Raw genomic sequence first — 57,671 nt, 5'->3', positions numbered from 1 at the left:
GGCACGCCGTTCGTCCGACAACGTCACCCCCATCGGAAACTGATGCGATGGGGTCGTCACTATGAGGCGGGCTCGGCGCGAACAGCGTTCGAGCTTCATACCGTTATTGTCGACAGCAATAGCCTCCACTTCCAGCCCGTTGGCGCGCAACAGGATTGGCGTTGCCCAGTGGCAAGGGTTTTCAACGTAGGCTAATTCGCCCACGTCGGCCAGAATGCGTGAGCAAAGGTCAATCGACTGATTGCTGCCCATCGTCACGATGATTTGTTCCGGGGCGGCCCGAACCGCGCGCGATACGCGCAAATATTCCGACAGCGCGCGACGCAACGGCAGATATCCGCCCGGATTGGAGTAGCCCATGAGTTCCGCATGCTGCTCGCCGAGATAGCGATTCTGGATACGCCTCCATATCTGATACGGAAAACAATCCGTGTCGCAAACCCCCGGAACGAACGCCCCCTTGCGTTCCTGGATCCCCGCAGGAGCGCTTATCAGTCGCTGCCCGCGCTCGGACAGGGTTCGTGCGGTCGATTCCCTAGGCGCTGACTTCATTGATTGCGGCAGCTTGTCGGAGACACGCGTACCACTCGTGGAATCGGTATGGAGATAGCCGTCGGCCGACAGCCTGTCATAAGCCGTTACAACGGTTATCCGGGAGACTTTCAGTGCAGCCGCGAGCGCTCGGGAAGACGGCAAACGTGTGGAAGCCTTCAGAGTGCCGTCCGATACTGCGTCCCGGATCCCGTTCGCAATCTGGATCTGTAGTGGTACGGACCCATCCCGGCGGAGGTGGCCGATCAGGAGATCAGCAAGCAACGAGTCAGCCATTGGACCTATCCAGCTTTTTGAATTGGACTCATAGGTTCGCAGTGGGTCCGCGTACTGTCAAGGCTCGTCATCGACCAAGGCCTTTTCAGTTATTGGGGATCCTATGCATGTATCTCTACGTGAGCGTATTCGTCAGTTACATCGCGTGATAGGCCTGAGCATCGGTCTGTTCGTCGTCATGGTGGCGGTTACCGGCGCGGGCATGCTGTTTCGGGAGCCACTCGAACCCGTCATCTACCACGGTCTGCTCAAGGTCGAATCGTGCAAAGAGCGCCTGCCGCTCGATACGTTGATTGCCAATGCCAGCGCTTCCAATCCAGCCGCAGGCCGGCCAAAGCAGGTGCGCATATACGCCGACGCGGATTCCAGCACACGTGTTCTCCTCAGCGACGACCGGTGGTACTACGTCAATCCATGCACTGGCGAAGTGCTTGGAAGCGAGCATCGTTACGGCGGCCTGTTCGGTACGATGGCCAGTCTGCACAGTTTTCAGTTTCTGAAGAATGGAAGCGTCGTCGCTGGAACGCTTGCGCTGACATTCGCGATTGTGCTGGTCGGTGGCGGCCTGGCTGTGTGGATTCCGGAGGCGTTGCGCAAACGCAGGCGAGTCGTCACGATCAAGCCCAACCTCACCGGTCGCGCGCGCTGGCTCAGTCTGCACAAAACCCTTGGCGCGTATGTCAGCCTCATCGTACTTGCGTGCGCGCTCACCGGCGCGCTGCAATCGTTTCAATTCGTGAGGGATGCGCTCTACACACTGACGGCATCGAAGCCCCCCGCACCTTCCCCAAGATCGGTCGTGCAGGCCGCGACGCAACGCCTGCCAGTCGAGGCGCTCTGGCAACGCGCACAGGCACTGGTGCCGCAACCAGAATATGCCCGCATTCGCTACCCTGGCAAGCCGGGCGATGCTTTCAACTTCGATCTTGTCGCACGCGACGCGCCGCATATAAATGCGTTCTCCTACGTTAGTGTCGATTCGAACACGGGCGAAGTGTTGCGCTTTACTTCATATGCGGAGAACAGCCTAGGTCATCGAATTTACCTGACGGCGCTTGCGCTGCATTACGGATGGCTGAGCGGCGGATTTATGCAAGTGCTGCAACTGATTGGCGTGCTCTCTGTACCGCTATTGGCTTACGCCGGCATCGGCAGTTATCTGCGCGGCAGACGGTCTCGGCCAGCTCCCGTGTCGCGCCGGACGACTCTCGCGTTGAAAGTAGCCAGAAAAACGGCGGAAGCGGAGAACATCCAATCTTTTGAACTTGTCGACCCTGCCGGAAAAGCGCTGCCGCCGTTTGCGGCCGGCTGCCACCTCGATGTTCACGTACCCGGCGGAAAGGTTCGACAATACTCGCTGTGCAATCCTCCTCGGGAAAGACATCGCTATCTGATTGCCGTCATGCGGGCGGAGCCAACGCGCGGTGGGTCGAGGGCCATGCATGAGCAGGTCAAGGAAGGCGATCTGATCGAAGTCAGCGCTCCGAAAAATCACTTCCCGCTCGTGGAATCCGCGAAGCATTCCCTGCTCATCGCGGGCGGTATCGGTATTACGCCGATTCTTTGCATGGCGGAACACCTGGCTGGTCTCGGAGCCGATTTCGAAATGCATTACTTCGCGCGCTCGCCGGCGCGCGCGGCCTTTGTCGAGCGCATCAAGCGCTCGACGTTCGCCGACCACGTTTTCTTCCACTTCACGGAAGAAGAGAAACAGCAACGGCTGGATCTGGCCGTGCTTCTCCAGACGCACGATGCCGGAATGCACTTGTACGTATGCGGCGGCGAGGCATTCATGAATGCCGTCATCGACACCGCATTGCAGAAAGGCTGGCGCAAAGACCGCGTGCACAGGGAATATTTCAGCGTTGAGAAGAGGGAATCCGACAGCAATGTCGAATTCGACGTCACGATCGCAAGCACAGGTAGGACTATTTGTATCCCGGCAGACAAGACGGTAATGACTGCTTTGGCCGAGTACGGAATCCATATTACGGCGTCCTGCGAGCAGGGCGTCTGCGGTACCTGTGTGACGCGCGTGCTGGAAGGCGAACCGCAGCATCGCGACGTGTTTCTCTCCGACGACGAGAAGAATAGAAACGATCGATTCACTCCCTGCTGTTCGCGTGCCAATAGCCGGACGCTGGTACTCGATCTGTAGATGGAAAGACCGGAACTGTTTCAACCACTGGAAGGAGACACAAATGGGGATCACCGGAAAACTCGCTGTCGTGGCAAGCCTGATTGCAGGCATGGGCATCGCCAGCCTGGCGCACTCGCATGGCATCTATTTCGCGCAGCGCTCGAACCAATTGGCGCTGATCTACGGCGAGGGCAGCGACGACCTGGATGTCATCAAGCGCCAGCACAAGGTGAAGAGCGTCACTGCCTACGACGAGCAGGGCAAGGAGGTCGTCACGCATCTCACGCCCAGCGGACCGCTGCTCGTGGTGGATACCGACACGCAGCCGGCAATCGTTGCCGGGATGATGGACTACGGCCTGTGGAGCAAGACTGCGAACGGCGAGTGGCAAAACAAGGGCAAGGACGAGGTGCCCGGCGCCACGTTCAGCGAGCACACGTTCAAGTACGCGGTGCATCTGCGCCGGCCCCTGAATGGGGCGATGCCCGTACTGCCCGGGCAGAAGCTGCAGATCGTACCGGTTGGCAAACAGATGCCGGATCAGTTGGGCCAGCCGCTAACGGTTCGCGTGCTTTACGACGGCAAGCCCGCGCCCGGCGCCGAGGTGCAACCCGATTTCGTCAATGACCCTGATTCCAAACCAATGAAGACCGGTGCAGATGGCACCCTGACGATCAAGGTGCGCAACCAGGGCCTGAACGTGGTCGTAGCAACACTCGATACGCCGCCGTCGGAACCAGCGAAGGCGAACCAGGACGAGCATAAGGCCACACTGTCGTTCGTGCTGCCGCACCTGCCCGAGTGATCAACGGTTATCTGCTGGAACTCCTCCCCAATGAAACGAATTTCCGGCCTGCTGCACTTGCTGCAGCCGCTTGCGGCGTGAAGCTTGTCGCGGACGACAAGGCGATCGCTCTCGCGACATTGGAAGACGAGTCGACGAGCAGCGCGCGCTTTGTCATCAAGTAAGGAAGGCGTCCCTCGACCCCGGCAACTCTGATTGCCGGCGTTTTCGTCGTTCCCCGATGCGCTGCGCCGCAACCGGCTACATCCATCTCGACGCAGCGAACCGGGAGAAGTTTTATCCACCGCATCGTATTCGCCGGGTCGTCGGGTGACGACGCGTGACGAGTGTCGTTCGCTTTATTTCATTTTCTTATTCAACCAGAAGACCTTCTTATGAAAAAGTCTTTGATTGCCGCGGCGCTCGTAGCCTCGTTCACATGTACGGCACACGCTCAGAACAGTGTGACTCTCTACGGTATGATCGACGTCGGCATGAACTATGTGAACAACGTTGGTGGCCACAAGCAGTATTCGATGGTTGCCGGAAATCTGAGTGGCAACCGTTGGGGGTTGCGAGGCGCTGAGGATCTCGGCGGCGGACTTCAAACACTTTTCGTGCTAGAAAACGGCTTCAGTGTTGCAAACGGGAAACTCGGCCAAGGGGGCGACGAGTTCGGGCGTCAAGCCTATCTCGGTTTTTCATCATCGAACCTAGGAACCGTTACGTTCGGGCGTCAATATGATTTGATTAACGACTTGACCTATATGTTCGTGGCGGCACAGATGTGGGGTGGATTCGCCAGCGCCCATCCTGGTGATTTAGATAACACAGATGGTAGCAACCACGTCAACAACGCGATCAAGTTTCGCAGTGTGTCGTACGCTGGATTGTCGTTCGCGGGCCTGTACAGCTTTGGCGGTGTCGCTGGGAAATTCAACCAGAATCAGATCTGGTCGGTCGGGGCGAACTACAATTTGGGGCCACTCACGCTTGGCACCGCCTTCGTTGACGCGCGAGATCCTAACTTTTCCTATTTTGGCAATACCGCGGCCTCAAGCACGACGGGGTCCAACATGTCTGGAAGCCGCGTGTATTCGGGCTATGCGTCCGCGAAAAGCCAGCAGATTTTCGTCGCAGGCGCTTCTTATGTCGTTGGTGCCGCTACGTTCGGCGTTGTCTACAGCAACACGCAGTTCAAGGATATCGGGACGCTACCGGGTCTCCCGGCTACCGGCGCAGGCGGCGATGCCAAATTCCACGACGTTGAAGTCAATCTCGGCTATCAACTCACGCCAGCCCTCCACCTCGGCGTCGCCTATAACTACCTGAAAGGATATGGCGTGAACGGTGCAACTTACAATCAAGGCACGATCGGGGCTAACTACTTGCTATCCAAGCGGACTGACCTTTACACAGTCGCGGTTTACCAGCATGCGTCGGGCACCGATTCGACCGGTGGGAAGGCGGTCGCAAACCTCAACGGCCTAACCGCCTCCACAACTCAGAGCCAGGTACAAGTAGTTGTTGGCATCCGGCATCGCTTCTAGCAGAGCTTGAAGTAGGTTTCGGATTGACGAGATGGGCTGGCATCCAATGCAAAGTGAACTGACGACTATTAAAACCCTTCAGAGTGGTTCGTTGTTTTTTTGAAAGGAGAACATTCCGGCGCATCTTCGTGCTGGATCAATCGCAGCAAAGGGCCGATGGCCTGGTTTAGCAGAGGCTGGCGGTGGCGTACCCAAATCTGCATCGGCTCCGGCCGGCAGCCAATGCGCGCTTTAGGTGCGAGCGCTGTCCTGCCGAAAGAGACACGTCGGCAACGGAAATCAATTGCCTGCGTCAGTGACGCATGCAGCAGGCGCAGATATAGCGGCACACCATTGGCGGCTGTTTCGCGATCGAAGCCGATGTGCCAGACGACCGCCGTCTCAGCATCCTTGAGCGTAACAACGAAGCCGTAAATTTGGCTTCCCTTGACTGCGACGTGGAACGCGATGGATGCAGCGGCAGCTAACGCTAGCGCCGACCAGTATTCCTGTTCCAACATAAACGGGCGCAATTTGGCATTAGTGTGGGTCTGCAGATAGAGATCTTGCAAACGTGCAGAAAACGGCGTCACCTGGTCAAGACGCTCGATCCGGAATCCAGCCGCCTCGAACGGCTTGTAGATCTGGGACTTGACGGCATTGCGATACTTGGAAGCGAGACTCGCAAGATAGTCATCGTGGGTATGGACACCTTCAGGGAGCGTCAGCACCATGTTCGGCTCGGTTTCGACGGCGGAATAGCTGAGTTCCCCGAGGCAGGCACTGGGCATCTTGTCGGCCTCCAGAATGTCCTTGACCAAAATCACGTTGGTCTGGCCATCCAGCTTTTCGCTTCGACGGGTACGATACAGTGCCTCCGCCACGGCGGGCCACAGTTCCGCAGGGGTGCTGCCGGGCGCGAAACAAACGCCGTGCTGCCCGTAGCTGAGCAGGTTGCCACAGATAAGCACGCGCTCTTTGAATGGAACCTTGAGTTTGTGGTTGCGTTGTTCGCCTAGGTGGTCGAGGCTCACCTGGACGATTTGCATGCAGACAGTGGCGCGCGGTCCGTCGTCATCCGAGATCAAGGCGTAGCGCGGCTCTAGATTGGCTGGACCTGCCGCTTCAATCATTTGCAGGTATTCCGGCGAAAAATAAAAGCTCTGCCCAGCAGTTACCGAGCGCCAATCCTCCACATTGAGCTGGCGGAGGCGATGAGCAATGGCGATTTGAAACCCGCTCGCGCGACGCAGTTTCTTGCGTAGTTGCAGGCGGGTGTTCAGTCGTGGTGGAAGTAGTTTCATCGCGAACGGGCCGAGGACCAGCGGCAAACTCAAAACGACTGCGCATCCTGCTTTCTTATCTTAGGCGAAGCCTCGTCGACATTGTTGCCGCCGGTGTTAGTGGCTGGAGAACAGGACGTCCGCAATGATGCCAGTCGCGATAGCGGCGAGCACGTAATCCCCGTTCACCCCGACCCAGTGATAGCCGTGCGGCGGCGGTCGGAGGCCGTGGCCCCGCCAGTCGTCGACGACGTAGTTGCGATTGCGGTATTCGGGCGGAAGTCGATCGCCCTGACGCCAGTCGGCGTGCGGCATCGGGCCGCCCGGCCGCCCGCGATAGGCCTCCTGCGGCATGGGGTCATGACCGTGAACGGGCGGCGGACGCATGTCGTGTTGTTTGGGACCGTGCGCCGACCAGTCACTGTGATGCTGATTGTCGTGAGGCTGGGCGAAAGCGGGGATCGACGCACCGAGTAGGGCTGCAATCATGAGTTGCGCGAGCAATTTCGATTTCATGGCTGCCTCGAGGAGAATTGATCGATATGAAACAGTGGCGTTTGACGGCGATTATGTTTCCCGAGCCGTTCAGCGGAGATGGTCAGTGCGCAGGCTCTCTGCGCACTTCCATGGAAAGACGGTCGGACGAAGAGCCGTCCGGCAGTCAGCCGGTTAGTGACCGAAGTAGACGGAACCCGGGCCGGTGCGGGCTGCTTCGCTCGTGTAGGCATGGCCCCCCGCTGCGGACGAACCGCTTATGACGCCACCCACTCCGGACGTGTCCCCGTGTTGCGCAGCAACCTTGGCTTCAGCAGCCTGGATGTCCGCTGGATATTCGCGCGGGTTCGCACGGGCTGGGTTGTAGCCCGCTGCTTCTATTTCGACCAGTTGCTCACGGACTTCAGCGCGGGTTAGTGGATGGTTTGCTGCCGCGTTCGCTGCGGCGAAAACCGTAATCGGAGCAGCGAAGGCGATGGCAGCGACAAAGGCGGCGAGTTTGACGAGGGGCTTCATGGTTACTACCTCCTTGGTTGTTGGTTGAACGTTACAAGCTTCTGCTTGTTTTCAACCGTCAAGAGAAGTGTAAGGAAATAGTAAACAAGGGTAAACACCTACTTTGCAAGAGACTATTGCATTCAATGCAATAAATATAGGCTATTGCGGCAGCACGGCAGATATATAGTGCAAATTAGATGGCAATTCACATGCAGGCAGGGACGAGGAGGGGGCTGTCGTATCTCGCGCTCGCGAAGCCACGAGCCTACGCACGACCTTGAAACTGCGGATCAGTTCGTGGCGGCTTATGGATTCATAGTCTCCCAAACTGAGAGACTATGAGCGCTTGCGACCGCGCTCTACGTCTGGGCTGACCGCGAGCAGGGCAAGCCAGTATTCATCACGTCGGACTGGATCATTTTCGTCGTTGTCATGATCGGTGCGGTCATTGGCATCTATGGTCTCGCGACAGGAGGGATCATGATCTGGCGGTCCTGGGCGGATAAGGGCACCGATATCTCCTTGCGCCGTTGCCGAACACGCAGTACAGGCGCGACTCGACTTGCTGGATGTCCGGCTGAGTCACACTGAGCCGTTGTACTCGCCAGCGGACATGACGAGACGATCCTCTCGACCGCGACCTCTAGCATTCATCGAGGCTTCGTCGGCAAGGTCAACGTATGGTGGAACGAGTTGGGTGACGTCGTTACGATTGGCACCCGTCTCTATTGTTGCACTATAGGTCCCGCGAAGAATCTCGCGGGACCATTGCCGCCAGGGAGCGAGACTTACTTGATCGCCTGGATCTCGTCGACGATCTGCTTCATCTGCGGGGTCTTTTCGTACTTCGCCCACACCGGCTGGGTCGCCTTCACGAACGCGGCACGGTCGATCTGTGCTGCCGGGATGATCGTTGCGCCACCTGCGGTGACGGTCTTCTGCGCTTCGGCTTCACGTGCGGTCCACAACTGCTGATACACCGGCACGGAGTCGGCCGCAGCCTTCTTGATGATCTGCTGCTCCTGCGGCGTCAGCGTGTCCCACACCTTCTTCGAGAACACCAGCACTTCGGGGGTCATCGTATGCTGGGTTTCCGAATAGACCCGGAGTAACTCAAGCAGCCTCGCGCATCGTCTTCGCATTGGTTGAGTCCTCTTTGTCTCTTTTGGGCGGTGCGCCAAACATCCGCGCGTACTCCCGACTGAATTGCGAAGGGCTCTCATATCCCACCGCAAACGAGGCGGCTTGAACGCTCATCGACTGTGACAGCAGCAGCCTGCGGGCCTCCAGTAGGCGCAATTGCTTCTGATATTGAAGAGGGGAAAGTCCGGTCAGCGCCTTGAATTGACGGTGGAACGCCGACGGACTTAGTTGAGCGATTTTAGCCAGATCTTCCACTCGCACTGGCTGCGAAAATCGAGTTCTGATATTTGCCATCGCGCGCAGAACACCGTGCGAGGCATTCCCGCTCGACGCCAGCTTTATGATTTCGGGGCCTTTTGGACCTCTTAGCAACCAATAACAAATCTCCCGCATGACCAGCGGGTAAAGAATTCCGACCGCGTCCGGGGTATCCAGCAAGCGAACAACCCGCAACGCGCAATCGGCCAGCGGGCCGTCGAAGTCCGCGATGAACACGCCGCAGCTCGCGTCTCCTGCCGCCACAGGTGGCGGCGACATCTCCCTTGCAACGGCGCGCATCATTATCAGGTCGAGTTCCAGTACAAGAACCAGGCAAGGATTGTCGGGACTCGCTTCGAACACGCGGCCCTGCGACGGAGTCTCAACGCCGACCACCAGCGCCTGTCCGGCCCGGTACTCCAGTTTCGCCCCACCGAAGCTGGCCCATTTGGCACCTTGTGCAACGATGCACAGTGCTGGGCGCGCCACGAGAAATGTCGGCGGTTTCGGGTGGTCGGAGCGCAGAATCAGAAGCCCGTCCACGGCCGTGCGGTATGGGCTTGTTCCTGTTTGCGTTTCGATATAACGAAGCAGTGCAACGGCCAGTTCGTTCGACATAGCTGCCTTGTATGGAGAATGCGCGTGGATCAAGCTTAGTGAGCGCAGCAGGATCAGGCAAGATTTGGGTAGGTTCGGGTATTAACTGCTGGTGGCTCTGCCGGGAGAATTGAGGTTTTCAAACTTACCGCCAGGTGCCAAATGGCAACGAACAATGGTCGTCACCCGACTTCGAGAATCGCGGTCGTCACCGGAGGCAGTCGCGGGATAGGCCGCGACACAGTTCTGCGCCTCGCGACTCGTGGAGTCCGCTCGGTCTTCACCTACCACTCGAATCGCGTCGAGGCGGAAAAGGTCTGTGCGATGGTTGCCGAAACGGGCGGACAGGCGCTTGCCCTCCAGTTGAACGTGGGTGATGCAAGCGCATTTGATGATTTCGTCACACGTCTGCGAGAGGCACTCGGGCAGTTGGGCGCGCAACACTTCGATTACCTGGTGAACAATGCAGGGACGTCGTCAGCGGCGACGTTCGCAGCGGGCACCGAAGCGGAGCTTGACGCTCAGTTCGCGGTGCATTTCAAGGGGCCGTTCCTGTTGACGCAAAAGCTGTTGCCGCTCATCAACGACGGCGGACGTATTGTGAACATTTCCTCGGGGCTGGCACGTTTCGCGTTTCCGGGGCGGGCGATCTACGGGCCGATGAAGGCAGCCGTTGAAGCGCTGACGCGCTATATGGCCCTTGAGCTCGCGCCGCGCCGGATCGCGGTCAACGTCGTCGCGCCAGGCGCAATCGCGACGGACTTTAGTGGTGGCATCGTGCGAGACAATCCGCAGGTCAACAAGGCCGTCGCCGACCATACCGCTCTTGGCCGAGCCGGACTGCCGTCGGATGTGGGCCCAGTGATTGCCGGTCTTTTGTCGGATGACTTTGGTTGGGTAAACGCGCAGCGCATAGAAGTGGCGGGTGGCATTCAAATCTGACTCGCCGTCGCTAGCGGCGGCAGCTCGAGGCCGGGTGCCAAGTCAATGCTCAGTACATTTATGCATGACGGGGATCGCCACGCCCATTCGTCGAGATGACGCCCCCAGGCGCTGTCGCGTTGGCGGGGTGTTCGCGTAACATGATGCGATGACGACGAAAACAAAATCGCTTTATCACGGCCACCGGTTCCCGGCGACGGTCATCAGCCACGCGGTGCGCTGGTACTTCCGGTTCCAGCTCAGCCTGCGCGATATCGAAGAGTTGCTGTTCGAGTGCGGAGTGACGGTCAGCTACGAGACGATTCGCCGCTGGTGCGAGAAGTTCGGTGCGGGCTTTGCCCATCGGGTGAAAGCGGCGCGCCGCAAGCCGGGTGGCACGTGGCACCTCGACGAAATGTTCGTCACACTGCGTGGCGAACCGTACCTGCTGTGGCGCGCAGTCGACGAGCACGGCGCCGAACTCGACATCTTGCTGCAAAAGCGGCGCGACAGAACTGCAGTCAAACGTTTCTTCAAGCGTGTGCTGCGTTTGAACCCGGTGCCACGCAAGATCGTCACCGACCAGTTGCGCAGCTATCCGGCGGCGAAAGCCGACATCCCGGAGTTGGTCAACGTGAAGCATGTGTTCGTCAGGGCTGCGGCCCGTGTCAACAACCGGGCAGAGAACAGCCATCAACCCACGCGGGAGCGCGAGCGGCGCATGCGAGGCTTTCGCGACCCGAAGCGTACGCAGGCCTTCCTGTCGAGCTTTGGTCCGATCCGGCAGCACTTCGCACTGAAACGACATGTGCTGCGTGCTTCTCTCTATCGTAAACACCTCGCGGCCCGGTTCGTCGCGTGGCGCGAATTTACCAATGTCACCCAAACTCCGTCGAATGTCTTCTGAGCCGCAGTGCGTTATGGATCATCATCGACGAGGTCGCCCAAGTTGACAGTGCCCCCAGGATGGCTCTTGATTTTTATCCGTGCGGTCAGCGCGGAAGCGTTGCTATGTCATCGGGGCTCGACATGACCAAGCAGCTCCGTCAGCGATTGCGGGCGGCCATCAAACAACGCCGCGTAGTAGACCGTGTTCGACAACACATTCTTGACGTAGTCGCGGGTTTCGTTGAACGGAATAGTCTCCGCGAAAATCGCGCCTTCCACCGGACGCAGGAGGTTGGCCTGCCACTTGCGCGGGCGTCCAGGGCCGGCATTGTAGCCGGCGGTCGCGAGCACGGCCGAACGGTCAAGCTGGTTGTAAATCATCGACAGATAATACGTGCCGAGCAGGATGTTCGTGTCGAGCTCATTCATCCTCGCCCGCGAGAGCGGACCGAGCCCGATCTTCCTCGCGACCATCTCCGCGGTTTCCGGCATCACCTGCATCAGGCCGCCTGCGCCAACCTCCGAGCGCGCGCTGATGATGAAGCGCGACTCCTGGCGAATGAGGCCATACGCCCATTCGATACCGAACCCGGTGGACTGCGCATCTCGCTCGACAATCGGGCGGAACGGCGCCAGATAGCGCAGCGAAAAATCATGCTCGGTCTGCGTCCTGTCGGCGGTGCTCACAGTCCGGTCGTAGAGCTCGATGCGGCGTGCGTACTCGGCGACTGCGAGCAGTTGCCGGTCGGTCATGCCGCGCAACTGCCAGTTCCACTCCCGGTTGCCTTCCGTGCGCAGGTTCAGCGCATAAAAGCGTTTTGCCAGTTCAAAGCCCGGTGTCTGGCTGGCCTTCTTAACTTCTTCGTCGGTCACTTTGATCTGTGGCGGAATCACAATCCGCTGGCCGAGCGCCTCGGAGGCTAGTTGGCCATAGAAGGTGTAAGTTTCCGCGATCTTCCCGAATTCCTGGTTCGCCGCTGTCACCTCGCCGGCCTGTTTCAACGCGCGTGCGTACCAGTAGACCCACGGTGGTTGTGCGCGCAGCGCGGCCGGCATCTGCTCGATCGACCAGCGCACCATCATCCAGTCTCCTGCCAGCAGCGCGCTACGCGTGCGCCACTCATAGGCCTGGCTCGACAGGGGCGCGTTCGCCGACAGCCGGTACCAGTCCACCGCGCCTGGCAGCTGCCGGGTCGCTGCCTGATACCCGATCGTGCCCCAGCCGATAGCGCGTTCCGCCAGGGTGAGCGCCGGTGCGATCGCGGTGAAGATGGCTGCGGCCGCTGCCGGATCGCTGGCCGCCACCTGCGTGATGGCGAGCAGCGCGAGTTGATGTGACGCCGAGTCCATCTGGATGCCTTTCGCCAGCAGCGCGCGCGGCTGGTTCCTCGCCTGCTCGAGCCGCAGCGGATCCGGGCGCGCCGTGCCCAGCGCATCGACCAGTCTGCCGCCGGTCCTCGTCGCGCCCTGTTCATAGGCCTCGCGAATCTGCTGCCAGACATCCTCCGACGTGAACTGGTAATTACCCCCGAGCGCGGTGATCAGATCGACGCAGCCGTCGCCGTACCACTTCGGCTCGACGAACAGCGCGCGCGCCGCGTCGGCGACGTTTTCACCCCGCGCGGCGCGCGACTCGAGCGCATAGCAATTCACCTGCGTGTCGTCGTTTAGGACGAACAGGGAATATTGGGAATCGAAATCCTTCCAGTCGTGGCGCGCGCCCAGCACGCGCAGGTAGTCGTTGCGCAGACGGTCGGCAATCGCCTGTCCGTCGTAGCGTTGCAGAAACGATAGCACCGGTACGTCCGGCGCATCGAGATTCGCATGCCCCGCGCCGTTGAACAGACGCGGCTTGATCTGAAAATAGCTGAGATAAGCCGGCGCTGGATAATTTCGGATCAGGCTCGCCAGCTGCGCGGCACGCTCGGGATCGTTGTCGCGGGCGGCGTCACGCAACTTGATGAAAATCTGATCGTCAGCGGAAAGCGAGGAGAGTCGGGTGGGATGTCTGGCCACCGCCGTGCCAGACACGACGAACGTCGCGGCGGCAAGGGCAAAGCCGATCGCGCGAGACGCCCGGTGACGTCGTGTGGACATCGCTGTTCTTACCTTGTTTTAGTGCAGAAAATTGAGCCAAAGCTTAGGCCGCAATTCGGCGAAGCGAAGCTTCGAAAAAGACTGGACGGAGCCCGTAATTCGGCGCTTTGCGAGCCGGACGGTTGCCTGTGGGGCGCCGTCTCACGCATCTAATTCCAGCCTAATTCTCAAGGGGGAGAATTCGTTCCGCAGCACCTCCCGAGCGCTGTACCTTCAGCTTGGTGTGGAATAGCCGCAGCCCGGGTCTAAAAATCTCGACTACTTGATTGTCGATGGTTGGTGACCTTATCTGAGTGGAAAGCAGCATCCCATTCGCTTAACCTGACAAAGCCGGCAAAAACCCACAACCAGCTGTTGGTGCGACAAATCGCTCTTGACGTTATCTTCCGCGCCTGCATAGACTTTCGACGTGTTCAGGTCAGTTCTTCAGAACATTCGACTATCTGAGGAAGCGCATAGAAATCCTGCCCGAATGAAACCGGCCCCCGTCAACGAGCGACGTCGCATTGCCTGTTCGCTGCTCGCACTATCTGCGTTCACCCCGACCGCACTCCGAGGCGCGACGCATGCATCCGTTGCAGGCACGGTTAGCAGATGGCCCGTGTTGCTGTTCATTCCCTACACCGGAAGCGATCTGGGATTCAGCGAAGCCGCATATCGCGGCTACCTCCAGGTCCGCCGCAACGGCTACCGGATGACCGTCGTGCGCGATGCCGACAGTCTGGGTGCCGCGCGAATTCTCACGGTTATCGGCCGCCACTACACGGCAGGTGTACGCGGTTTCATTCTGGCAGGCGCTGAGCTGAGCGCAGTCACCGCAACGGCCGCAGCACAATACCCGCAAGCCTATTTCGCGACCTTGTCGGGTAAGGCGAGTGGCCCCAACGTCGTCAACTATTGTCTCGATTGCAAGAGCCTCGGTGGCGCGCTTGCTGGTGCTGTTGCCGCGAGCGTGTCGAAGACGAAGACCGTCGGCTTCGTCGGCGGCGTAGAGTCTGTCGACGGTACGGAGGCGCAAAGCTTCAGGCAGGCCGTACTTGCCAAGGCGCCCGACGCAACGGTTCTGGTAGATTGGGTCGGCAACTGGGATGACCGCCGACGCACGCAGCAGTTGACCGTGCAGCAGATCGACGCCGGCGCCGATGTACTCGTTGCAGATGCAAATGACGCGGTGATCGTCGCGGCCGCCCGCCATCCGCGCGTCCGCGTGATCGGCTGGATGGCCGATGCATCGCGTCGGTACGGAAACGTCGCGGCGAGCGTGATCATCGACACGAGCATCATTTTCCGGCGTTTCGTCGATGGAGTGGTTGCGGGCCGATTTGAGGGCGGCGACTACCCCGTCGTCGATACGGACAATGTCTGGAAGATTGTGTGGCCGCACGGGTAACCGCTGATATACGCTGAACTCGATCGCATGAGCTCGTTGAAAAACCAGATTACTGTAACGTTGATCGTACTGGTCACGGCAGTCGGCCTCATCGATGCGTATACGTCGTATTGGCTGTCGCGCAAGCACATCGGCGAACTGCTCGACGTGCACTTGCAGGGCGCCGCTATCTGGCTGTCCGCCGGCAACGTCGGCGCGATAGGCTCACACGGTCCGCCGCAGCACTCCGTCGACGGCTTTGTCGGGCAAATCTGGAGGAGCGGCGACGCGGCGCCAACGGATAATACCGATCCAGAGCTGCTATTCGATCGCAATGCGCCGGACGGATATTCGATCGAGAGTATCGGCGGGCATGCCTATCGCATTTACACGTTAAGAAAGGCCGACGGCCAGTACACGTACCAGGTCGGACAGCCGGTGGCGTTCCGCGAAGAAACAGCAAGGCATGCCGCGCTCGAAAGCCTGATACCCACGCTCATCCTGATTCCACTCGTCTGGCTCGCTATTCCCTTTGTCGTCAACGCTGCGTTCGCGTCGCTGTCGCGTGCAGCGGCGCAGTCGGAGTTAGTCGGCATTCGGCATCTCGAGCCTCTCGATATATCGGGCGTGCCGGACGAGGTACGACCGTTCGCGGCTTCGGTCAATCGGATGATTGCCCGGCTTCAGGTTGGTATCGACGCTGAGAAACGATTCGTTGCCGATGCCGCGCACGAGTTGCGCACGCCTATCGCTGCGATGCAGCTCCGCGTCGACAACCTCGTCAACGCTCCCGACGAGGCGGCACGCTCCGAGCGTCTGCGCGAATTGCGCGAGGCCATCGCTCGAGCGTCGACGATGATCCGACAGCTTCTCTCGCTAGCGCGAGCTGATGCACAGCTCGATCTGACAGCAATCGAGACAGTGGATCTGTCCCAGTTGGTTCAGAAGCTCGTCGCGGATTTTCTGCCGGTTGCAGATGCACGCTCGATCGATCTTGGCGTAGGGAAGTTTGAGAGCGTGCAAGTTGAAGCGCGTGTAGGAGAATTGCGTATGGCCGTGCGCAATCTGCTTGAGAACGCACTGCGCTATACGCCTGCCGGCGGAACCGTCGACATCGATCTGTTCCGAAGCGCCGACGACTTTGTGGTGCGCGTGACCGACAACGGACCGGGCATTCCGGAAGCGTCCCTGGACCGGGTGTTTGATCGCTTCTTCCGTCTGCGTGCGGAGGATTCGGAAGGTAGTGGTCTCGGGCTTTCGATCGTCAAATCGGTCGTGGCGAAGTACCGGGGCTCTATTTCGCTTGCAAACCGCAGCGATGGACACAGTGGTCTGATCGCTACAATCGTTCTCCCGGCGCGCGGCACTATGTAGGAGAGTGGGCCCTGAATGGCACCCCGTCACGGGTTTCGGTCGGGAAGCGGCGTAACGCTAATTCTCATCAAATAGGCACCGTACATACTGGCATTGTGACTACGTTCCTGTCAGGTAGCCTTCTCTGAGCAGCGAGTTGCTTGCAGCTCTTTCGGTGATGCCTGCGATCAGTGCGATTGCAGTGGCGACTTGCGGCGAGCGCTTTGGAGATGTTCTAAGGATTATCGCAACCCTTTACAGTACATCTGTCGATCAATGGAAATGGATCGAATACTTGAAGACATAAGAAGATTGGAATGTGTTTCTGACGTTGCTTTGATGTCACGTGTCGGAGAGTAGCGTAATCGAACGTCGGTAGACGCCAATCATCACGGCGAGGGAAGGACACTGGCGGCGCAGCGGGCGCATGCACAGGTCGCCTGACTTCATAACGGAGCCGTGCATCGCGACCGACCCCATTTAATAGGACCGAGGAAGGGCCGTTCCGTCGATTCTCATTCCAATCTCATTCTTGGGGCCTAAAATATTTCCTGAGACGAAGATTGCGGATTGGCGAGCCGAAAAGCGCCAGTGCAGGTTCGATTCCGGGAGTTATTGCGAGGGAATGCCTAGCGCAAGATCGTCGCCTACGCGAGGGGGACAACATGCTTAATGTGTATTTACTGCCCGTCGATTCCGAGGATAGTGAGTGTTCAGTCACCTGTGGAAATCCGGGGCGATACAGCTTCATCAGTTCCGGCATTCCCGAGTGGTTCAGAAAGTTTTTCCCGCGGAGAGCTAATTCGCCTGATGCGAAGCTTCCGAACTGTTGAGAAAAAACCGGCGCATTACGCATGAATCGCAAATCGCTCAGGCGCGAAACGCGCCCGCGGAAGAATGTTCCTTGCCTTGCGCCCAACGACAACGCTCCATTGCCGTGGACATTGCACTATGCGAGTGCTCATAGTCGAAGACGACCTGCAGATCGGTCAAAGTTTGCTGCGCGCGCTTCAGGATGCGGAGTACAGCGTCGACTGGGTCCGCGACGGCAATGCCGGCAGCGCGGCCATCGCTGCCGTTGAATATACGCTGGTCTTGCTCGATCTTGGTTTGCCCGGCATGGGCGGCATCGAATTGCTGAAGGCGGCACGTGAGAAGGGGAGCAAGGTACCCGTACTGATCCTGACCGCACGTGACGACCTTGACGCCCGGGTCCAAGGGCTCGATGTCGGCGCTGACGACTACGTTCTCAAGCCCTTCCACCTGCCCGAACTGCTCGCGCGGATTCGTGCCGTGTTGCGTCGCAGGGCAGGTTTTGCGTCGTCGCGTCTAGGCAATGACACGTTGAACCTCGATCTCGACAAACGAACTCTATGCTGCAACGGGGTGTCATCCGTTCTGTCGGCGCGCGAATTCGCATTGATGTTCGCGTTCCTTGAGCGCCCCGGCACTATCCTTTCGCGAGATCAACTCGAGGGGAAGCTTTATGGTTGGGGTAAGGAAGTCGAGAGCAACGCGGTCGACGTGCTGATCCACGGTGTACGCAAGAAGTTCGGACAGTCTGTGATTCGCAACGTGCGTGGCCTCGGCTGGACTGTGACGCTCGGCGAATCGCCCGAGGTGTGACCGCGCGTTTCGGCTACGTTCCCGTACGACGGCGATGTCAATTTTCCGGGCTCTTGTTGGCGGAAATAAAGCGAATCTCCAAATATTCTTCTTCGGAGCACTGGTGATGATCGGAGACCCCCGAAGAAAAGCATAGTTCTGCGTCGCTCAGGAAGCAGTCATTCACATATCGAATCGTGCTAATCCATACTTTCGTAAACATTACGCCGTTGCCGGTCTTGCCGGCCGATGTTCAGCAGAACACGTTCGCCCGGTCACCGTAGAACACCAACCGGCTTGCCCTAGCGCGACGCCCGTCGTGGAAGCGGAGTTCCAGGCTCGAAATTCGCGCCGCGCTCTTCAGCTCCTCGATATTCGCATTTTTGTTCCATTGAACAAAGCCCGGGTAGCGGCACCTGATTTTCCCTCCTACTAATGGTTATCTAAGTTATCACGCGCACTATGCAACCTAAGCGCAACGGATTGATGTCTTTTCAAACGCGCATTGGGTGCCTCGGCACGCTGGATCGTGAGATTTATTATGAAAACATTTAACCATATTAAGTCGCTTTTAAGTTTCATGATTATGTGACCATGCAAGGCTTATGGCGGAGCGGCTTCCGCTAATTGCCCCATGTCTGATCAGATCCGCGTGGGACCAGGTGGTGTTGCATTCGCAGGCGCCAACGATGAATCCGAGTGGGCTTCGAAAAAGGCGCTTGAGGATGAACGGATCAGCCCATTTTGCCGGCCTTAATCAAGTTGGAAAACCTCCGCCGAAATATTCCGGCGAAAGCTAGAAATTAATCATCTTCCTGGGCAGCGCTCAATCTCGTAGGCATCACTTGCCAGTGCCGGCTTGCGGTCATTCGTCGTGTCCAGAAATCGGATTTTGTCCGATCGAGCCGGGTCGCCAGTAAAACCAGTCTCTGTGCGACTCGCAGACAGATTCGATGTCTTTTTCAAAAGACTGAAACCAGTTGCACCTGTTATTGCGACAGAACCGAATGAGGAAGATCGTGTACATATTCAAGCATTCATCGCATTGTGAGTCTGCGCGGACATTGACGTCGGCGCTTTGCTTTGAGGATTGCTGCGGCCGCAAGCGTCGGACGGTGGTTGCGTTGGCCTCTGCCGTAACGTCGCTTGCCGCGCTGTTTGTTCCGGTCGCTGTGCGAGCCCAGTGCAACAGCAGCGCCGACCCGGCGCTGCCTGTGGCGCCGGCACAGACCAACTTTTCCAATCAGTCGTTTGGCGCAGCGCCGCTTCCCCAGTACTACCTGAACGCCGCGGGGCAGGCGGGATGCAAAGGCGCCGACGACGGCTCCTGGAACGGAGTGGGCCAGGATGGCTTCGCTGGTCAGTCGGGCGGTTCCTTTAACAGTGTCAACAGCGGAATTACGGTGAAGGGGGGATTCGCGCCGACCTTCATCAGCCCCACGATGGGAGCGGGATGGTCCGTCGACGGTGGTGATGGTGGTGCCGGCGGACAGGGCGGTTATGACGCCAATGGCTCCGCCCACACGGGAAACGGCGGGGCGGCAGGCAATGGCGGCGCGGTCTCCGTGCAGTTTAGCGGCACGGTTGGTCCCGACCCGAAAGGTGTCCTTCCGGAAGTTGCGCTCGACGTGGAAGCCAATGGCGGCACCGGCGGAGTGGGTGCCGTGTCCAATGCCCAAGGTACTGAGCCGCTCTACGGCGGCAACGGCGGAGCAGGGGGGCGGGGTGGTCAGGCAGCGCTTAACGCCTCCGGCAGCATTCAGTTCTATGGTGTCGGCCTGCGAGCGTCCGCCCTGGGCGGGACCGGCGGGGCAGGTGGCAACTCGCCCACTCCGGGCGATTTGGTTGTAGAAGGCCACGGAGGCAAGGGCGGCAACGGCGGCGCCGGCGGTACCGCGACGCTCGCCTTTCAGAACGGCAGTCTGACCGCCAGCACCCCGGCAGGCCAGATCTTTCCGATGCAGGCCGACGCCGATGGCGGTACGGGCGGCAGCGCCGGTGGCGCGTACGGTGGAAGTGGCAGTTTTGGCGGGACCGGCGGCAACGGAGGTAACGGCGGCACAGCGAGCGCGGAACTCGGCAGCGGTGGCCAGATCGTGTTCTCCGATCAGATGCAACCGGCGAACAGTCGGTATCAGCCGGGCAGCGGCGTGACCGCCAAGGCGAATGGCGGAGCGGGCGGGGGCGGTGGCACTGCCATCGACGGCTCATTCCGCAATGAGGGTGGTGTGGGCGGCAACGGCGGAATTGCCGGCAGCGCCAGCGCCACCGTCCTTGGTTCCATCGACTACACCGCGAATGTTCCGGCCGGGCAGTCTGATGCCGGGTTGATCGGGGGTCAGGGGGTGCTGGCGCAGGCCAATGGAGGTGCCGGCGGCATCGGTGACGGCGCCCAGAGCACTGTCGTGGGTGAAGGCGGTGATGGTGGTAAGGCAGGCGCTGGCGGGAAGGCTTCGCTGACCCTTGGAGACGCGACGAACACGGCGACAATTAAAACGAACGGCCCATATACACATGGCGCGTTGGTGCAAAGTGTCGGAGGCGGCGGGGGCAATGGCGGTAGTGTCAGCTTCGCGCTGGCCGGCACGGGCGGTGCAGGTGCCGCGGGCGGCGATGGCGGCGCGGTCACGGTGAACTCGGACCACGCCTTTGTCACGGTCGGCAGTCAATCAGGCGTAGGCAGCATCCCGCTGATCGCGCAAAGCATCGGCGGTGGCGGCGGAAGCGGCGGCGACGCCAGCGGCGTCACCGCTGGCGCGGGCTTCGAGATCGGCGGCAACGGCGGCCAGGGCGGCAATGGCGGCGCGGTGAAACTCGCGCTGGGCCAGAACAGCGTGTTTGGCAGCCTCGACCAGAGCGGTGGAGCCGGCATCCTTGCGCAAAGCATTGGCGGCTCCGGCGGCAATGCCGGCAGCGCGACGTCGAGCGGCGGGGGGCTGATCACCATGGTGCTCGGCGGTGATGCCCACGGTGGCGGCGCGGGCGGCCAGGTCACCGTTGACAACGCCGCACTCGTCACGACCTACGGCGACCACGCAGCCGGTATCAAGGCTCAGTCGATCGGCGGCGGTGGCGGCAATGGGGGCAACGCTACAGCGTTCACCGTCGGCGGCCCGCTGTCGAGCTCGGTTGCCATTGGCGGACTCGGCGGCAGCGGCGGCGCGGCTGGCGCGGTTTCGCTGACCAACTCGGGCCAGGTTGCTACGTATGGTTCGGACGCCGAAGGTGTCGTGCTGCAAAGCATCGGCGGCGGCGGCGGCTCCGGCGGCAGCGCCACGGCGCGTGCCGTTGCCGCATCGGGTAGCCCAAATATTCCTTCGATCAGTGTCAGCGCCGCTATCGGCGGCGCCGGCGGGACCGGCAACACCGGCGGCAATGTCACGCTCGATAATTCCGGCCTGATCACCACTGCGGGCGACAGCGCGACCGGCGTTTTCGCGCAGTCCGTCGGTGGCGGCGGTGGTACGGGCGGCGACGCAACCGCCGCGTCCTACTCCGCGTCGCCTGCCAAGGGGGCGTCCCTGTCGGTCTCCGTGGCTCTCGGGGGCAGCGGCGGCAGCGGCGGCACGGGCGGCGCCGTCAACCTCGAAAACTCTGGGCTCATCGCAACCCTGGGCCAGGACGCCCACGGCGTGTTCGCACAGTCAATTGGCGGTGGCGGCGGCAATGGCGGAACGGGCGATGCCTCGGCAACGGCGGCTAACGCCAAAGCCAGCTTCAGCGCGTCAATCGCGGTGGGCGGAACGGGCGGGACGGGGGGGACGGGCGGCACGGTCGGCCTGACCAACGACGGTTCGATCGCGACGCGCGGCGACGGCGCCGATGCCGTGTTCGCCCAGAGCGTGGGCGGCGGCGGCGGCGCAGGCGGCGGAGGTACCGCTGCGGCCAGCGGCGGCAAGGATGCCATCGCCGTGGGTGTTGGCGGCAAGGGTGGCGTCGGCGGCGACGGCAACACGGTGACGACGATCAACAACGGCAACATCGTCACCCGCGGCGCGGCCTCGACCGGCATCTTCGCGCAAAGCGTCGGCGGCGGCGGGGGCAAAGGCGGCAAGGGCGCGGCGGCCGCGGGCGGCAGCGGCGGCCTCGACACGATCTCCAACGCCCAGACGCTGTTTGGCATTCTGGGTCAGGGCCTCGGCCTCAACCAGAATGTGCAGAACCTGGGCAACAACATCCTGCAGGTCGGAGTGCTCGGCGAAAAAATCAAAGCGACTTATGGTGATCTGGAAAAGCTCCTCACGCAGCCGGACGGGGTATCGAAAGTTCTGGGCACCGTGAACCAGATCAGCGTCGGCGTGGCGGTCGGCGGCAGTGGCGGCGCGGGTGGCTTGGGCGGCGCGGTGAACGCCAGCAACACCGGCGCGATCGGCACCTATGGCGCGCAATCCCACGGCATCTTCGCGCAGAGCGTTGGCGGCGGCGGCGGCAGCGGCGGTGCGGCGAGTTCGGTCGGCAAGTCGAACAATGATTCGAAGGTGCAGGCCGCGGTCGCCGTGGGCGGCAGCGGTGGCGCGGCGGGCTCGGGCGGGGCGGTGAGTGTCGTGCAGAATGCAAATGGCGCAGTCGAGACGCAGGGGGTGGAAGCGTTCGGCGTGTACGCGCAGAGCGTAGGCGGCGGGGGCGGCAACGGCGCGATGTCGGGGGCGGTCAGCGGTTCGCTGAAAAGCCTGTCGATCGCCGTGGGCGGCAATGGCGGAGGCGCCGGGAATGGCGGCGACGTGAGCGTCAGCAACGGCGGCACGGTCACGACACTTGGCAAGCACAGCGTCGGCATCCTCGCGCAAAGTATCGGAGGCGGCGGCGGTGTCGTGACGACCGCAAGCAGCGATGAGACATTCGATCCTTCCAAAGCCGTCCAGAATCCGCAGGGACGGATCGCCGACATCTACGGGGTGACACTGAGCTTCGGCGGTCAGAACGGCAGTTCGGGAAATGGCGGCGGCGTCACTGTCAACACGCAAGGCAACGTGACGACGAGCGGGCTTGACGCGCACGGTATCGTCGCGCAGTCGATCGGCGGCGGGGGCGGGTTCGTGGCGGGCGGACAGATCAACACGAGCACGCTCGTTGGCGCCGGGGGCGCGAGCGGCAATGGTGGCAACGTTCTTGTCGTGGACACCAACAACACTGTCTCTACCACCGGCGACGGTGCGTATGGGATCGTCGCACAATCGATCGGCGGTGGCGGGGGCTTTGCCGGCGACCCGTCCGCCCCGAACTACTACGATGACAATACGAGCGGCACGGTATTCGCCAACAGCGGCAATGGCGGCACCGTCAACGTCATCGTGGCAAACGGCGGGAAGGTCCTGACGACCGGCCGGTACGCGCCCGCGATTTTCGCGCAATCGATCGGCGGTGGCGGTGGTCTGTTGGCCTCCAACAACAACTCAAGCACGCTCGGCCCGCTGCATGATGTGGCACGTGGCAGCGCGGGTGGCGCCGGCGTGGGCGGCATGGTCGCCGTCAACGTCAGGGATAACGACACGGTCATGGCCACAGGCGTCGGGTCCGCCGGCATCCTGGCGCAAAGCGACGGCCAGAAAGGCGGGCAAATCTCGATCCACCTGGCGCCCGGGTCGAAAGTCGTAGGCGGTACGACCGATCCCAATTTCCGGACCTCCTCAATGGGCGGGTTGGACCCGGAGTTTCGCGACGCTGCCGCCGTCCGTCTGATTGGCGGCAATAACAACATCATCACCAACCAGGGCACCATCCAGACCTTAGGCAAATACGCGATCCTGGTGGACCCCACGTTGTATGGCGAGGCGTCCGCCACCACCACGGTCAACAACTCCGGCACTATCACCGGTGACATTCACGTCCTTGGTGGCCCCGGCAACAGCGTTGTCAACAATCTGCCCGGTGGCGTTATCGACACACCGGCCACGCTGAACGTCGGAGGCGGCACTGTGAACAACGCCGGTACGCTGAAAGTCGGCGGCGCGAAGTCGATCGGCAATACGGTTCTCACCGGCAATCTCGTGCAGAGTTCGACGGGCACGCTGAACGTACAGATCGATCCGGCCAACAAGCGGTCCGATCTGCTCAACATCACGGGTACCGCCGCGCTTGCCGGCAAGGTGCAGGCCGATCCGGTGAGCTATCTGAAGAGTACGAGCACCGTGCTGTCGGCGGCCGGCGGCATTCGGCCGGATGCGGCACTCGCGGGTTCATCGACGCCGGTCTACCGCTTCACGCCGCTGGTGCAGGGCAACACCGTCGCGATTAAAACCGATGCGGATTTCGTCGCTGCGAGCAAGGGGACTTCGGCCACGCAACAGAGCGTCGCAGCCAACCTGGACCGGTTGTGGAACAGCGCCGATCCTACCTATGCGCCCATCTTCGGCGCCTTCGGCAGCGCCGGTAGCACGTCGAGCTATGCCCAGACGCTGACTGCGGTTTCCGGCCAGGAGTTGCTAGGCGTGGCCGCTGCGCGCTACCAGTCCAGCCAGGCATTCTCGCGCTCCGTCTTCAGTTGTCCAGAGTTCGGCGACGACGACACCACCGTGAGAAAGCAGGGCTCCTGCGTGTGGTTCCGCGCCACGGGCATGTGGGAAAACCGCAGCGCCGACGCTTCGTTCCCAGGTTTCGGCTGGCAAGGTACGACGATGAAGGTCGGCGGGCAGGTCCAGCTGCAGCCCGGCTGGTTCCTCGGTGGCGCCATCGGCTACGAGACCGACCGTTTCACCGGCAACGACAACCTGACGAGCGCCAACGGCAATGCGCTTCTTGGCGTCGTCGCGCTCAAGCACGAGATCGGGCCGTGGACTTTCAGCGGTGCGGTGGACGCCAGCTACGGCTGGTTGAACAGCTCGCGCGTGATCCCGAGCGCCAATGCGGTGGCGACCGCCTCGCCCAATTCGTTCAATCTCGGAATGCACATGCGCGCGGCCTATCAGATTCCGTTCGGTCGTTTCTACCTGGAGCCGGCGCTCGATGGCGACCTGAACTACATCAATCTACCGGGTTACACGGAGAGCGGTGCGGGCGCGCTCAACCTGAAGGTGAATAGTGCGAACAGCGTCATTGCGACCGGCACGCCGAACCTGCGGATCGGGACGCGCGCGCAGATCGGGTCAGCGACAGTCGACGCTTATGTCGGCGCCGGGGTGAGCTTCATTGCAGGCAATAGCTACACGACCGACGCCTCGTTCGCCGCTGCCCCGGGTTTCGGCAGCTTCACCAATACGCTCACCAATGCGCACGTTGCAGGCAAGTTTTCCGCTGGGGTAGAGGTCTATACGACCAAACGTCTCGATGTGCGTCTGGAGTATGACGGCGTCGTTGCCGCGCACGAGGTCGAGAATGGCGGCCAGGTCAGGTTCAAGTACCGGTTCTGAGAAAACCTCCGGGACCCGGACAATGCAGCAAAAGACATAAAGCGTAGTTGGATTGGTGACCAGGATGCGCTGTCGCAAATCCGGTTCGGGTACCCTGCGCGCAAGTTGATTCAACACGCGCGCGTCGTCGACGTGACGCAATGGGCTTATGGCGGTCGATTTTTCGCCCGGCTCATTCTCGGCGGCATCGAGTTCATGCACATGATCGTGAAAGGCCAGACGAAAGACGGCGGCATCGCGCAGACTCCCGCCCAGCAGTTCTACGCTTTGGTCGTATAAGTCATCCTCACCATATCGACATTTCTTTGACTCGTCTTCCTTAACGCGACAAAACCCGAATGCCTCCACTCAATCGCCTGTCGATTGCCGTTTTCTCCTACACCTGTTCTGGACTGGTTGCATATATCAATGAGAGTGAGGTATCTCAAAGTGCTGATATCCCGCGTTGACAAGCTGCGCTGGTGTTTCACTTCGCGGGACGGTTGCACGCCATCACGATACATTGACGCGTTGATGCGTTCGTGCAGCCGACGCCAGCGCATCAAGCACTCTGGCGTTGGCGACCGCGTCATCCGTCGTGAATGGCATTGTCCGCTTAGTCAATACGGCAGATGCAAACGCCTCAATCATCAGGCAGTACTGATTGACTGGAGGAAATACCTCTTCCCGTCGATTTCCGTCCGCGTCGACCAGAACGACCAGGGCCTGAGGGACGCGGGTACCCATTCCAGGGAGAATTGCACGCGGCACTTCAATCGAACCCTCGGTGCCGATCACGGTGTAAGTTCCCTGACCACCTGCCATGAACGAGCAACTGACCGAAGCAGAGCAACCATTCGGGAATTCGAGAATGCCCGTCGTTGCAATGTCCACATCGAAATGCGAGTCGACGATCCAGACCGCGCTCGCATGCGTGGGCTCGCATGCAAATATCATCCGCGCGATGTTAACCGCATAGCACCCCATATCCAGCAGGGCGCCGCCTCCAAGCGCAGGCTGCAACCGAACGTTGGCGGGGTCGGGTGGATTCATCAGATTTACGGACAGATGTGCGCGAACCTCGCGGACCTGGCCTATCGCACCTTGCGCAATAAGCTCGTGCACGCGCCGGTGTTGCGGATGAAACCGATACATGAAGCCTTCCATCAGTGCCACGCCGTGACGCGAGAAGGCGTCGGAAACCATTTCTGCCATCTTCGCGGTCGTCGCGAGCGGTTTCTCACACAGAACCGCTTTCCCTGCCTCGGCCGCGCGCATTGCCCATTCGGCATGCATGCTGTTGGGAAGCGGGATATAGATCGCATCAACGCCGACATCGGCCAGCAACGCGTCGTAGCTCTCCACTACTCGCGGTATGCCTAAGGCCTGTGTGTAGTCGCGGGCTTTTGCAGGGTCGCGGCTCGCGAGTGCCACGACGGACCCGTTGACGGACGTTTGAATAGCAGGGATCACCTGAGTGCGCGCGATATCGGCAGTGCCCATCACGCCCCAACGCAAATGACTGACCATCACTGATTCTCCTTCATTGTTGACATAGGCGAAATGCGACTAGTTGCGCCCGGCTCCCTCAGTGGGCGCAAGTCATCAATTGAACCGCAGCCATAGCGCGTTCCGCTGCAGACAATCGCAACCATATTGCGATCTCCTTGCGAATGGCAGGGGCGCCAGATCGCGCAGCCTGCCAGGCGAACAACCACTGGTAACCTTGGCTAGCATTACCACGGCCCGCAACGAAACGTTTAGCGAAACGTTTTGTTAGGAATTTATAGCAACCTGACCGCCATATCACAATCAGGGGTTACACCGGCCAGAATCTTGTTCCTCGACGCCACCTTGGGCACGCCCTTGACCGAAGGTCCACGTTTACCCGCCATTGACATCCGCAGGTGCCTTATCTAGATTGTGACGAAACGTTTCGCTAAACGTTTCGTCGCGAGGCGCGTGGAAGGCGGAGCGGCTCGCTGCCTGTGACCGATGACGCGAACTGCGGACACGTATGGCCGGCCGCCCTACGAACGGCGCCTGCGGTGTCCGCGGATGGTTGGAGTGGAGGAGGCAGCAGCGTCTCGATCTTGTCCAAACAGACGGGAAGCAGTATGGGTGCGCCTAAGGCAGAAATTGGTCAACCGTGGGGAGAAAGTCGTGCAGAAAAGTCGTGGCGAAGACGATTGCGCTAGATGGCTCCTGCCTCAGTCCGTAGGCGTCAGGTATGAAGGAAGCGGTGGGGTGGGGCGCGCTTCAACATGGCCCCAACTGTCGATCCAAAACGCACAGGACTCCTGTAAATGCTGGCACAATGCTGCTGCAGCAGCCTCAAGCCTGCCGTCGAGCCACAGGCCGAGCACGTCGAGGTGCTCGCGTAGGCTACTTTCAAGGTGGGCCTGCGGTTCACCAACGCAACATTTAAGACGATGCGGGTTCGAAACGAGCAGAGAATGGGTCCGATCGAGCACGCGCAACAATTCTTGGTTCGGGCAGGCCGACAGTAATTCAATGTGCAGGTCCTTCTCAAGGCTGATGTGCGTGTCGCTGCCCAGCTGCGGCATATCATCGAGCGCCGCTCGCAACCTATCGTGCGCCTCGCGCACGCGTTCTCGGGGAATAGCGCGCGCCGACTGCATCAGTGCCTGCGGCTCCAGGAGCCAGCGCAATTCATATAGGGCGTGTAGCCGATCGGCTGTGATGCGTTCAGCTTCCCACCGGCCCTGCCGGTCTTTGCTCACCATCCCAAGACTATGCAATCGCCCTAGCGCGTCGCGAGCGACAGTGCGGCTTACGTCGAAATGCTCGGCCACGCGTTCTTCTGTAATTCGCAAAGAATGATAGACGACGCCGATACAGACCTGTCGTTCCATCTCTGCATAGACCTGCTTCCATCGTGGCATCGGCTCGACAATCATTTCGGCGATGTTAGCGAGATCGCCCCGACTGTCGTCGGCACGCCGACCGACCACGATATACCCTCTGCCGGGTGCGGCACGCACGGCCTTGTCGATGCAGAGGGCTTCGAGCGCCCGTCGCGCTGGTGAACGACTTACCGCGAATGCGCGAGCGACGTGAACCTCGAGCAGGCGCTCCCCAGGGCGGATGCGTCCGTCCTGGATCATTGCTTTGATATGCGCATAGACGCGCTGCTGCATCGGAGCGTGCTCGTCAGGATTCGAGCCGAGGCTGGAGAGGGCAGGCTTGGAACTCATAGTTGGTTTGGTCCGCGGTGAGTCGTGTGCAACGAAATTATATTGTCAAAAACGAAGCGTGCCGAAAGCTCTGCCGTGCGAGCATTTCGGTCCCCTATGTTACGTGTTCTCAAGGTTCCGCTCGGTTGACTTAAAGCTCCAGGGTATGCACGGATGGTCACGCAATGTACGTCGTATACATTGCACCTATGTACAACGTATTCAATGTACGTACCGACAACTGTACACCTTTTTACTCCACCATCGCACTCATTAGAAAGGATTCAGCCGTGTCACACGCTATGACTCGTCTGCCCAGTCGGCGCCGCTTTGAGAGCCGTTCCGGCCGGTCGTTGCAATTCACTTCTCTAGGCTTCGGTAGCGCGCCCCTAGGGAATCTTTACCGCGCCTTGAATAACGAGCAGGCGCGGCTGACGCTCGAAGCAGCTTGGCAGCATGGAGTGCGTTACTACGATACGGCGCCGCTGTATGGATATGGATTGGCGGAGACACGCGTGGGATCGTTCCTTCGTGAACAACAGCGTGACGACTATCTCTTATCTACCAAGGTAGGGCGGCTGTTGAAACGCTGCGCACCCGAGCAGCGCGACGGCATCGGGAAGTTCTTTGAGGTACCGTCTCGCGAAGTCATCTACGACTATTCATACGACGGCGTGATGCGCAGTCTCGAGGCTTCGTTCGAGCGTCTGGGAGCCGACCGGATCGACATCGTGTTGTGTCATGACATCGATATCTTCACGCATGGAAGTGCGGAAGCAAGCGCACAACGCACGCGTGAATTTCTTGACGGCGGTGTGCGAGCACTCAGCGATTTGCGCAGCCAGGGCGTGGTTGCAGCGATCGGCATCGGTGTAAATGAATGGCAGGTCAGCGAAACAGTTGCGCGCAATACCGACGTCGACTTATTCCTGCTGGCGGGACGCTACACACTGCTCGAGCAAGAATCGCTCGATTCCTTCCTGCCGCTGTGTATGAAGAAGGATATGGGTGTAATCATCGGCGGCCCGTTCAACTCGGGCATTCTCGCGACGGGGCCGAAGCCTGGGGCCTACTTCAACTATGGACCGGCCTCGCCCGACATACTCAAGCGGGTGGCGGCAATTGAAGCAGTATGCTGCGCCCATCAAGTAGCGCTGAGGGATGCCGCCTTGCAATTTCCGCTGATGCACCCGGCTGTCGTCAGTGTGATTCCCGGGGCGATAACGCCCGCCGAGTTACAAGGCAACGTCGAATCCATGCAAACGCCGATTCCCGCGCAACTGTGGAGCGATCTGCGCACCGAAGGTTTGCTACGCACCGATGCGCCCGTCGTCGAGAACATGCAGGTCTAGACAAGCGCGTAACGGGAAGATAACCGGCCGCGAAGCGGGTAAATCAGAACACCATTGTTAGCAACACGATAGGCATCGCGATAAATCATTAACTTTCTCCGGGAGACGCAGATGAACACCGCTGAAGCACTGGCGCAATTGGGCATTTCGGAATCGATCCTCACGCAAGAACAGATCGACGCCTTCGATAGGGATGGCTATTGCATTTTCCCGAATGTTTTTTCCCCGGCAGAGATCGACGAGATGAGGGCCGAAGTTGACCGGCTTCAGAAAATAGAAGGCGCTTACGGCGGTCATGAAGTCCACATCGAGCCGGGCGCAATGCGCCTGTCCAACCTGTTCAACAAGTCAGAAGCGTTTGATCGCTGCCTTCGTTGCGGTCCCACCCTTGCGATTGCGCACCGTCTAATGGGCGAAATTCGTGTGTATTCGCTCAACGCCCGCAACCCTGCAAAAGGTGAAGGTCAACAGCCTCTGCATAGCGACGTTTGGCGCGCCCACGACACCGACTGGCGCATGATCAACACTATGGTCATGCTCGACGACATGACCGAGGCTAACGGCCCGACGCGTGTTGTACCGGGTTCGCACAAGCTCGTGCCGATCAACGTGCCAGACATTAATCTGGTCAACGCAGAGCGCATGGAAGTCACGGCCGAAGAAAAGGCCATCATGCCTGCCGATCCTGTGGCAACCCACCCGCGCGAAGTTCACATCACGGGGAAAGCTGGCTCGATCGCTGTAATCAACGGGCGAATCTGGCACGGCGGCACCGCAAACAGGACTGGAACAACGCGCCGCGTACTGCATATGGCAATCGGCCGCCGCGATATCCCGCAACAGCTCAACGAGCGGGAACATCTGACGCTCGCGCTCTACAAGCGTGCTGCCCCGGCCGAACGCTTCCTGCTCGATATCGAGGGTGCAGAGCCGAAGGTAGACGATCCGCTTGCTTTACCGAAAGACGCGCGGCTCTGGAAGGCCGCTCAAGCAGAAACGACTGGCCGTTACTGACAAAAACGCTCGTGCAACAAGCGCTGTGAGGACAAACAGGATGGAAAGGATGGCTTTCGTACTCGGTATCAAGCCCGAAGCGCTGCCGGAGTACAAACGGCTTCATCGCGAGACCTGGCCGGAGGTCATTGAGATTATTTCGGCTGCAAATATCCGCAACTATTCGATTTTTCTGAAGGAGCCCGAGAACTTGTTGTTCGCCTACTGGGAATACCACGGCACGGATTTCGCTGCGGACCAGGCAAAGCTTGCCCAGGAGCCACGCATGCAGGATTGGTGGCAGATCTGCGAGCCGATGCAGGTCCCGCTCGAAACCCGCCGGCAGGGCGAATGGTGGGCTCGCCTCGAAAATGTGTTTTTCAAGCCATGAGCGAGCCCATGGCCTGAGTTGGTTGCAGTCCTACGAAGTTTTCGATTCTGCGCCAATTTGCGTGCACGGCAGAGACCAAGGAATCATTGAAACAACTTGGCAAGGCTGTACGCGTGTGGTTCGAGTAGATAAAACCGATGCTGTAAGGAGACAATCGTGCGTCACACCACCCCTCTGCTGAAGTTCCTCTCCGCGGCCATGCTGATGGCAGCGACGCTATCGAGCAGCCTGGCCCATGCCGATGCAAAGAATCCCGTGATTGCTGTCGCGATGAAAACACAGGTACAGCGCCGCTGGGCCTTTGACATCGCCGCTATGCAGCGAGAGGCCGCGGCGCTTGGCGCCAAGCTAATCGTGCAGTGGGCCAACGACAATCCGGTCCTGCAGGCGTCGCAGGTGGAGAACCTGTTGAGCCAGCAGCCCGACGCCTTGATTCTCGTACCCGTCGACAGCCAGGCGGCCGGACGAATCGTCAATTCTGCACACCAGGCAGGCGTGCCGGTAGTCGGATACGACATCGGCGTGACGACCGCGAAGCTTGACTACTTCGTGATGCGCAACAATGCGCTTGTCGGAGAACTGCAGGCAAAGGGCGCGTTGGAAAAGTCGCCCCACGGGACTTTCGCATTGATGAAGGGCGATCCCGGCAATGATGTTGCGCAGACCATCAGCAAGCAGTATGACAAGGTGCTGGTGCAGGACAAGGACGTGAAAGTCGTATTCGACCAGTTTGTTCGCGGATGGGATCCAAAGCTCGCGCTGTCGAATGCGGAAAATGTGTTGAGCGCACAGAACGACAAGATAGATGGCTTCGTCACCTCCAACGACGGCATGGCGCTGGGCGTGGCGCAGGCGCTGAAGGCACGCAACTTGGCCGGCAAGGTCTACTTGTCCGGGCTCGACGCCGATCCGTCCTCGCTGCAACTGATTGCTCAGGGCGTACAGACGATGTCGGTATGGACCGACCTCAACGACCACGGCACTTCGGCAGTCAAGGCTGCGGTCGCGCTGGCGAGGAAGGAAAAGCCGGCAATTAGCACGACCGATGTGAACCTTGGCGCTGGCGCCGTACCGACTCATCTCGTGAATGTCTACGCGGTGACGCAAGCCAACCTGTGTAAGTTCATCACAACGGGCGCGCCTAAGGGATGGGTCACGGCGGACGAGGTGTATGGCGCTGGTAAATCACAATGCAAGTGAGCAAACTTATGTGGCGTGATCCTGCAGCCCTTGATGTCTCGCAGCCTCACGCAGAGGGCAATGCCGTCGATGCGTCACGTCCCGACGGCTATGTGCTCGAGCTGCGCGAGGTCGGCAAATCGTTCGGCGGCATTCCTGCGCTCAGCGATGTGAATTTCAACGTGCGGCCAGGTGAAGTCGTCGCCGTCATCGGTGAAAACGGCGCGGGCAAGTCGACGCTGATGAAGATCATTTCGGGCGTCTACCCGACCGACAGCTACCAGGGCGAACTGTTGCTCGACGGCCGGCCTGCTCGTTTTCGCACAGTGCGCGACGCGGAGGCGGCCGGCATCGTGCTGGTGCCGCAAGAACTGTATATCGCGCCGAATCTGAGCATCGCCGAAAACATGTTCATGGGGATGCTGCCATCGCGGCGCGGTTTTGTCGACGAGGCGAAGCTATTCACCCTCGCGATGGAGCGCTTGGCGTTCTTCGGTGTGCAGGCCAATCCGAACGCTTCCGTTGGAGAACTCAGCCCCTCGGCTCAGCGGCTCGTCACTATCGCATCGGCGCTGTCGAAAGCGGCCACCCGAGTGCTGATTCTGGACGAACCGACAGCTTCGCTCACACAGGGCGAAGCTGTGCACCTGTTCGAGCGGATTGCACAGATCAAAGCGCAGAATGTCGGCTGTATCTACATTACCCACCGGCTCGACGAGATCGCCCAGGTCGCCGACCGAGTGGTCGTGATGCGCAATGGCCGGGTGGTCGAGCATTTTGCGTCTGCTCAGGACAAGATCTCCGATATGGTCCGCGCCATGATCGGCCACGATCCCGAGCCAAGCACGCCGCGCGTGCTTAATGAACGCGCCGCAGCCGTGCTGACTGTATCGAACCTTTCGGTGCATGAAGGCTTTGGCTCGAAGCGCTGCCGGGTTGACAACGTAAGCCTTGAACTGCGCCGCGGTGAAGTGTTAGGTCTGTTCGGGCTAGTCGGCGCCGGTCGCACTGAGCTCGCCAAAGCAATCTTCGGCGCATGGCAAGGAACGTGCGAGGGCGAAATTCGTATCGACGGTGAACGGGTACATCCGCGTTCGCCCGCTGAAGCGATTTCTCTAGGTATCGGCATGTTGACGGAAGACCGAAAGCAGACCGGCCTGATTGAGGGGCATAGCGTGCTGCACAACATCAGCGCGGCGAGTATTCGATCTGTCTCCAGTGGCCCGTTCATTCGCGAACGCGACGAGGTTGATCGCAATCGCGAACTGATTCGCAAGCTCGACCTGCGGCCGCCGCGGCTGGACGCCAAGGTCGAATGGTTCAGCGGCGGCAATCAGCAGAAGGTGCTGCTCGCGCGGTGGATTGCGATCCGGCCGCGCATCCTGATCGTTGACGAACCGACCTACGGGGTCGACATCGGGGCGCGTCAGGAGATCTACCGTTTGCTACACGAGCTCGCTGCCGAAGGGACCGCGGTACTTATGATTTCGAGCGACATGACCGAGATTCTCGATGAAAGCGACCGTGTACTGGTCATGTACAAAGGCCGCGTTACGCAATCGTTTGACAGAAAGGCTAGCCGTCACGAGTTGATGGCAGCCGCGACAGGGGAGATCCATTAAATGAAGAACCAGACTTTGCCGGGCACTGTGCGGCCGCCGGCAGCCGCTGTGTCAGCGGGCAGCGCTGGGCGCCGCGCGCGTCAGCTTATCAACCCTCGAACGCTGACGATGGTCGTAGTGTTCGTTCTCCTCGCGATTGTTTTCAACGTCGCCTCGGGCGATATCTTTCTCACGCCACGCAATCTGTCGCTGCTTCTGCGACAGGCCTCAATCGTGGCGCTGGTGGCGGCTGGCGTATCGATCCTGATGATCATGGGTGAGATCGACCTGTCGATTGGCAGTTCGGTCTACCTGTGCGGGGTGGTCGCGGCAAGCTTGCAGATCACGCACGGCCTCGGCGTCGTGCCGACCATTATGTTAACCATCGGCGTGGGCATATTGATGGGCCTATGGCAGGGGCTTTGGGTGGTTACGGTAGGGGTGCCATCGTTTATCGTCACCTTGGCGGGGCTGCTCGCATTCCGCGGCATCGGCTACTATGCGACCGATGCGGCCACCCTTGCTCCGGTGTCGATGGCGTTCTCGGCAATCAGCGAGGGCTTCGTCCCCGTGATCGCCTCGATAGTGGCGCTTGTGATCGCCTATCTCGCGGCGGCGGCTTACATCCTGCGGAGGCACCGTGTCAGCCGGTCACACGAGGGCGAGACTAACACGCTGCGGCTCGCGAGCAAACTTGGGGCTCTGACCGTGACCGTTGGCCTCCTGATCTGGGTGTGTGCCGGCTTCCGAGGAATTCCGACCGCACTTATCTGGGTCGCCGTAATCGGTATCGTCCTCTGGGTGGTGATGACGCGTACCGTATTCGGTCGCAATGCATACTTGACTGGTTCAAATCGTGAAGCTGCGGTTCTGGCGGGGATTCCACTGGCACGCCAGCTCTACGTCGGCTTCATGCTAATGGGTGGCCTGTATGGAATCGCCGGCGTTCTGATGACCGCCCGTATCGGCGCCTCGACACCGACCACTGGCATGTATATGGAACTCGACGCGATCGCGGGCGCCGTAATCGGCGGCACCGCGCTCAAGGGTGGTATTGGCACCATCCCCGGCGCGATTGTCGGCGCCATCCTCCTGGCGACCATCGACAATGGCATGAGCATCCTCAACATTTCGTCGTTCATTCAGTTAGTCATCAAGGGTTTGGTGCTGCTTTTTGCTTTGGCTTTTGACTCCTTTATGAGCAAGCGCAACGGACGCGGCTAATATGAACACGACGACATTCGATACGCTCGAACGCGGTTCGCATACGTCACCGCGCGTCATCCGGCTTAACGCGCTCGACGATGTAGTGATTGCCATCGACCAACTGGTATCCGGTACGGCAATTACGAGTGAAGGTGTGACCGCATCGGGTCTGATCCCGCCCGGGCACAAGATGGCGACACGCCCGATCGAGACCGGCCAGCCTGTGCGACGCTACGGACAGATCATCGGATTCGCAAGCCAGCCGATCAAGCCCGGCCAGCATGTTCACAGTCACAACCTGACGATGGGCGACTTCACGCGCGACTATGCTTATGCTCACGATGCACGGCCCACGGTCCGCGCGACCGAGCCCGCGTACTTTCAGGGCATTGTGCGCGACGATGGCCGGGTCGCCACCCGCAACTACATAGGTGTATTAACCTCGGTAAACTGTTCGGCCACGGTCGCCCGCGCAATCGCAGATCACTTCCGGCGGGACGTTCATCCTGAAGCGCTCGCTGATTTCCCGAATGTTGATGGCGTTGTCGCACTCACCCACAGCTCGGGCTGTGCCGTCGATTCAGAAGGGGAGGGCCTCAAGATCCTGCAACGTACGCTGGGCGGTTACGCGTGTCATCCGAACTTTGCTGGTGTACTTGTGATCGGGCTTGGCTGCGAGACCAACCAGATTTCGACGCTACTTAAGAGTCAGGGCCTAAAGGACAATGGCCGGCTGCGCAGTTTCACGATTCAGGACACAGGTGGCACGACGCAAACCATCGCGCGCGGCATCGAGCTAATTCGCGAAATGTTGCCAGGGGCGAATGCTGTGCATCGCGAAAGCGTGCCGGCGAGTCATCTGCTGGTCGGTCTGCAATGCGGCGGCTCGGATGGGTATTCCGGCATCTCGGCCAATCCGGTGCTGGGTGCTGCTGTCGACATGTTGGTGGCGCATGGGGGCACCGCAATTCTGTCGGAGACGCCTGAAATTTACGGCGCCGAGCACCTGTTGACTCGACGTGCGGAAACCGTTGAGATCGGGCAAAAGCTCGTCGAGCGCATTCGCTGGTGGGAGGCGCATTGCGCTCGCAGCGGCGCTGCGATGAACAACAACCCGTCGGCCGGCAACAAGGCGGGTGGCCTCACGACGGTGCTCGAGAAGTCGCTGGGCGGCATCGCCAAAGCTGGGTCGACGAACCTCGTCGACGTGTACGAATACGCGCAGCCCGTAGACGCTCACGGACTGGTGTTCATGGACACGCCGGGCTACGACCCAGTCTCCGCGACGGGCCAGGTGGCCGGCGGCGCCAACCTGATCTGCTTCACGACCGGACGGGGTTCGGCCTATGGTTGCGCACCGTCGCCTTCGATCAAGCTTGCGACCAATACAGCGCTTTGGGAACGTCAGTCCGACGATATGGACTTTAATTGTGGCGAGGTGCTGAGCGGAGCATCGATTACCGAACTCGGTGCGCAGGTGTTCCAAATGATGCTGGAAACCGCGTCCGGCAAGGCGTCGCGCAGCGAAATACACGGCTATGGGCAGCAGGAGTTCGTGCCTTGGCAGATCAGCGTGATCACATAATGTGCTCATGCTGACTAGCCGCTCCGAAATCTTCTCTGGGCGGCTCCTTCGCCGAATTCAATTTCAAGGCAACTTTTCAAACCGGGAAATTTCGTGCCATCGTTTCCGATTGTCGATTCCATCTACATATTTGGGATCCCGCTGTCCTGCCATACTCTTGGCACAAAGCCGTGCCATCGCTTAATCGCGCCTATCTTCTGAACGACCTGGATGCTGCAAGCGGTGTGGGAACCGTGGGAGCGATGGTCTTTGTGGGATGCGACGTTGATTCCCCTTACTCGCTTGACGAAATCGCCTGGGTCAACGAGCAGGCCCGACTGGATCCGCGCATTGCTGCCTTTGTCGCACACGCCCCGGTTGAGCAAGGGGCTGGCGTACTAGCGCACCTGGAGGAACTGTCAGAATTTGGACGTGTGCGCGGCGTGCGTCGTCTGATTCAGTCGGAAAGCGACCGCGACTTCTGTGCGCGCCGGCAGTTTATCGCCGGGGTGCGTGAACTTGTGCGCTTTGGGTGGACTTTCGACATTTGTATCAGACACTTTCAAATGGAGAGTGCGATCCGGTTGGTTGTCGCATGTCCACGCGTCCAATTTGCTCTAGACCATATACGCAAACCCAATAGATCTTGCGCGGTACCGGCCTCGAGCGCAGCACACGCTTGAAGAAACGTTTGGCCGCGGCTTTGTCGCGCCGCTTATGTAGCAAGAGTCGAGTTCTGCGCCATGCTCGTCGACCGCACGCGGCGGCAGGTGCGGTTCGCCACGCAGCGCGATGAACATCTCGTCGAGATGCCATGTGCTACCCGGCTTGCGTCGCGCAGCCTTGACCCGGTGTCGCGCAAGCTCAACTGAAAGCGGGAAATACCAGCGCACAGCGCAACTGTGTCGCGCATGAGTGACTGCGCAGGCCCGGAGCGACCTAGTCAATGTGAAACACGTTATCCATCATTGCCCAATGCTCGCCCTGTTTTCGCGACTCAAGAGGCACTTGACATGGGTCGGTCAATTTCCACCACCTTTGTGTTTCTGGATCGGCCGCAATCGCGGCCATATCCGCCTCGAAGTCTGTCCCGACGTATTCCCAGTATCCGAAAAGAAGATTTTCTGGTTCCTTGAGAAATATCGAGTAATTGGTGACATTGGAACGCTGGAGCCGCTCGACAATCGCAGGCCACGGAGCCGCGTGCAGCGCCTTGTATTCGTCGATCTTCTCGGGCTTGATGTGGATGACCATTCCCATTCGTTGCATTGAGTGTTCTCCGTGTTTCGCTTGCATACGCGAGAGGTATCTGTCCGGTGAGAATTTTGGTCGTGCTTAGGCTGCGGCCTTCGTAGCGGCGTATTCGTCGCCAACCATCATCTTGACTACCGATTCGCCGTCGGTTTCGCTTACCCGCTTTTCTCCCACGGCCTCGCCACGTCGAAGAACGAAGATGCGATCCGACACACTGAAAATGTCGAGCAGATTGTGCGAGATCAGAATGACCGAGACGCCCTTTTTCTTCAGCCCAAGAATCAGTTCCATCACCTTTCGCTGCTCTGGCACACCCAAAGCAGCCGTGGGCTCGTCCATGATCAGCACCCGCGCATTCCAGTAAATTGCGCGTCCGATTGCGATAGCCTGACGCTGGCCACCAGAGAGCATCTTGACCGGACCGTGGATCTTCTTCTCCGGAATGACGATGTCGAGCTGATCCAGCACCTCGCGCGCGACGCCAGCCATGCGCGGGCGGTCGATGGTGCTGACGCCGAAGCGACGGGTCACCGGCTCACGTCCTAGAAAGATGTTGCTGCCCACATCGAGGTTGTCAGCAAGCGCAAGATCCTGATAGATCGTTTCAATGCCTCTCGCGCGAGCGTCGTGAGGGTCGCGCATGTCGAGAGGTTGACCGTCGAAAAGCACCTCGCCTTCACTCGGTTGATAAACGCCCGATATGATCTTAATTAACGTCGACTTACCTGCACCGTTGTCACCGCACAATGCGACGACCTCGCCGGGGTAGACCTTCATCGACACTTTCTTGAGCGCCTCGACGCCTCCGAAGCGGATTGATACGTTGCGCACTTCAAGTAGCGGTTGGTTCATAATTTTAGACTCCGAGACGTTCCTTGTACTGGTCGATCAGCACCGACACGATGATGACAACGCCAACCGCGATGAACTGCCAGAATGCATCGACGTTAATGAATACCAGACCAAACTCGATCACAGCGATAATCAGGGCGCCGATCAACGTGCCGATCAGGTTGCCGGTACCGCCAAAGAGGCTTGCGCCTCCGATGACGACCGCGGCGATGGAGTTGAGCAGCATGGGTTCGCCAGCCGTGGCCGATCCGGCAGAGAATCGAGCCGTATAGACGATGCCGCCGACTGCGGCGAACGCTGCCGCGAGCATATAGATCACGATCTTGTGCCGACGTACGTTAATCCCTGCTCGGGCGGCAGACTGCTCATTGCCACCTACCGCATAGGTATATTGGCCGAAGCGGGTGCGCGACAGGATGAAGTGCATGACGGCCAGTAGGATCACCGTGACGATGACCGGATTCCACCCGGAGCCCAGCCATTGCAGTCCCGCGTTGTCCACCGACACAGTCATGCCACTGCCTGCAGCGAGAAAGCCGGCACCGCGGGCAATACCGTACATCCCGAGCGTCCCGATGAATGCTGGAACACGATATCGCGCAACGAGCGTGCCGTTAATAGCGCCTGGAATGACTGATACAGCAATGGTCAGCGGCACAGAGAGGCCGAGCGCCCACGGTGATGAGCCTCCGAGCAAAGTGAACTGGGCAGCGCACACCGCTGCAAGGCCCATGACGAATCCGACAGACAGATCGATGCCCGCTGTGATGATCACGAACGTCTGACCAATCGCGAGAAGCATCGGTGCGCTTGCCGCAAGTGCTATCGACTGCAGGTTGTAGGCATTGAAAACGAAGGACCTTTGCTGGATTACCTGCGACCAGATTTCAAAGAAGAGGCAGAGCACCGCCAGAAATAGCCAGGGCCAGAAACGGCCAACCAGCGCCTTGTAGTCGATCGTCCTTGGAGCCGGCGATGTGCCAGTCGCTCGTGGCCGACCGGAAAGTGAGGTGGCTTTTTGCATTGCAGTGTCTCCAGATAGCCCTTACCAATCACCGACGGCGGTTTCGAGCCGCCGCCGGCACAAATCAGTTGGAGTAGATGTATTGCTTGACGTCAGCGTTGTCGATGTTCGACTTGTCCATGACGACGAAACCGGTGCTTTTCTCCTTCGGGACGGGCTTGCCCCGGATTGCGTCGACTGCATACTTGACGCCGTAGTAGCCCATGTCGGCTGGGCGCTGGGCGATTGCGTAGTCGACCAGGCCGCTCTTGATATCCTTATCGATGCCCGGTACGGCGTCGAAGACGATTAGCTTAACCTTGCCGCTCTTTCCGGACATGTGGATCGCCTGCGCCACACCTTTGCCGGAAAACGTATTCGTGCCGAATACGCCGGATAGACCAGGCTCACGCGCCATCACACCCGATACATCCGAAACCGCCTTGTTCGCGTCGTCTTCGCTATACAACGTCGGCAGCACCTTGATGTTCGGATACTTTTTCATTTCTTCCTGGAAGCCTTGCACCCGCGCATCGGTGCTCGAGACACCCGGTTTGAGGCTTTCGCAGAAGACGATGCCCTTTTCACCGAGCGCCTTCGCCAGCGTTCGCGCTGCAATACGGCCGCCTTCCTTATTGTCAGACGCTACGAACGAAAGCGGGAAGTCCGCGTTTCCGCTGCCCGTCTGATACCGGCCGGTGCCGATGTAAGTGTCCACAGTGATGACCTTGATCCCCGCATTCTTTGCTTCCGTCAGCGGCTCGATCAGTTGCTGTGCGTCCACGGGAGAAACCAGGATCGCATCGGGACGTTTGGCAATGAATGCCTTGAGGATCGGCACCTGCTCTGTGGTGTTCCAACTTTTCGGAAGCTGGAAAAGCAGCTGGGTGTTGTCCTCCGCTGCCGCCTTCTGGGCACCGCGGTACATCGTGAAATAGAAGGGATCGACCACCCCGGGCAACAGGGCCACAACGGGGTGATCCTTGTCCGCATGCGCCGGAGGTGCGGCTAGCGCCGAGAGCATAAGCGCGCCCATTACTGCACTGATCACACGACGGCATGTACGCACGGGGCGTGTTGTGTACAGCGGCTTCGTCAAGCTGTCCATGTCTGTCTCCTGTCTCTTTCTGGGGTTTGAAAAACCAGTGGTGCCGGCTTCGCGACAAAACGTTTAGCGAAACGTTTCGTTGAATCTAAAACCTGTTTTGTGCAAAGTCAATCTATCTCGGGTAAACATGAACAGGTCGGAGCGATATGTGTCATTTCAGCCTTGAACGCGGAAGCGCATAGTGGAAACCCGGATGTATCTATCAATCCCCGTTTGCTATAAATCTCCTCAACGAAACGTTTCGCTAAACGTTTCGCCAGATAGCGAAATTGACGGAGACACGACTCATGTACACGAGACAGGCGATGCATGAACTGGGCATCAACGACGAGTTGGCCAGCGAGCAGCTGAAAGAACTCGACGAAAAAGGATTTTTCGTCGTCGAAGATGTGCTGAGCCCGGACGAGTGCCGCTCGATGGCCCGCGAGTTTGAGCGGCTCCATGAAGCCGAGCGCCTCACGGGTGGACATGAAGTTCACGTCGAGCCCGGTGCGCGGCGCGTGTCGAACATCTTCAACAAGACGTCAGTGTTCGACAAGTGCCTGGAACTGCAGCCGGTGCTGGCCGCAGCCCACAAGCTGCTGGGGGAGATCAAGGTGCACGGCGCCAATCTCCGCGATCCGGTGAAGGGGTTCGGTCACCAGCAATTGCACGTCGACGTGCCGAAGTACTTCGAAGATGACTGGTGGGCGGTTAATGCCGTCATCCTGTTTGACGACATGACGCTGGAAAACGGCCCGACCCGGGTTGTGCCCGGGTCGCACAGATGGGCACCGATTAACGTGCCTGTTGTTAACCAGGGCGACTGGGAGCCCGGCCCCATTTCCGAAGAAGATCGCAAACGGATTCCCGCCGATCTGGACGCACCGTATCCGGGTGAGGTCTATCTGACTGGTCGGGCTGGCACCGTCTTCATCATGAACGCGTCGGGCTGGCATAGCGGCACACTCAAAAAGAACGACGCAAACCGCCGGGTACTGCATCTCACGTATACTCGGCGTGACCTCCCGCAGCAGCTCGTCCAGATCGACCATCTCACCCCGGAACTGTACGAGCGCATGTCACCTGCACAGCGGTTCCTGCTCGAAATTGAGCCGCTTCGTACGCCGGACGGCATCTTGCGGCAGCCGAAGCGCGAGCATGCGGGATGGTGGAACTGAACGAATATGAAGCTCGGGGCACAACTGCGTGGCGGGAAAATCATGGCAACAATGAAAGATGTCGCACGTCTAGCGGAAGTAAGTCTGGCGACCGTCTCGGCGGTCCTGTCAGGATCGACCTACGTGAGTCCGGACCTCACGGAGCGCGTGCGCGTCGCTGTCAAGGCGTTGGGTTACGCGCCGAACACAGTCGCGAGCAGTCTGAAAAAGGGCACCACCAAGCTATTGGGCCTGGTCGTCCCGGACATCACGAACCCATTCTTCACCGAGTTCGTGCATTCCATTCAGAAACGCGCTCACGTCCACGGCTACTCTGTTCTGTTATTCGACAGCGATCGGGATCTTGAACAAGAGCATGCGTATCTCCGCATGCTCCGCGCCCATCTGGCCGTCGGCACGATCCTCTGTGCATCGGCACCGGAAGAAGCCTACGACAAGATTCGTTCGGAGCTCGGCATCATGCCTGTTGTAGCGGTCGACCACGTGGTCTGCCCCAACGAGTGGGATTCGGTTGCTCTCGATAACGTTGCCGCAGCACGCCTTGCAGTACAGCACATCCTGGAATTTGGCCATCGGCGCGTCGCAATCATCTCCGGTCCGCAGAACCTGCTGCCTGGTCGTGATCGCTTGCGCGGCTTCGCCCAGGCGATCGCAGCCGCGAATCTGCCGGTCAATCCCGACTACGTAAGACAGGGCGCATTCGGTGAGCACGACGCCTATACCGCAGCGCTTGAGCTAATGGATCTCGCGGAGCCACCGTCAGCCATCTTCGTGGCCAATAACCAGATGCTGATTGGCACGATGCGGGCATTGGCGGAAAAGCGTTTCGCGTGTCCTGCGGACGTATCGGTCACCGCGATCGACGATTTTCCATGGGCGAACGCTTTCTCTCCCGCACTGACCACGGTCCGGCAGCCCGTTGACGCGATGGCCGAAGCGGCGCTCAACATGCTGCTCGAGCGCATCAGGGGGGACGAGCGAAGCCCTCGGCATATGGTCTTTCCGCCGGAACTGGTCGTGCGTCAATCGTGCAGCAGTCCGGCGGCGGGCGGCAAGACGGAAAGCCAGCGAGCCGGCCGGAATGCAAGCGTGACGGCACGCAACAGTTCCGACAAAAAGTCGCGCGTGAAGAAGACGGATATAGCAGGAACGGAAGAAAACATCGATATTCCGACGGCTGCGCGCTGACTGGCATACACATTCACGCCTGCACTCCATTCAAAACTGACGGCTGACTTTGATCAGCGTATTACACATGCGATATCGGGACGCTTTGGATGTCAAATGGACGACCTCGTCGTTAACTCTCCAGACAATCGATGCACTAATTGGGAATAGGACCGGTCATGAAGGTTGATGCACATCAGCACTTCTGGACGACTGCGCGAAGCGACTACGGTTGGCTCACCCCTGATCTCGCTCCACTATGGCGAGACTTTTTGCCATCGGACCTTGCGCCACTTGCGCAGGCGGCGGGCGTTGACAAGACCATTGTCGTGCAGGCCGCACCGACGATGAATGAAACGCTGTATCTGCTGGAGCTGGTCGCGGACGATCCACTCGTTGGAGGTGTCGTGGGCTGGGTTCCAATGCTTGACCCCGACGCACCGACCCTCATCGAGAGGCTGGCTCGTGAGCCGAAGTTCAAGGGTGTCAGACCCATGCTGCAGGATCTGCCCGACGACGACTGGATTGCAAATCCTGAATTAGATCCGGCTGTTGCCGCGATAGTCAGGCACGACCTGGCGTTCGATGCGCTGGTTTACGTGCGTCATCTACCATATCTCGCCAGGTTTGCAGCACGACATGCCGAGTTGCGGATTGTGATCGATCACGTCGCCAAGCCTCGTCTGCGCGACGGTCAGGGAAGTGTGCGAACAACCACGGGCGTACGTGTAGGGGAAGACTGGGTTGAGTGGACTCGCTGGATGGGCGAATTCGCCGAGATGAACAACGTGGTGTGCAAGCTCTCCGGCATGGTGACAGAGGCAGCTCCGGGTTATGCCGACGATGCGTTCTCGCCATATTTCGCTTTTCTGCTCTCGCGATTTGGCGCTCAGCGCCTGATGTGGGGGAGCGACTGGCCGGTCCTGAATCTGAACGGCGATTACGCGTCGTGGCACGCATGCGTCGAACGACTGTCCTCCAGTCTCGCCAAGGAAGACCGGGCGGCGATCTTTGGAGAAACAGCCCGCTCATTTTACCGGCTGTGAGATCACGCCCGCGCGCTGGTGAGACTGGGATTTTGCGTGGAGCCAGTTCTGCCCGTCGAAGGCCAGGATCGTGCAGATCGATATCGACTCCAATCAAATCGGCCGTCGCCATCCGGTAGAGGTCGGCGTGGTGGGCGACATCAAGGATACGCTGGCGGCATTGCTCCCGCGCCCGGGACAGCACAGGAGCACCGACTTCCGCGACAAGTTCGTGATGCGTTACCAGCAAGGCGAGCAGGCCGCCCGCGAACATGCCCGCCCGGGATATCACAGCGGGTTGTCCGGCATCCACGTGACCGAACTGATCGACAGGCACGCCGCCGAGGACACTCTCCTCGCCTGCGATGACGGCACGCCTGTCGTGTGGGCCTTGCGCCATATGCGGGCAAAATGCAAGCGCCGATTCTTTACCAGCCTCTTGCACGGGTCCATGGCGAGCGGCATGGCTCCGGCAGCGTCAGTTGCTCGGAGCGGCGCGGGCGCGCGATCGCTGTCCGAATGCCTTACCGAGCGTAGGAAGCAACTTGATAGCCCACCGGTGCACCGTCGAATGATCGACCGAAACTGCCCGCTCGGACATTTTTTCTTCCAGATGCGCAGACTCAACCGATAGGCGACGTACCAACGAACGCATGTCAGCATTATGTCCAGCTTTGCGATGCGGGTGCGGACGTGTTTTCTCCGCAGTAAGACGCTCGCGAGGCGCAATCGGAGAACGGTACGGGAGGACGCGGGGCGCTAGCAACGAAGCATTTTGCTGATTCTTGGCAGTGAGCGTGCAATGGCGCCTGGCGCTCGTCACGCGGCCACGCCACGAGTTATTTCAACCCTGCCACTGCGCGCCGACGCGCCAACACCCTCACCGCAAGCAGACACCCGCCCATCACGGTCAACGACAACACCGTCGTCATCGTGCCGAGCGCATATATGACCGGCGTCGTCACCGACGTGGTGAGCCCCTGAAGCTCGAGCGGCAGCGTGTTCTGATCGCCGATCGCCTGCGAGGTGCGAGCGATCTCGTCCCATGACAGCGTGAAGCCGAACATCGCGACGCCGACCACCGACGGTCCGATGATCGGCAGCACGACATGCAGGAAACTCTGCCACGGCGTCGCGCCCAGATCGCGCGACGCCTCTTCATAGGCCGGATTGAAGCGGTTGAACACCGCGAACATCACCAACAAACCGAACGGCAGCGTCCACGTCAAATGCGCTCCGAGCGCGGAGGTGAACAGGCCCATCGACGTCGTATAGCTATCGGAAAACGATTGATGCCCCCATGTCGACGCGAGGTACTTCACCCCATTGTCGAGCAGCCGGAACGTCAAACCGATCCCAAGCGAAACAATAATGGACGGCATGATCAGACTCGCGACCGACACGTAGAACACCGCCGTGTCGCCGCGAAACTTTCGACGAAAGGCGAGGCCCGCCGCCACTGAAAACAACACCGTCAGCACCGTGACCGCCAGCGCGAGCCGCACGGATCGTCCGAACGCGCCCCAAATATCAACATCGCCGACGCCGTCGCGCAACGCGGCGAACCAATGCAGCGAGACACCGCGCATCGGAAACGTCAGGCCGCCCTCGGGGCCCTGAAAGGACAGAATGAATATCGTAATCACCGGCCCATACAAGAACAGCACGAACAGGCCGAACAGCAGCGCAAGCCAGTAGAAACTGGCTGGACGGCGTTCCCGATGTTTGACGCGAATGGCCTGCATTTTCACAGCTCCTTGCGGATATCGACGACCCGCGTCAAACCCCACACGATCATCAGTACGACGGCGAGCAGAATGATCGCATTGGCTGCCGCGGCGGGAAATTGAAGGTAGCCGGTCTGCACCTGAATGACCTTGCCCACCGATGCAATCTGTTGCCCGCCCATCACGCCGACGGTCAGAAAATCGCCCATCACGATCGTGATCACGAAGATCGACCCGATTACGATGCCCGTCTTCGACAACGGCAGGACCACGTCGCGTACCACCTGCCAGCCGCTCGCACCGGCATCGCGCGCGGCTTCGAGCAGCGACCGCTCGATGCGCATCATCGCGTTGAAGATCGGCACGATCATGAAGAACGTGTAGAGATGGACGAACGCGAGCACCACCGAGAAGTTAGAGTACAGCAGCCATTCGAGCGGCTGGTCGATCAGATGCGCGCCGAGTAGCACCTGATTGACGAGGCCATTGCGGCCGAGCAGCGGCATCCACGAAATCATCCGGATCACGTTGGAGGTCCAGAACGGAATCGTGCAGACGAGGAACAGCACCGTCTGCATGCTCGTCGTGCGTACGTGAAACGCGAGGAAGTAGGCGATCGAAAAGCCCAGCAGCAAGGTCATTGCCCACACGATCGCGCAGAACTTGAGCGTCGACCAGTACGTCTTGAAGGTCACGCAAACGTCCGTCATCGACGAACAGCCGTTGAAGATCGCCGCGTAGTTCTTCAGCGTGAACGCGGGAATGATCTGGTATTCGTTGAAGTCCCAGAAACTGACGATCAGCGTGATGACCAGCGGCACGATGAAAAACAGCAGGAAGGTCAGCGACAGCGGCGTCGCCTGCAACCATGCCGGTGCGCGGCGATGTTTGACGGTCGTGTCCTGCGCGTGCGAGGGAAGGTCGATGGTTGCCATGGGCGGGTGTCTATCGAATGACTGCGCGGCGCATCGCTGCGCGAGAACGAGAAATGACTACGCTGCTCAAAGGAGCCGTGCTTGCCGGCGCGTCACACCTCGGCAAGCACATCGAACCGCGGCGTCGATCAGGCCGCGATGAACTCGTTCCACTTCTGAACCATGTAGATGTTCTCGTCCATCACCGCGTTCCAGCACGCAATCGCACTCATGCGCTGGGTGTATGAACCGCCGTCCCGCACGGCGCCGGCCTTTTCGAGCAGTTGGCCGTCCGGCGCCTTGATGTCCTGCGCGGCCGCTTTGCCTTCGATCCAGTAGTCCCATTCGTACGGCTGCATGTGCGTCTTCGCGGTCTCGATCACGCCGGGGTAGTAGCCCTGGCGCATCAGGTAGGCGCCGGCCCAGCCGTCCTGGAACCAGTTGACGAATTCGTACGCGGCGTCGAGCTTCTTGCCTTGCAGCGAGCGCGGAAAGCCGAAGCCCGAGGCCCACGAGCGATAGCCTTCCTTGAGCGGCTGAAATTTGCACGCGATGCCCATCGTGCGCACCTTCGTCACCGCCGGCGACCACATCGACTGGATCACCACTTCGCCCGACGCCATCAGGTTCACGCTTTCGTTGAAGTCCTTCCAGAACGCGCGGAATTGGCCAGCATGCTTGGCGTCGATCAGAATCTTGATGGTCTGGTCGATCTCGGCCCTGGTCATATTGCCTTTGTCGCCGTATTTCATGTGACCCATCGCCTCGATCGCCATCGCCGAATCCATGATGCCGATCGCGGGAATGTTCAGCAGCGCCGCCTTGCCTTTGAACTGCGGGTTGAGCAGCTCTGCCCAACTGTCGATCGGACGCTTGATCAGGTCGGGACGAATGCCGAGCGTATCCGCGTTATAGGTGGTGGGGATCAGCGTCATCCATCCGGTCGGCTTCGCTGAGAACTCGGTCGAGCGCGGGCCGGTCAGGAACATCACCTTCTTTGGCGCGGTGCCCTGGTCGCCGATCGTCTTGCCGTTGACTTCACCGCGCGTCAACACCGGCGTGATCTTGTCGGCGAGCTTGATGCGTTTGGCGTCCATGCCCGCGAGCGTGCCGGCCGGAATCAGCTTCTTGAGCGCGAAGTATTCGGTGTCGACAATATCGAACGAGTTGGGTTGCGTGATGATGCGCTTGGCGACGTCGTCGGTGGTCACTGGCACGTATTGAATCTCGATGCCGGTGTCTTCCTTGAATTTCTTCGCGATGTCGGCACTCTGATTGACCGCGGTGCCGAGGTAGCGCAACGTGATCTTTTCCTGCGCATGCACGTACGGAAAGCCGGCAATGCCGGCCGCCGCCACCGCGCCCTTGATGAACGTGCGGCGCGACAGGCCTTTTTCCTTCACATCGGTTGCGGCCACTGCCGGGCTCTCGTTCGTTTCACTCATTGCTTTCTCCTCAGTTGACGTTCAATTCGCGCTTATTCGACGCTCGGTTCACTGCAATGCGATCCGCTGCGATGCAAGCACTCAGGCTGCCAGCGGATGCGCGTCCCGCTCGTTCCACCAGATCACCACGCGCGCGTCGGGACCGAGCCGTGTCGCGTCGTAGTCGCCGTCGCTCACGAGCGAGATCAATTCGGGCGAGCCGTCGAGTGGGTCGAGCGTCATGCGCAGATGCGTGCCCTGGTATTCGGCTTCACGGACCCTGCAGGGCACGCCGCCAATGCGTGTCAGGCCGCTCTCGCCGCCGGCGTTCTGCACCGGCGTGACGCCGTGCGGCACCACGCGCAGATGGTCGGCGCGCACGGTAAACAGGTGGCCATTCGTATTGAAGACGTTATGGCCGCCGAGGAAGCGGGCCACGAATTCGGTACGCGGACGGTTGAATACTTCGTGCGGTGTGCCGCTCTGCTCGATACGGCCATGGCTCATCACCACGACGAGATCGGCCAGCGCCATCGCTTCTTCCTGCGAGTGCGTGACATGCACGAAGGTAATGTCGAGATCCTTCTGCCAACGCTTGAGTTCGGCGCGCATCTGCACACGCAGAAACGGGTCGAGCGCGGAGAGCGGTTCGTCGAGTAGCAGGCAGCCCGGTTGATTCAGTAACGCGCGCGCGAGTGCCACGCGTTGCTGCTGGCCGCCGGATAACTGGGCTGGTTTGCGATCGGCATACGCGGACATCGCGACCAGTTCGAGCAGTTCGGCGGCGCGCTTGCGCCGCACGTCCTTCGCGACGCCGCGCACCTTTAGGCTGAACGCGACGTTGTCGAGCGCGCTCAGATGCGGGAACAGCGCGTAGTTCTGAAACACCATTGCTGTGCCGCGCGCGGCGGGTTCGGCGCGCGTGACGTTGCGGCCCGCGATCAGAATGTCACCTTCAGTGACGGATTCATGCCCGGCGATCATGCGCAAGGTCGAGGTCTTGCCGCACCCGGATGGGCCGAGCAGGCAACAGTACTGGCCGCCGGCGATGCGCAGGTCGATCGCGTCGACGGCCAGCGAATCGCCATATTGCTTTGACACGTGGACCAATTCAATATCGGCGGCTTTGGTTTCGAGCACCGTTGAAGCAGGCTGAATCATGAAGGATGTGTCCTCGTGAACGGCGAACAGTGGGGCACGCGTCAAAACCAATGCGCCGCCCATGCGAAGCCATGCAAACGCAAGACGTGTGCCATCCATCGAATTGTGACGCTCGCGATTGCCGACGTACCGTTGTGCTTAACGTCTACGAGTTGGCTCACATATTGCAAACGATCCGCAGCGTCGATCGTTTGCGATCAGAAGGATGGGATTGCGCGATCACGGTGCGTCTTCGATCCGTCTCGGGGCATGAACTGACCAATCCGGTTCATCCATTACGTGTCGTGGCGCTTTTCGACATCCACGATTTCTTGCTCATGAACGACACACGGAACATGCCCGTAGCAGAGAACCGCGCGCGTCAATCGCTTGCCACGCATGGCCGCTTTGCCTACCGCCCGATCACCGATAGTGACGCGTTCCGCTGGCCTGGCGACACCGGACTCGCGGTCTATCTTGGCTTCAACATCGAGCACTTTGCGTTCGGCGAAGGCCTCGGTGCGGCACTCGGTCCGCTCTCGCCGCAACCGGATGTGCTGAACCATAGCTGGCGCGAGTACGGCAATCGCGTCGGCGCATGGCGCTGCATCGAACTGTTCGATCAGCTCGCGCTGCCCGCGGGTACGCTGATCAATACCGCGCTCTACGATCACTGTCCTGAACTGATCGAGGCTTGCGTCGCGCGTGGCGATGAACTGATCGGCCACGGCCACACGAACGCGCACCGGCAGAGCGACCTCGACGAAAGCGGTGAACGCGAGCTGCTTTTGCATTGCTGCGAACGAATCGCGGAAGAATCCGGTACGCCGCCGCACGGCTGGCTGTCGCCGTGGATTTCGGAGTCGCATCTGACGCCCGATCTGCTGGCCGAGACCGGCTACCGCTACACGTTGAACTGGTGTCACGACGACCGCCCCATACGAATGGCCACGCGTGGCGCGCCGCTGTGGTCGATCCCGTATCCGCAGGAACTCAACGATCTGCCGATGATGGTGGGCCGTCACATGGACGGCCGCGCGTTCGCCGACATGATCGTCGATCAGTTCGACGAGATGCTCGAACAGGCCAATCGCGGCGCGCAAGCGCAGGCGCTGGTGATGGGCATCGCGCTGCATCCGTATCTGGTCGGACAGCCGTACCGGTTGCGGCATCTGCGCCGCGCGCTCGAACATATCGCCACGGCGCGCGCACGAGGCGATGTGTGGATTACCACTCCAGGCGAGATCGCGAGTCATATGGACGATCTGGAGCGGGCCGGCATCGTGCGCCCGGCCGTCGCATGAGCGCGAAAGCCGGCGCGGCCACCGCGAAGAAAAACGCCGGTGACGACACGGATATCAATGCACGCATCTATCAGTCGATCTTCGACGGCGTGATGAATCATCGTTTGATTCCCGGCACGAAGTTACCGGAGCCCGAACTATGCCAACTGTTCGGCGTGGGCCGCGCGGTCGTACGTCGTGTGCTGGAAAAGCTCGCCTATGACGGCATCGTCGTATTGCGGCCGAACAAGGGCGCGGTAATCGCCGAGCCCTCGCCCGAGGAAACGCGCGAGATATTCGAGGCGCGGCGCTCAGTCGAACGGATGCTGGTCGAGCTTGCCGTGCAGCGCGCGAGTGCGATGGACATCAAGGCGCTGCGGCAACAACTCGCGAGCGAGCATGACGCCATGCACCGCTACGACCAGCCTTCGTGGGCGACGCTCGCCAGCGGCTTTCATATGCGCATCGCCGCGCTGGCCGGCAATTCGATCCTGCAAAATTATCTGAAGGAACTGGTATCGCGCTGTTCGCTGATCGTCGGGGTGTACGAGCCGCCGGGGCATGCGCCGTGCGAGCACGCCGAGCATGCTGCGATTGTCGACTGCATCGAGGCGCGCGACTCGGCGGGCGCAATGGGGCATATGGAAGCGCATCTGCGCGATCTCGAAGAACGCATTGAAACCTCGCGAATGCGCGGCGAGAAAAGCCTCGGCCAATTGCTCGGCATCATTGAACACGCGACTACGAACCAGGCGGTCCGACATGGAAATTGATTTCGAAGCGATCACCGAATACCAGCGCTACAAGCTGATGGCGAGCCTGATCGTGCCGCGTCCGATCGCGCTCGTCACCACGCTCGGCGCCGACGGTACGATCAACGCCGCGCCGTTTTCGATGTTCAATATGCTCGGCGAAGAGCCGCCGATCGTGATGATCAGCATTAACCGCGTGGCGGACGGCACGCTGAAGGACACGGCGGTCAACATCGTGCGGACCGGCGAGTTCGTCGTGCATCTCGCCGACGAGACGATCGCCGAAGAAATGCATCGCTGCGGGGAAAGGCTGCCGCCCAACGTTAGCGAACTTGTCGAGGTCGGCTTGACGCCGGTGCCGAGCTCGTGCGTTGCGCCGCCGCGCATTGCCGAAGCGCCGGTTGCTTTCGAGTGCACGATATGGGAGACGCTGGAGACCACCACACGGCAGATCTTTATTGGCCGCGTACATCGGCTGCATGCGCGCGACGAGTTGATCGACACCGAAACGTGGCGCGTGCGTTTGCAGCACTACTTTCCGGTGGGCCGTTTCGGCGCGAGTGACTATGTGACGACGCGTGACCGCTTTACGTTGGGTTGACGTTGACGTTGACGCGTATGGACCACAAGCGTTAGCCCGTTCAGCGATCAACGCGCGTATAGACGCGCTTGCGTTAGCTGGTGAATCACCGCGTCTGGACCGTGTGCGTAGGCCGCCACGTAGGCGAACCTGAACGGCCCGCGTGAACCAGCACGCGGGAAAGAACCCACGCGCCGATCCATCACACGGTGAGCGCGCGGCCATCGCTGCGCGGATCGTGCGCGCCTGACACCGCGCCGTCCGCATCGATGCGTATCACACCAGGGTGACCCGCCAGCGGACTCTGCGTCGGGATCGCGCTCACCTCGTGGCCGCGCGCGGCGAGCGCCGCGAACACGTCGGCGCCTGCGTCTTCTTCGAGCTTCAACGCATCGCGCGTGTCGGAGAACGTCTTGCCGAGCAGAAAACGCGGACGGGCGAGTGCGGTGAGCGGGTCCATCCCGTAGTCGATCAGCCGCGTGAGAATGGCGGCGAGCGTTTGCGGCTGACCGTCGGCGCCTTGTGTGCCGAACAGCAGGTACGGGCGGCCGTCTTTCAGGTACATGCCGGGGTTGAGCGTATGAAAAGGGCGCTTGCCCGGCTGCACCGCGTTGTGATGCGCGGGGTGCGTGCTGAACGACGCGCCGCGGTTGTGCCACAGAATGCCGGTATCGCCCGCGACTACGCCGCTGCCCCAGTCGAAGTAGACCGTTTGCAGCACGCTGACGCTGCGGCCCTGGCTATCCGTCGCGCCGATGAACACCGTGTCGCCCGGATGGAACACGTGTGGCCACTCGCGCGCTCGATGTGGGTCGATCGAACGAGCATGGGCGTCGAGCGTCGCGGGCGACAGCATCTGCTCGACGGGCACGGTGTTGAACTCGGGATCCGATACAAAGCGGTCACGGTCGACGAACGCGCACTTCACCGCTTCCACCAGCAGGTGATAGTAATCGGCACTCCCTTCGCGAATCGCGCCGATGTCGAAGCGATCCAGCGTGCCCATGATTTGCAGCGTCGTCACGCCTTGCGTAGGCGGACGCAGGCTCACCAGTTCGCCGTCGCGATACGCGACCCGCAGCGGTGCTTCGTCGCGCGCGCGCGTTCTAGCTAGATCGCTCGAAGTGAGCGGCGAGCCGGCCTGCTGCAAACCTCGCGCGATGCGCTCCGCCAGTTCGCCTTCATAAAACTCGCGTGCGCCGAAACGGGCAATCCGCTCCATGCTCTTTGCCAACGCCGGTTGTGTGAAACGCTCGTCGACAGCGGGAATCCTGCCGTGCGGAGCGAAGGTTGCCGCGAAGCCCGGCAACGTATTCAGTTCGCCGGCACGCAGGCTTTGCCAGAAATGCTGCGACGGCGTGACGGGAAAGCCGTCGCCGGCATAGTTGAGCGCGCGGTCGAACAGCGACGACCACGACTGTGTGCCGCCCCATGCGCCTTTGCTGACCTCGTATGCGTGCTGCCATGCATCGACGGTCGCTGCGGTGGTGAGCGCGGATGCCGCGCCGCGCAACGGGATCGCGCCGTCGAACGCGGGCAGTTGCGCCGGGGCCTGGCCGATGCCCGACAGCGTGCGCAAGGTTCCCTCGCGGTCGCCGATCACCCAGAACGCGTCGCCGCCGAGTCCTGTGAAATGCGGATACGTCACGCACAGCGCGGCACCGATCGCGATAGCCGCTTCGATCGCATTGCCGCCGGCGCGCAACACGTCGCGGCCGGCCTCGCTCGCCAACGCGTGGGGGCTGGTGACCATGCCGCCGGTCGGGCCGGCGAGTCGCGTGTCGCGCATCGATTGCTACTCCGTTACAGGAGACGAGCCGCGCGTGAGCTCGTCGGAGTACGGATTATATGTTCACGGAGCGCATCGAAAAAAAACGATGCCGATCTATAACGCTCGTTCGACTCGGATCCGGCCAAGGGCACTGAGGGCAAGGTGGGCACCTATCTCGCGCTGGTCAACTATCACGCTAACCCGATCACGTCGGCGATGTTTTTTGACCGCCACCGCCCCCAATCCACTCGTGATGTCCTACATCGCGAAGGCGACTAATCAGAGTCTGCAACTGACCGGGACGAGCTGGGCGCTGAGCATGCTGCTGCCCGGCAAGACGTCGATGCTTGGCGCGGTATCGGGTGCGATCGCGGGGCTCGTGGTCATCACGCCCGCATGCGACTTCGTCGGACCGATGGGCGCGATCATCATGGGCTTTATCGCTGGCGCGCTTTGCTACTGGGGCGTGCATGGCCTCGAGCGCCTGCATGGCGTGACGATTCACTCGAAATGTTCAGCGTGCACTGTATCGGCGGCATTGCGGGCGCTTTGCTCACCGGCGTGTTCGCCTCGCCGAAGCTGGGCGGCACCGGCGTCTATGACAATGTCGCGAATAAGGTCGGCGACCGCGACATGGCGAGCCAGATGATCTCGCAACGCTGGGGCGTGGGCACATCGCTGGTGTGGTCGGCGGCGGTGTCGTTCGTCGCGCTCAAGCTCGTCGATATGGTGATCGGTCTGCGCGTGGATCAGGAAGGCGAGCGCGAAGGGCTCGACGTCAGTTCACACGGCGAGACCGCGTACAACGGCCGAGCATGTTTAGGCCTGCCGCAACCGTCCAGTAACCTTTGCTGAACGCTCGCAGCGAACGTTCATTTGGAAGGCAAGCCTGAATGCGTCTTCATCGACGAACACGGCAGCTCGTAGGCAGCCATTTGGATGCTCGAACTTCTAAGACTGCCTTTCGATTTGCACCGATGACCGGCCACACCCTATGACTGCCAATACAGAATAGCTTCCGACCTTAGGTTAGCCCGGCTGGCGCACATAGTAGATGTCCCATTCTGCTTCGCCCGTACGTATGAAGCCATAACGCTGGTAAAAGCGATTTGAATCACTGCCGCGTAATGCACCGACGCGGATCGGCATGCGTTGCACGTCGGCCGCCGCGAATACTTCCTGCAAGACGGCCGCGCCAATTCCTTTTCCTTGGTGCTCCGGCAGAATGTAAAGGTGGTCCAGGAGCCAGTGGTCTTCCTGTGGGCGAATCAGGATAAAACCTGACCGAACACCATCGACCTCTATGAATCGACACAGCGCGGGGTCGAACGACGCGAGGAAGCGCTCGCGAGCACGCTGCGGGTCGAAACGACCGACTCGCTCCAAGCTCTCGCGCATCGCGGCGATACGGATGGCTACGAGCGTATCTGCATCCGATTGGGTTGTATTTCTGAAGGCGATGTTCACTGGCAGCGCTTCCTGGTCAAAAGGATTGTCGCGGAAAAGCGCGACAAGCGTCCCACCGCCGAACTCGACGATCGTCCGCGCCGCGCGACTCATGCAAAATCCATGACTCGACCCACGAAACCGACGCTCGATCTCCCGGATCCTGGTGATGACCCATGTTCCGAAAGGCAATTACGTCAATATCGCTCGTAGCCTCCCAATCGTCACGTGCACGGGAACCATAGAGAATCGCTGTATGGCACCCGTATGTCAGACGCAGGTCGGCGGCTAGAGATTCGATCAACTCGTCGTTAGTCATCTTCTACCGGCACATGTTGGTGATGTCACGATGGTCGCGGATTTTGGCAGCGGTGCGGACGACGGACCGTGGCCGACTAGCGCCCGACGGCCGAGTGCGGCGATCACGTCGGGTCCGCAGTCCATGCAAACGGTAAGACACGACCGGAGGCCGTCGCGTGGCTTTTCCACCGCGGACATTGAATCATATGTCGCCGGCCGAATTGTTGACGAATAATTTCTGATTACACTACTTCACCGTGCTTTCAATGGAGGACGACGTGACGAGGGTTCACATCGATGTACTACCGCGTGAAATTTTAACGGCACGCCTGAAACTTGTACCGGCATGTGAGCAATTCACGCATGAGTTGCACGAATACTCCATTGAAAATCGCGCTCACCTGCAGCCTTGGGAGCCGCTTAGAGCCGAAAGCTTCTTCGAAAAAAAATCAGTTAGCCGACGGCTGTCCATGATGGCGCACAACAACAACTCAGGAGTCGCAGTGCATCTACTCCTATTTTCGCCTGGAACTGGCGAAATAGTCGGTGAATGCAACTTCACCAACATCGTGCGTGGCCCGTTTCAGGCATGTCATCTTGGGTTTTCGCTTGCCAAACGGTTTGAGGGACAAGGTTTGATGCGCGAAGCATTGACCTCTGCGATCACCTATATCTTTGACGAAATCGGCTTGCACAGAATAATGGCGAATTTTAGACCTGAAAATGTTCGTAGCGAACAACTATTGAAGCGGCTAGGGTTTGAGCGTGAAGGCTTGGCTCGTTCCTATCTGAGGATCAATGGGGTATGGGTCGACCACGTTCTCACATCGCTAATCAACCACATTCGAGAACGTTGAACCAGTCTGGCAGCTTTCGCTCCTACCTTACTATCTTCGCGGACGCAAAGCTGGCGGCGCCGTCGGAAGGGCGGAAATAAGTTGAGCCTACCGAAAAAGGGCCCAACGGATCTTCATCGTTAGCGATCAATTTCGTCACTTCCGGGCCGCAGTCGCCGGTCGCCGGCTCACGCGCACGGAATATCCGACAAGGTCCGAATCCGCTTTCCCATCTCGAACGCGCGAATCTCGTAGCCCAATTCTCGGTACAGATTGACCGCCTGTTCGTTAAACTGCCAAACGGTTAGTCTGATATCGGTGGCACCCTGCTTCCGCGCCCACTCTTCTGCGAGTTTAATAAGAGAGCTGCCGACCCCGCGTCCTCTGATTTGTTCTAAAACCGCGACGGAACCGATGCGACCGACGACCATCGGTTGCAATAGCGGGCTTATCGGCTTCACCACCTGAATCGTAATGAAACCGACGGCGTTGCTGCCAAGTTCGGCAAGAAACGTCGCTCGATCTTCTCCTTGGAGGCTGGCGAGCCAGTGCTGTTCGTCGCGGCCGAATTCTGTGGTGGCATCTGCGTAGATGTCGGGGCGTGCCAAGTGGTGGCTCGCATTCAAAATTTGACCCAATTCGCAGATTGTCAGAACGTCTTCGATAGTCGCGCGTCGATAGCTTATCGGATAGGTCATCGTCAGCCCTGGTGAGGGAAATTTTCGGGGGCGGTCGCCTCAGTGCGACCCCACAAGCGACGTGCGGACCGCCGGTAAGAAGACCGATACGCGATAGGGTCAGGCGCTCCACGCTGCATTTTGCAAGACGAGCCGATAGCCGTCAGGATCCTCGAATGTTCGACCGGACACGTCCCAGTAAGGATTGAATGACTTTACGCAAACAAATCCATTTTCGACAAGGCGATCACACATCGCCCTCCACACTTGTCGATCCGGTATGTAAAACACCAGCAAGTCCTCACTCGTTGGGCGAGGCATCACGGGATGTTCGCTGCAATGGGTAAGCTCAAAATGATAGTCCATGCCGGGACTTCCAAGCATCACCCCGTCGAATTCCTGATGATCCTGAAATCTGGCGAGCACGGCCAGACCAAGCGCTGAGCAATACATGCGTTCAGTACGGGCAAGATCGGAAACGGGCCGTGCGACTCTGAGATGCATCTTCATCGAATGGAATCGTGGAGATTGGTAAGCGCCCGGTCATCCCATCTTGAGTCACGGTGAAAGTCTTGGGAGCATCGTGTTCACTTAAATAGGTGGACACGTGAACACTATTGAAGAAGCAGCGGCACCTAGCCGTCGACGACGCCGGC

Annotated in this window: 45 protein-coding genes and 6 pseudogenes (1 of these 51 running past the window's edge); 28 read left to right on the top strand and 23 right to left on the bottom strand. The window is 60.0% G+C overall.

Annotated elements, in window-relative coordinates:
• A protein-coding gene (locus AB3X96_RS25605) for a PLP-dependent aminotransferase family protein (RefSeq protein WP_368591906.1) crosses the window boundary here: on the bottom strand, nucleotides 1-828 show its 5' portion. 642 nt of this gene lie to the left of the window's left edge; only the first 828 of its 1,470 coding nucleotides appear in the window; the start codon lies at nucleotides 826-828; its stop codon lies beyond the left edge, outside the window.
• 103 nt (nucleotides 829-931) lie between these two features.
• Between AB3X96_RS25605 and AB3X96_RS25600 the strand changes: the two genes are divergently transcribed.
• From AB3X96_RS25600 to AB3X96_RS25585, 4 genes are all read left to right on the top strand, one after another.
• Nucleotides 932-2,986, top strand: coding sequence for a PepSY domain-containing protein (locus AB3X96_RS25600; RefSeq protein WP_368591905.1), 2,055 nt, complete (start codon nucleotides 932-934; stop codon nucleotides 2,984-2,986).
• A gap of 43 nt (nucleotides 2,987-3,029) precedes the next feature.
• On the top strand, nucleotides 3,030-3,773 hold the full coding sequence (locus AB3X96_RS25595; RefSeq protein ID WP_368591904.1) for a DUF4198 domain-containing protein: 744 nt from the start codon (nucleotides 3,030-3,032) through the stop codon (nucleotides 3,771-3,773).
• Nucleotides 3,770-3,937 (top strand): hypothetical protein, encoded by a 168-nt coding sequence (locus tag AB3X96_RS25590; protein WP_368591903.1) that lies wholly within the window; start codon nucleotides 3,770-3,772, stop codon nucleotides 3,935-3,937. The genes AB3X96_RS25595 and AB3X96_RS25590 overlap by 4 nt, the downstream gene beginning before the upstream one ends.
• 210 nt (nucleotides 3,938-4,147) lie before the next feature.
• Nucleotides 4,148-5,302 (top strand): porin, encoded by a 1,155-nt coding sequence (locus tag AB3X96_RS25585; RefSeq protein WP_368591902.1) that lies wholly within the window; start codon nucleotides 4,148-4,150, stop codon nucleotides 5,300-5,302.
• A 68-nt stretch (nucleotides 5,303-5,370) separates the two neighbouring features.
• Here AB3X96_RS25585 and AB3X96_RS25580 read toward each other — a convergent pair whose 3' ends face one another.
• The 5 genes and pseudogenes from AB3X96_RS25580 to AB3X96_RS25560 form a co-directional block, all read right to left on the bottom strand.
• Nucleotides 5,371-6,618: a GNAT family N-acetyltransferase gene (locus AB3X96_RS25580; protein WP_368591901.1), complete on the bottom strand. Its 1,248-nt coding sequence runs from the start codon at nucleotides 6,616-6,618 to the stop codon at nucleotides 5,371-5,373.
• A gap of 63 nt (nucleotides 6,619-6,681) precedes the next feature.
• The gene (locus tag AB3X96_RS25575) at nucleotides 6,682-7,080 is read right to left on the bottom strand and encodes an RcnB family protein (protein ID WP_368591900.1); all 399 of its coding nucleotides are present in this window, start codon (nucleotides 7,078-7,080) and stop codon (nucleotides 6,682-6,684) included.
• Between the two features lie 153 nt (nucleotides 7,081-7,233).
• Complete coding sequence (locus AB3X96_RS25570) at nucleotides 7,234-7,575, bottom strand: DUF4148 domain-containing protein (RefSeq protein WP_368591899.1); 342 nt, start codon at nucleotides 7,573-7,575, stop codon at nucleotides 7,234-7,236.
• Between the two features lie 770 nt (nucleotides 7,576-8,345).
• Nucleotides 8,346-8,660: pseudogene (locus AB3X96_RS25565) on the bottom strand (TRAP transporter substrate-binding protein); the annotation flags it as partial.
• A gap of 10 nt (nucleotides 8,661-8,670) precedes the next feature.
• Nucleotides 8,671-9,576, bottom strand: coding sequence for an AraC family transcriptional regulator N-terminal domain-containing protein (locus tag AB3X96_RS25560; protein ID WP_368591898.1), 906 nt, complete (start codon nucleotides 9,574-9,576; stop codon nucleotides 8,671-8,673).
• Between the two features lie 141 nt (nucleotides 9,577-9,717).
• Here AB3X96_RS25560 and AB3X96_RS25555 point away from each other — a divergent pair, with 141 nt between their 5' ends.
• Together AB3X96_RS25555 and AB3X96_RS25550 are read left to right on the top strand one after the other, a co-directional pair.
• The gene (locus AB3X96_RS25555; protein WP_368591897.1) at nucleotides 9,718-10,497 is read left to right on the top strand and encodes an SDR family NAD(P)-dependent oxidoreductase; all 780 of its coding nucleotides are present in this window, start codon (nucleotides 9,718-9,720) and stop codon (nucleotides 10,495-10,497) included.
• Nucleotides 10,498-10,645: 148 nt separating this feature from the next.
• Nucleotides 10,646-11,383, top strand: a complete 738-nt coding sequence (locus AB3X96_RS25550; RefSeq protein ID WP_368591896.1) for an IS6 family transposase — start codon at nucleotides 10,646-10,648, stop codon at nucleotides 11,381-11,383.
• 107 nt (nucleotides 11,384-11,490) lie between these two features.
• On the opposite strand, the gene AB3X96_RS25545 is transcribed toward AB3X96_RS25550, so the two are convergent.
• Nucleotides 11,491-13,461 carry a transglycosylase SLT domain-containing protein gene (locus AB3X96_RS25545; protein ID WP_368591895.1) on the bottom strand — a complete coding sequence of 657 codons (1,971 nt, stop codon included), beginning with the start codon at nucleotides 13,459-13,461 and terminating at the stop codon, nucleotides 11,491-11,493.
• Nucleotides 13,462-14,062: 601 nt separating this feature from the next.
• Between AB3X96_RS25545 and AB3X96_RS25540 the strand changes: the two genes are divergently transcribed.
• From AB3X96_RS25540 to AB3X96_RS25520, 5 genes and pseudogenes are all read left to right on the top strand, one after another.
• On the top strand, nucleotides 14,063-14,851 hold the full coding sequence (locus tag AB3X96_RS25540; protein WP_368591894.1) for a BMP family ABC transporter substrate-binding protein: 789 nt from the start codon (nucleotides 14,063-14,065) through the stop codon (nucleotides 14,849-14,851).
• Nucleotides 14,852-14,878: 27 nt separating this feature from the next.
• A complete protein-coding gene (locus AB3X96_RS25535; RefSeq protein WP_368591893.1) occupies nucleotides 14,879-16,204 on the top strand; it encodes an ATP-binding protein in 1,326 nt (441 codons plus the stop codon).
• Between the two features lie 930 nt (nucleotides 16,205-17,134).
• Complete coding sequence (locus AB3X96_RS25530) at nucleotides 17,135-17,809, top strand: response regulator transcription factor (protein WP_368592049.1); 675 nt, start codon at nucleotides 17,135-17,137, stop codon at nucleotides 17,807-17,809.
• Nucleotides 17,810-18,903: 1,094 nt separating this feature from the next.
• A complete protein-coding gene (locus AB3X96_RS25525; RefSeq protein ID WP_368592048.1) occupies nucleotides 18,904-25,134 on the top strand; it encodes an autotransporter outer membrane beta-barrel domain-containing protein in 6,231 nt (2,076 codons plus the stop codon).
• 165 nt (nucleotides 25,135-25,299) lie between these two features.
• Nucleotides 25,300-25,413: pseudogene (locus tag AB3X96_RS25520) on the top strand (IS6 family transposase); the annotation flags it as partial.
• A gap of 213 nt (nucleotides 25,414-25,626) precedes the next feature.
• Here the strand turns inward: AB3X96_RS25520 and AB3X96_RS25515 are convergent.
• Nucleotides 25,627-26,643 (bottom strand): Gfo/Idh/MocA family protein, encoded by a 1,017-nt coding sequence (locus tag AB3X96_RS25515; protein WP_368591892.1) that lies wholly within the window; start codon nucleotides 26,641-26,643, stop codon nucleotides 25,627-25,629.
• Between the two features lie 680 nt (nucleotides 26,644-27,323).
• Entirely contained in the window at nucleotides 27,324-28,331 is a 1,008-nt protein-coding gene (locus AB3X96_RS25510) for a GntR family transcriptional regulator (RefSeq protein ID WP_368591891.1), read from the bottom strand.
• A gap of 281 nt (nucleotides 28,332-28,612) precedes the next feature.
• Here AB3X96_RS25510 and AB3X96_RS25505 point away from each other — a divergent pair, with 281 nt between their 5' ends.
• The 8 genes from AB3X96_RS25505 to AB3X96_RS25470 all read left to right on the top strand — a co-directional run bounded on the left by AB3X96_RS25505 (nucleotide 28,613) and on the right by AB3X96_RS25470 (nucleotide 37,279).
• The gene (locus AB3X96_RS25505) at nucleotides 28,613-29,662 is read left to right on the top strand and encodes an aldo/keto reductase (RefSeq protein ID WP_368592047.1); all 1,050 of its coding nucleotides are present in this window, start codon (nucleotides 28,613-28,615) and stop codon (nucleotides 29,660-29,662) included.
• Between the two features lie 111 nt (nucleotides 29,663-29,773).
• On the top strand, nucleotides 29,774-30,676 hold the full coding sequence (locus AB3X96_RS25500) for a phytanoyl-CoA dioxygenase family protein (RefSeq protein WP_368591890.1): 903 nt from the start codon (nucleotides 29,774-29,776) through the stop codon (nucleotides 30,674-30,676).
• A 49-nt stretch (nucleotides 30,677-30,725) separates the two neighbouring features.
• A complete protein-coding gene (locus tag AB3X96_RS25495) occupies nucleotides 30,726-31,046 on the top strand; it encodes an L-rhamnose mutarotase (RefSeq protein WP_368591889.1) in 321 nt (106 codons plus the stop codon).
• A 156-nt stretch (nucleotides 31,047-31,202) separates the two neighbouring features.
• A complete protein-coding gene (locus AB3X96_RS25490; protein ID WP_176122180.1) occupies nucleotides 31,203-32,246 on the top strand; it encodes a substrate-binding domain-containing protein in 1,044 nt (347 codons plus the stop codon).
• A complete protein-coding gene (locus AB3X96_RS25485) occupies nucleotides 32,237-33,847 on the top strand; it encodes a sugar ABC transporter ATP-binding protein (protein ID WP_368591888.1) in 1,611 nt (536 codons plus the stop codon). Before AB3X96_RS25490 ends, AB3X96_RS25485 begins: the two co-directional genes overlap by 10 nt.
• On the top strand, nucleotides 33,848-35,050 hold the full coding sequence (locus tag AB3X96_RS25480) for a sugar ABC transporter permease (protein WP_184228801.1): 1,203 nt from the start codon (nucleotides 33,848-33,850) through the stop codon (nucleotides 35,048-35,050).
• A 1-nt stretch (nucleotide 35,051) separates the two neighbouring features.
• On the top strand, nucleotides 35,052-36,617 hold the full coding sequence (locus tag AB3X96_RS25475) for a UxaA family hydrolase (protein WP_368591887.1): 1,566 nt from the start codon (nucleotides 35,052-35,054) through the stop codon (nucleotides 36,615-36,617).
• 35 nt (nucleotides 36,618-36,652) lie between these two features.
• The gene (locus AB3X96_RS25470) at nucleotides 36,653-37,279 is read left to right on the top strand and encodes an amidohydrolase (RefSeq protein ID WP_368592046.1); all 627 of its coding nucleotides are present in this window, start codon (nucleotides 36,653-36,655) and stop codon (nucleotides 37,277-37,279) included.
• On the opposite strand, the pseudogene AB3X96_RS25465 reads toward AB3X96_RS25470, so the two are convergent.
• The 5 genes and pseudogenes from AB3X96_RS25465 to AB3X96_RS25445 form a co-directional block, all read right to left on the bottom strand.
• Nucleotides 37,239-37,543 (bottom strand): annotated as a pseudogene (locus tag AB3X96_RS25465) (DDE-type integrase/transposase/recombinase); the annotation flags it as partial. The gene AB3X96_RS25470 and the pseudogene AB3X96_RS25465 overlap by 41 nt on opposite strands.
• Nucleotides 37,536-37,850 (bottom strand): L-rhamnose mutarotase, encoded by a 315-nt coding sequence (locus tag AB3X96_RS25460; RefSeq protein ID WP_255209044.1) that lies wholly within the window; start codon nucleotides 37,848-37,850, stop codon nucleotides 37,536-37,538. The gene AB3X96_RS25460 and the pseudogene AB3X96_RS25465, both read right to left, overlap by 8 nt.
• 81 nt (nucleotides 37,851-37,931) lie before the next feature.
• Entirely contained in the window at nucleotides 37,932-38,702 is a 771-nt protein-coding gene (locus AB3X96_RS25455; protein ID WP_176110809.1) for an ATP-binding cassette domain-containing protein, read from the bottom strand.
• 4 nt (nucleotides 38,703-38,706) lie between these two features.
• The gene (locus AB3X96_RS25450; protein ID WP_176122185.1) at nucleotides 38,707-39,726 is read right to left on the bottom strand and encodes a ribose ABC transporter; all 1,020 of its coding nucleotides are present in this window, start codon (nucleotides 39,724-39,726) and stop codon (nucleotides 38,707-38,709) included.
• A 64-nt stretch (nucleotides 39,727-39,790) separates the two neighbouring features.
• On the bottom strand, nucleotides 39,791-40,813 hold the full coding sequence (locus AB3X96_RS25445; protein ID WP_176110811.1) for an ABC transporter substrate-binding protein: 1,023 nt from the start codon (nucleotides 40,811-40,813) through the stop codon (nucleotides 39,791-39,793).
• A gap of 287 nt (nucleotides 40,814-41,100) precedes the next feature.
• Between AB3X96_RS25445 and AB3X96_RS25440 the strand changes: the two genes are divergently transcribed.
• The 4 genes and pseudogenes from AB3X96_RS25440 to AB3X96_RS25425 form a co-directional block, all read left to right on the top strand.
• A complete protein-coding gene (locus tag AB3X96_RS25440; RefSeq protein WP_368591886.1) occupies nucleotides 41,101-41,973 on the top strand; it encodes a phytanoyl-CoA dioxygenase family protein in 873 nt (290 codons plus the stop codon).
• Nucleotides 41,974-41,979: 6 nt separating this feature from the next.
• Nucleotides 41,980-43,161: a LacI family DNA-binding transcriptional regulator gene (locus tag AB3X96_RS25435; protein WP_368591885.1), complete on the top strand. Its 1,182-nt coding sequence runs from the start codon at nucleotides 41,980-41,982 to the stop codon at nucleotides 43,159-43,161.
• A 158-nt stretch (nucleotides 43,162-43,319) separates the two neighbouring features.
• On the top strand, nucleotides 43,320-44,186 hold the full coding sequence (locus tag AB3X96_RS25430; protein ID WP_368591884.1) for an amidohydrolase: 867 nt from the start codon (nucleotides 43,320-43,322) through the stop codon (nucleotides 44,184-44,186).
• Nucleotides 44,187-44,235: 49 nt separating this feature from the next.
• Nucleotides 44,236-44,337, top strand: a pseudogene (locus AB3X96_RS25425) (hypothetical protein); the annotation flags it as partial.
• Between the two features lie 345 nt (nucleotides 44,338-44,682).
• Here AB3X96_RS25425 and AB3X96_RS25420 read toward each other — a convergent pair.
• From AB3X96_RS25420 to AB3X96_RS25400, 5 genes and pseudogenes are all read right to left on the bottom strand, one after another.
• Nucleotides 44,683-44,828, bottom strand: a pseudogene (locus AB3X96_RS25420) (IS6 family transposase); the annotation flags it as partial.
• A gap of 176 nt (nucleotides 44,829-45,004) precedes the next feature.
• Nucleotides 45,005-45,910, bottom strand: a complete 906-nt coding sequence (locus AB3X96_RS25415; RefSeq protein WP_368591883.1) for an ABC transporter permease — start codon at nucleotides 45,908-45,910, stop codon at nucleotides 45,005-45,007.
• A 2-nt stretch (nucleotides 45,911-45,912) separates the two neighbouring features.
• Nucleotides 45,913-46,827, bottom strand: a complete 915-nt coding sequence (locus AB3X96_RS25410) for an ABC transporter permease (RefSeq protein ID WP_176110822.1) — start codon at nucleotides 46,825-46,827, stop codon at nucleotides 45,913-45,915.
• 128 nt (nucleotides 46,828-46,955) lie between these two features.
• Nucleotides 46,956-48,251, bottom strand: a complete 1,296-nt coding sequence (locus tag AB3X96_RS25405) for a PotD/PotF family extracellular solute-binding protein (RefSeq protein WP_368591882.1) — start codon at nucleotides 48,249-48,251, stop codon at nucleotides 46,956-46,958.
• Between the two features lie 81 nt (nucleotides 48,252-48,332).
• Nucleotides 48,333-49,391 (bottom strand): ABC transporter ATP-binding protein, encoded by a 1,059-nt coding sequence (locus AB3X96_RS25400; RefSeq protein ID WP_176110824.1) that lies wholly within the window; start codon nucleotides 49,389-49,391, stop codon nucleotides 48,333-48,335.
• A 317-nt stretch (nucleotides 49,392-49,708) separates the two neighbouring features.
• Between AB3X96_RS25400 and AB3X96_RS25395 the strand changes: the two genes are divergently transcribed.
• Genes AB3X96_RS25395 through AB3X96_RS25385 form a run of 3 tightly spaced genes read left to right on the top strand, consistent with a single transcriptional unit; the run spans nucleotide 49,709 to nucleotide 52,006 of the window.
• On the top strand, nucleotides 49,709-50,674 hold the full coding sequence (locus tag AB3X96_RS25395) for a polysaccharide deacetylase family protein (protein ID WP_368591881.1): 966 nt from the start codon (nucleotides 49,709-49,711) through the stop codon (nucleotides 50,672-50,674).
• On the top strand, nucleotides 50,671-51,426 hold the full coding sequence (locus AB3X96_RS25390; RefSeq protein ID WP_368591880.1) for a GntR family transcriptional regulator: 756 nt from the start codon (nucleotides 50,671-50,673) through the stop codon (nucleotides 51,424-51,426). The genes AB3X96_RS25395 and AB3X96_RS25390 overlap by 4 nt, the downstream gene beginning before the upstream one ends.
• A complete protein-coding gene (locus tag AB3X96_RS25385; RefSeq protein ID WP_368591879.1) occupies nucleotides 51,416-52,006 on the top strand; it encodes a flavin reductase family protein in 591 nt (196 codons plus the stop codon). The genes AB3X96_RS25390 and AB3X96_RS25385 overlap by 11 nt, the downstream gene beginning before the upstream one ends.
• Before the next feature lie 181 nt (nucleotides 52,007-52,187).
• Here the strand turns inward: AB3X96_RS25385 and AB3X96_RS25380 are convergent, their stop codons facing one another.
• Nucleotides 52,188-53,774, bottom strand: coding sequence for a gamma-glutamyltransferase family protein (locus AB3X96_RS25380; protein WP_368591878.1), 1,587 nt, complete (start codon nucleotides 53,772-53,774; stop codon nucleotides 52,188-52,190).
• A 105-nt stretch (nucleotides 53,775-53,879) separates the two neighbouring features.
• Between AB3X96_RS25380 and AB3X96_RS25375 the strand changes: the two are divergent.
• Nucleotides 53,880-54,611, top strand: a pseudogene (locus AB3X96_RS25375) (anion permease); the annotation flags it as partial.
• Nucleotides 54,612-54,785: 174 nt separating this feature from the next.
• Here AB3X96_RS25375 and AB3X96_RS25370 read toward each other — a convergent pair.
• Nucleotides 54,786-55,223 carry a GNAT family N-acetyltransferase gene (locus tag AB3X96_RS25370; RefSeq protein ID WP_368592045.1) on the bottom strand — a complete coding sequence of 146 codons (438 nt, stop codon included), beginning with the start codon at nucleotides 55,221-55,223 and terminating at the stop codon, nucleotides 54,786-54,788.
• Between the two features lie 545 nt (nucleotides 55,224-55,768).
• Here AB3X96_RS25370 and AB3X96_RS25365 point away from each other — a divergent pair.
• Entirely contained in the window at nucleotides 55,769-56,359 is a 591-nt protein-coding gene (locus tag AB3X96_RS25365) for a GNAT family N-acetyltransferase (RefSeq protein WP_368591877.1), read from the top strand.
• Nucleotides 56,360-56,526: 167 nt separating this feature from the next.
• Here the strand turns inward: AB3X96_RS25365 and AB3X96_RS25360 are convergent, their stop codons facing one another.
• Entirely contained in the window at nucleotides 56,527-57,036 is a 510-nt protein-coding gene (locus AB3X96_RS25360) for a GNAT family N-acetyltransferase (RefSeq protein ID WP_368591876.1), read from the bottom strand.
• A gap of 99 nt (nucleotides 57,037-57,135) precedes the next feature.
• Complete coding sequence (locus AB3X96_RS25355; RefSeq protein ID WP_368591875.1) at nucleotides 57,136-57,525, bottom strand: VOC family protein; 390 nt, start codon at nucleotides 57,523-57,525, stop codon at nucleotides 57,136-57,138.
• Nucleotides 57,526-57,671 lie beyond the last annotated feature (146 nt).

Origin of the sequence: Paraburkholderia sp. BR13439, assembly GCF_040948805.1 — a bacterium.
Lineage (GTDB): Bacteria > Pseudomonadota > Gammaproteobacteria > Burkholderiales > Burkholderiaceae > Paraburkholderia > Paraburkholderia youngii.
The sequence above is the reverse complement of the archived record's forward strand: the minus strand, read 5'-3'. Positions and strand labels throughout refer to the sequence as shown.

Bases quoted from the DNA above. Each gene is read 5' to 3' on its own strand.
- AB3X96_RS25485 (WP_368591888.1), top strand. From the start codon at position 32,237: ATGCAAGTGAGCAAACTTATGTGGCGTGATCCTGCAGCCCTTGATGTC.
- AB3X96_RS25600 (WP_368591905.1), top strand. From the start codon at position 932: ATGCATGTATCTCTACGTGAGCGTATTCGTCAGTTACATCGCGTGATA.
- AB3X96_RS25505 (WP_368592047.1), top strand. From the start codon at position 28,613: ATGACTCGTCTGCCCAGTCGGCGCCGCTTTGAGAGCCGTTCCGGCCGG.
- AB3X96_RS25390 (WP_368591880.1), top strand. From the start codon at position 50,671: ATGAGCGCGAAAGCCGGCGCGGCCACCGCGAAGAAAAACGCCGGTGAC.
- AB3X96_RS25480 (WP_184228801.1), top strand. From the start codon at position 33,848: ATGAAGAACCAGACTTTGCCGGGCACTGTGCGGCCGCCGGCAGCCGCT.
- AB3X96_RS25430 (WP_368591884.1), top strand. From the start codon at position 43,320: ATGAAGGTTGATGCACATCAGCACTTCTGGACGACTGCGCGAAGCGAC.
- AB3X96_RS25440 (WP_368591886.1), top strand. From the start codon at position 41,101: ATGTACACGAGACAGGCGATGCATGAACTGGGCATCAACGACGAGTTG.
- AB3X96_RS25380 (WP_368591878.1), bottom strand. From the start codon at position 53,774: ATGCGCGACACGCGACTCGCCGGCCCGACCGGCGGCATGGTCACCAGC.
- AB3X96_RS25435 (WP_368591885.1), top strand. From the start codon at position 41,980: ATGAAGCTCGGGGCACAACTGCGTGGCGGGAAAATCATGGCAACAATG.
- AB3X96_RS25595 (WP_368591904.1), top strand. From the start codon at position 3,030: ATGGGGATCACCGGAAAACTCGCTGTCGTGGCAAGCCTGATTGCAGGC.
- AB3X96_RS25585 (WP_368591902.1), top strand. From the start codon at position 4,148: ATGAAAAAGTCTTTGATTGCCGCGGCGCTCGTAGCCTCGTTCACATGT.
- AB3X96_RS25385 (WP_368591879.1), top strand. From the start codon at position 51,416: ATGGAAATTGATTTCGAAGCGATCACCGAATACCAGCGCTACAAGCTG.
- AB3X96_RS25475 (WP_368591887.1), top strand. From the start codon at position 35,052: ATGAACACGACGACATTCGATACGCTCGAACGCGGTTCGCATACGTCA.
- AB3X96_RS25450 (WP_176122185.1), bottom strand. From the start codon at position 39,726: ATGCAAAAAGCCACCTCACTTTCCGGTCGGCCACGAGCGACTGGCACA.
- AB3X96_RS25365 (WP_368591877.1), top strand. From the start codon at position 55,769: ATGGAGGACGACGTGACGAGGGTTCACATCGATGTACTACCGCGTGAA.
- AB3X96_RS25355 (WP_368591875.1), bottom strand. From the start codon at position 57,525: ATGAAGATGCATCTCAGAGTCGCACGGCCCGTTTCCGATCTTGCCCGT.
- AB3X96_RS25555 (WP_368591897.1), top strand. From the start codon at position 9,718: ATGGCAACGAACAATGGTCGTCACCCGACTTCGAGAATCGCGGTCGTC.
- AB3X96_RS25530 (WP_368592049.1), top strand. From the start codon at position 17,135: ATGCGAGTGCTCATAGTCGAAGACGACCTGCAGATCGGTCAAAGTTTG.
- AB3X96_RS25515 (WP_368591892.1), bottom strand. From the start codon at position 26,643: ATGGTCAGTCATTTGCGTTGGGGCGTGATGGGCACTGCCGATATCGCG.
- AB3X96_RS25395 (WP_368591881.1), top strand. From the start codon at position 49,709: ATGAACGACACACGGAACATGCCCGTAGCAGAGAACCGCGCGCGTCAA.
- AB3X96_RS25500 (WP_368591890.1), top strand. From the start codon at position 29,774: ATGAACACCGCTGAAGCACTGGCGCAATTGGGCATTTCGGAATCGATC.
- AB3X96_RS25415 (WP_368591883.1), bottom strand. From the start codon at position 45,910: ATGCAGGCCATTCGCGTCAAACATCGGGAACGCCGTCCAGCCAGTTTC.
- AB3X96_RS25550 (WP_368591896.1), top strand. From the start codon at position 10,646: ATGACGACGAAAACAAAATCGCTTTATCACGGCCACCGGTTCCCGGCG.
- AB3X96_RS25575 (WP_368591900.1), bottom strand. From the start codon at position 7,080: ATGAAATCGAAATTGCTCGCGCAACTCATGATTGCAGCCCTACTCGGT.
- AB3X96_RS25445 (WP_176110811.1), bottom strand. From the start codon at position 40,813: ATGGACAGCTTGACGAAGCCGCTGTACACAACACGCCCCGTGCGTACA.
- AB3X96_RS25455 (WP_176110809.1), bottom strand. From the start codon at position 38,702: ATGAACCAACCGCTACTTGAAGTGCGCAACGTATCAATCCGCTTCGGA.
- AB3X96_RS25410 (WP_176110822.1), bottom strand. From the start codon at position 46,827: ATGGCAACCATCGACCTTCCCTCGCACGCGCAGGACACGACCGTCAAA.
- AB3X96_RS25560 (WP_368591898.1), bottom strand. From the start codon at position 9,576: ATGTCGAACGAACTGGCCGTTGCACTGCTTCGTTATATCGAAACGCAA.
- AB3X96_RS25400 (WP_176110824.1), bottom strand. From the start codon at position 49,391: ATGATTCAGCCTGCTTCAACGGTGCTCGAAACCAAAGCCGCCGATATT.
- AB3X96_RS25460 (WP_255209044.1), bottom strand. From the start codon at position 37,850: ATGGTCATCCACATCAAGCCCGAGAAGATCGACGAATACAAGGCGCTG.
- AB3X96_RS25360 (WP_368591876.1), bottom strand. From the start codon at position 57,036: ATGACCTATCCGATAAGCTATCGACGCGCGACTATCGAAGACGTTCTG.
- AB3X96_RS25495 (WP_368591889.1), top strand. From the start codon at position 30,726: ATGGCTTTCGTACTCGGTATCAAGCCCGAAGCGCTGCCGGAGTACAAA.
- AB3X96_RS25510 (WP_368591891.1), bottom strand. From the start codon at position 28,331: ATGAGTTCCAAGCCTGCCCTCTCCAGCCTCGGCTCGAATCCTGACGAG.
- AB3X96_RS25545 (WP_368591895.1), bottom strand. From the start codon at position 13,461: ATGTCCACACGACGTCACCGGGCGTCTCGCGCGATCGGCTTTGCCCTT.
- AB3X96_RS25535 (WP_368591893.1), top strand. From the start codon at position 14,879: ATGAGCTCGTTGAAAAACCAGATTACTGTAACGTTGATCGTACTGGTC.
- AB3X96_RS25405 (WP_368591882.1), bottom strand. From the start codon at position 48,251: ATGAGTGAAACGAACGAGAGCCCGGCAGTGGCCGCAACCGATGTGAAG.
- AB3X96_RS25570 (WP_368591899.1), bottom strand. From the start codon at position 7,575: ATGAAGCCCCTCGTCAAACTCGCCGCCTTTGTCGCTGCCATCGCCTTC.